Source organism: Nostoc sp., assembly GCF_036917315.1.
GTDB lineage: Bacteria > Cyanobacteriota > Cyanobacteriia > Cyanobacteriales > Nostocaceae > Nostoc.
In genome coordinates, this window is the sequence record NZ_JBALDR010000053.1 from 57,672 (window position 1) to 109,333 (window position 51,662).

Annotated in this window: 50 protein-coding genes and 2 pseudogenes (1 of these 52 only partly in view); 21 read left to right on the forward strand and 31 right to left on the reverse strand. The window is 41.5% G+C overall.

The window, feature by feature from the left end:
• Window positions 1–177 (reverse strand): annotated as a pseudogene (locus tag V7K84_RS26045) (GUN4 domain-containing protein); its annotated part reaches 12 nt to the left of the window's first position; the annotation flags it as partial.
• A 285-nt stretch (window positions 178–462) separates the two neighbouring features.
• Here V7K84_RS26045 and V7K84_RS26050 point away from each other — a divergent pair.
• From V7K84_RS26050 to V7K84_RS26070, 5 genes are all read left to right on the forward strand, one after another.
• Complete coding sequence (locus V7K84_RS26050; protein ID WP_334842369.1) at window positions 463–783, forward strand: 2Fe-2S iron-sulfur cluster-binding protein; 321 nt, start codon at window positions 463–465, stop codon at window positions 781–783.
• Window positions 784–930: 147 nt separating this feature from the next.
• Entirely contained in the window at window positions 931–1,110 is a 180-nt protein-coding gene (locus tag V7K84_RS26055; protein ID WP_181931291.1) for a hypothetical protein, read from the forward strand.
• A 102-nt stretch (window positions 1,111–1,212) separates the two neighbouring features.
• Window positions 1,213–2,277: a DUF3326 domain-containing protein gene (locus V7K84_RS26060; RefSeq protein WP_334842373.1), complete on the forward strand. Its 1,065-nt coding sequence runs from the start codon at window positions 1,213–1,215 to the stop codon at window positions 2,275–2,277.
• A gap of 102 nt (window positions 2,278–2,379) precedes the next feature.
• Window positions 2,380–2,976, forward strand: coding sequence for a CPBP family intramembrane glutamic endopeptidase (locus V7K84_RS26065; protein WP_334842375.1), 597 nt, complete (start codon window positions 2,380–2,382; stop codon window positions 2,974–2,976).
• 223 nt (window positions 2,977–3,199) lie between these two features.
• Window positions 3,200–3,820, forward strand: coding sequence for a CP12 domain-containing protein (locus V7K84_RS26070; protein WP_334842377.1), 621 nt, complete (start codon window positions 3,200–3,202; stop codon window positions 3,818–3,820).
• A 276-nt stretch (window positions 3,821–4,096) separates the two neighbouring features.
• Here V7K84_RS26070 and V7K84_RS26075 read toward each other — a convergent pair whose 3' ends face one another.
• The 8 genes from V7K84_RS26075 to V7K84_RS26110 all read right to left on the reverse strand — a co-directional run bounded on the left by V7K84_RS26075 (window position 4,097) and on the right by V7K84_RS26110 (window position 10,308).
• Window positions 4,097–5,212, reverse strand: a complete 1,116-nt coding sequence (locus V7K84_RS26075) for an LptF/LptG family permease (protein WP_334842379.1) — start codon at window positions 5,210–5,212, stop codon at window positions 4,097–4,099.
• Window positions 5,213–5,594: 382 nt separating this feature from the next.
• Window positions 5,595–6,323: an LPS export ABC transporter ATP-binding protein gene (gene lptB / locus V7K84_RS26080; protein ID WP_094351303.1), complete on the reverse strand. Its 729-nt coding sequence runs from the start codon at window positions 6,321–6,323 to the stop codon at window positions 5,595–5,597.
• A gap of 30 nt (window positions 6,324–6,353) precedes the next feature.
• The gene (locus V7K84_RS26085; protein ID WP_334842381.1) at window positions 6,354–6,851 is read right to left on the reverse strand and encodes an LptA/OstA family protein; all 498 of its coding nucleotides are present in this window, start codon (window positions 6,849–6,851) and stop codon (window positions 6,354–6,356) included.
• Between the two features lie 299 nt (window positions 6,852–7,150).
• Window positions 7,151–7,543 carry a DUF309 domain-containing protein gene (locus tag V7K84_RS26090; protein WP_334842383.1) on the reverse strand — a complete coding sequence of 131 codons (393 nt, stop codon included), beginning with the start codon at window positions 7,541–7,543 and terminating at the stop codon, window positions 7,151–7,153.
• Complete coding sequence (locus V7K84_RS26095; RefSeq protein WP_099100573.1) at window positions 7,540–7,905, reverse strand: ferredoxin thioredoxin reductase catalytic beta subunit; 366 nt, start codon at window positions 7,903–7,905, stop codon at window positions 7,540–7,542. The genes V7K84_RS26090 and V7K84_RS26095 overlap by 4 nt, the downstream gene beginning before the upstream one ends.
• Before the next feature lie 206 nt (window positions 7,906–8,111).
• A complete protein-coding gene (locus V7K84_RS26100; RefSeq protein ID WP_334842385.1) occupies window positions 8,112–9,272 on the reverse strand; it encodes a DUF58 domain-containing protein in 1,161 nt (386 codons plus the stop codon).
• 63 nt (window positions 9,273–9,335) lie between these two features.
• Entirely contained in the window at window positions 9,336–9,581 is a 246-nt protein-coding gene (locus V7K84_RS26105; protein ID WP_334842387.1) for a ribbon-helix-helix domain-containing protein, read from the reverse strand.
• Between the two features lie 139 nt (window positions 9,582–9,720).
• Window positions 9,721–10,308 carry a Uma2 family endonuclease gene (locus V7K84_RS26110; RefSeq protein ID WP_334842390.1) on the reverse strand — a complete coding sequence of 196 codons (588 nt, stop codon included), beginning with the start codon at window positions 10,306–10,308 and terminating at the stop codon, window positions 9,721–9,723.
• A gap of 123 nt (window positions 10,309–10,431) precedes the next feature.
• Here V7K84_RS26110 and V7K84_RS26115 point away from each other — a divergent pair, with 123 nt between their 5' ends.
• Window positions 10,432–10,875, forward strand: a complete 444-nt coding sequence (locus V7K84_RS26115; protein ID WP_334842391.1) for a DUF29 domain-containing protein — start codon at window positions 10,432–10,434, stop codon at window positions 10,873–10,875.
• 291 nt (window positions 10,876–11,166) lie between these two features.
• Here the strand turns inward: V7K84_RS26115 and V7K84_RS26120 are convergent, their stop codons facing one another.
• The 3 genes from V7K84_RS26120 to typA form a co-directional block, all read right to left on the reverse strand.
• On the reverse strand, window positions 11,167–12,366 hold the full coding sequence (locus tag V7K84_RS26120) for a caspase family protein (RefSeq protein ID WP_334842392.1): 1,200 nt from the start codon (window positions 12,364–12,366) through the stop codon (window positions 11,167–11,169).
• A gap of 10 nt (window positions 12,367–12,376) precedes the next feature.
• On the reverse strand, window positions 12,377–12,751 hold the full coding sequence (locus tag V7K84_RS26125; RefSeq protein ID WP_179071514.1) for a hypothetical protein: 375 nt from the start codon (window positions 12,749–12,751) through the stop codon (window positions 12,377–12,379).
• Between the two features lie 272 nt (window positions 12,752–13,023).
• A complete protein-coding gene (gene typA, locus V7K84_RS26130) occupies window positions 13,024–14,814 on the reverse strand; it encodes a translational GTPase TypA (protein WP_292808566.1) in 1,791 nt (596 codons plus the stop codon).
• Window positions 14,815–15,427: 613 nt separating this feature from the next.
• On the opposite strand from typA, the gene V7K84_RS26135 reads away from it, so the two are divergent.
• Window positions 15,428–16,798 carry a serine/threonine-protein kinase gene (locus V7K84_RS26135; protein WP_334842394.1) on the forward strand — a complete coding sequence of 457 codons (1,371 nt, stop codon included), beginning with the start codon at window positions 15,428–15,430 and terminating at the stop codon, window positions 16,796–16,798.
• A gap of 72 nt (window positions 16,799–16,870) precedes the next feature.
• On the forward strand, window positions 16,871–18,334 hold the full coding sequence (locus tag V7K84_RS26140; RefSeq protein ID WP_334842396.1) for an ABC transporter substrate-binding protein: 1,464 nt from the start codon (window positions 16,871–16,873) through the stop codon (window positions 18,332–18,334).
• Window positions 18,335–18,419: 85 nt separating this feature from the next.
• Here V7K84_RS26140 and V7K84_RS26145 read toward each other — a convergent pair whose 3' ends face one another.
• Entirely contained in the window at window positions 18,420–18,551 is a 132-nt protein-coding gene (locus V7K84_RS26145) for a hypothetical protein (protein WP_334842398.1), read from the reverse strand.
• A gap of 47 nt (window positions 18,552–18,598) precedes the next feature.
• Here V7K84_RS26145 and V7K84_RS26150 point away from each other — a divergent pair, with 47 nt between their 5' ends.
• A complete protein-coding gene (locus V7K84_RS26150) occupies window positions 18,599–19,651 on the forward strand; it encodes a hemerythrin domain-containing protein (protein WP_334842400.1) in 1,053 nt (350 codons plus the stop codon).
• A gap of 81 nt (window positions 19,652–19,732) precedes the next feature.
• Here V7K84_RS26150 and V7K84_RS26155 read toward each other — a convergent pair whose 3' ends face one another.
• The 8 genes from V7K84_RS26155 to V7K84_RS26190 all read right to left on the reverse strand — a co-directional run bounded on the left by V7K84_RS26155 (window position 19,733) and on the right by V7K84_RS26190 (window position 28,296).
• The gene (locus V7K84_RS26155; RefSeq protein ID WP_334842402.1) at window positions 19,733–20,917 is read right to left on the reverse strand and encodes a M20 family metallopeptidase; all 1,185 of its coding nucleotides are present in this window, start codon (window positions 20,915–20,917) and stop codon (window positions 19,733–19,735) included.
• A gap of 185 nt (window positions 20,918–21,102) precedes the next feature.
• Window positions 21,103–21,666: a pentapeptide repeat-containing protein gene (locus V7K84_RS26160; RefSeq protein ID WP_334842404.1), complete on the reverse strand. Its 564-nt coding sequence runs from the start codon at window positions 21,664–21,666 to the stop codon at window positions 21,103–21,105.
• A gap of 384 nt (window positions 21,667–22,050) precedes the next feature.
• The gene (locus tag V7K84_RS26165) at window positions 22,051–23,811 is read right to left on the reverse strand and encodes a serine/threonine protein kinase (protein WP_334842405.1); all 1,761 of its coding nucleotides are present in this window, start codon (window positions 23,809–23,811) and stop codon (window positions 22,051–22,053) included.
• A gap of 263 nt (window positions 23,812–24,074) precedes the next feature.
• Window positions 24,075–24,263, reverse strand: a complete 189-nt coding sequence (rpsU, locus tag V7K84_RS26170; protein ID WP_012407716.1) for a 30S ribosomal protein S21 — start codon at window positions 24,261–24,263, stop codon at window positions 24,075–24,077.
• Between the two features lie 116 nt (window positions 24,264–24,379).
• Window positions 24,380–24,712, reverse strand: a complete 333-nt coding sequence (locus tag V7K84_RS26175; RefSeq protein WP_094351322.1) for an RNA recognition motif domain-containing protein — start codon at window positions 24,710–24,712, stop codon at window positions 24,380–24,382.
• A gap of 540 nt (window positions 24,713–25,252) precedes the next feature.
• On the reverse strand, window positions 25,253–26,932 hold the full coding sequence (locus tag V7K84_RS26180) for a tetratricopeptide repeat protein (RefSeq protein WP_334842407.1): 1,680 nt from the start codon (window positions 26,930–26,932) through the stop codon (window positions 25,253–25,255).
• A 2-nt stretch (window positions 26,933–26,934) separates the two neighbouring features.
• On the reverse strand, window positions 26,935–27,168 hold the full coding sequence (locus tag V7K84_RS26185) for a hypothetical protein (protein WP_334842409.1): 234 nt from the start codon (window positions 27,166–27,168) through the stop codon (window positions 26,935–26,937).
• 504 nt (window positions 27,169–27,672) lie between these two features.
• Complete coding sequence (locus V7K84_RS26190; RefSeq protein ID WP_334842412.1) at window positions 27,673–28,296, reverse strand: SMI1/KNR4 family protein; 624 nt, start codon at window positions 28,294–28,296, stop codon at window positions 27,673–27,675.
• Between the two features lie 445 nt (window positions 28,297–28,741).
• On the opposite strand from V7K84_RS26190, the gene V7K84_RS26195 reads away from it, so the two are divergent.
• Together V7K84_RS26195 and psb35 are read left to right on the forward strand one after the other, a co-directional pair.
• Window positions 28,742–28,924, forward strand: a complete 183-nt coding sequence (locus tag V7K84_RS26195; RefSeq protein WP_334804111.1) for a CsbD family protein — start codon at window positions 28,742–28,744, stop codon at window positions 28,922–28,924.
• Between the two features lie 275 nt (window positions 28,925–29,199).
• Window positions 29,200–29,334: a photosystem II assembly protein Psb35 gene (gene psb35, locus V7K84_RS34350; RefSeq protein WP_442941005.1), complete on the forward strand. Its 135-nt coding sequence runs from the start codon at window positions 29,200–29,202 to the stop codon at window positions 29,332–29,334.
• Window positions 29,335–29,391: 57 nt separating this feature from the next.
• Here the strand turns inward: psb35 and V7K84_RS26200 are convergent, their stop codons facing one another.
• Window positions 29,392–30,486 carry a hybrid sensor histidine kinase/response regulator gene (locus V7K84_RS26200; protein WP_334842413.1) on the reverse strand — a complete coding sequence of 365 codons (1,095 nt, stop codon included), beginning with the start codon at window positions 30,484–30,486 and terminating at the stop codon, window positions 29,392–29,394.
• Between the two features lie 587 nt (window positions 30,487–31,073).
• Between V7K84_RS26200 and V7K84_RS26205 the strand changes: the two genes are divergently transcribed.
• The 7 genes from V7K84_RS26205 to V7K84_RS26235 all read left to right on the forward strand — a co-directional run bounded on the left by V7K84_RS26205 (window position 31,074) and on the right by V7K84_RS26235 (window position 38,708).
• Window positions 31,074–31,793: a response regulator transcription factor gene (locus V7K84_RS26205; protein WP_334842414.1), complete on the forward strand. Its 720-nt coding sequence runs from the start codon at window positions 31,074–31,076 to the stop codon at window positions 31,791–31,793.
• 187 nt (window positions 31,794–31,980) lie between these two features.
• Window positions 31,981–33,669 (forward strand): NAD(P)H-quinone oxidoreductase subunit 4, encoded by a 1,689-nt coding sequence (locus tag V7K84_RS26210; RefSeq protein ID WP_334842415.1) that lies wholly within the window; start codon window positions 31,981–31,983, stop codon window positions 33,667–33,669.
• A 241-nt stretch (window positions 33,670–33,910) separates the two neighbouring features.
• Window positions 33,911–34,825 carry a homoserine kinase gene (gene thrB / locus V7K84_RS26215; protein ID WP_334842416.1) on the forward strand — a complete coding sequence of 305 codons (915 nt, stop codon included), beginning with the start codon at window positions 33,911–33,913 and terminating at the stop codon, window positions 34,823–34,825.
• 29 nt (window positions 34,826–34,854) lie between these two features.
• Window positions 34,855–35,367, forward strand: coding sequence for a hypothetical protein (locus V7K84_RS26220; protein WP_334842419.1), 513 nt, complete (start codon window positions 34,855–34,857; stop codon window positions 35,365–35,367).
• 371 nt (window positions 35,368–35,738) lie between these two features.
• Entirely contained in the window at window positions 35,739–36,272 is a 534-nt protein-coding gene (locus tag V7K84_RS26225; RefSeq protein WP_334842447.1) for a universal stress protein, read from the forward strand.
• 295 nt (window positions 36,273–36,567) lie between these two features.
• Window positions 36,568–36,933 (forward strand): DOPA 4,5-dioxygenase family protein, encoded by a 366-nt coding sequence (locus V7K84_RS26230; protein ID WP_334842421.1) that lies wholly within the window; start codon window positions 36,568–36,570, stop codon window positions 36,931–36,933.
• A 371-nt stretch (window positions 36,934–37,304) separates the two neighbouring features.
• Window positions 37,305–38,708: a hypothetical protein gene (locus V7K84_RS26235; RefSeq protein ID WP_334842422.1), complete on the forward strand. Its 1,404-nt coding sequence runs from the start codon at window positions 37,305–37,307 to the stop codon at window positions 38,706–38,708.
• 334 nt (window positions 38,709–39,042) lie between these two features.
• Here the strand turns inward: V7K84_RS26235 and V7K84_RS26240 are convergent, their stop codons facing one another.
• The 7 genes from V7K84_RS26240 to V7K84_RS26270 form a co-directional block, all read right to left on the reverse strand.
• Window positions 39,043–39,348: a hypothetical protein gene (locus V7K84_RS26240; protein ID WP_334842424.1), complete on the reverse strand. Its 306-nt coding sequence runs from the start codon at window positions 39,346–39,348 to the stop codon at window positions 39,043–39,045.
• Between the two features lie 241 nt (window positions 39,349–39,589).
• Window positions 39,590–40,186, reverse strand: a complete 597-nt coding sequence (gene coaE / locus V7K84_RS26245; RefSeq protein WP_334842426.1) for a dephospho-CoA kinase — start codon at window positions 40,184–40,186, stop codon at window positions 39,590–39,592.
• Between the two features lie 64 nt (window positions 40,187–40,250).
• Window positions 40,251–41,840, reverse strand: a complete 1,590-nt coding sequence (gene cobA / locus V7K84_RS26250; RefSeq protein WP_334842427.1) for a uroporphyrinogen-III C-methyltransferase — start codon at window positions 41,838–41,840, stop codon at window positions 40,251–40,253.
• A gap of 92 nt (window positions 41,841–41,932) precedes the next feature.
• The gene (locus V7K84_RS26255) at window positions 41,933–43,159 is read right to left on the reverse strand and encodes a tetratricopeptide repeat protein (RefSeq protein ID WP_334842429.1); all 1,227 of its coding nucleotides are present in this window, start codon (window positions 43,157–43,159) and stop codon (window positions 41,933–41,935) included.
• A 313-nt stretch (window positions 43,160–43,472) separates the two neighbouring features.
• Entirely contained in the window at window positions 43,473–45,626 is a 2,154-nt protein-coding gene (locus tag V7K84_RS26260; RefSeq protein ID WP_334842431.1) for a hybrid sensor histidine kinase/response regulator, read from the reverse strand.
• 421 nt (window positions 45,627–46,047) lie between these two features.
• Entirely contained in the window at window positions 46,048–46,521 is a 474-nt protein-coding gene (locus V7K84_RS26265) for a tetratricopeptide repeat protein (protein WP_334842432.1), read from the reverse strand.
• 3 nt (window positions 46,522–46,524) lie between these two features.
• On the reverse strand, window positions 46,525–47,514 hold the full coding sequence (locus V7K84_RS26270) for a homogentisate phytyltransferase (RefSeq protein ID WP_334842433.1): 990 nt from the start codon (window positions 47,512–47,514) through the stop codon (window positions 46,525–46,527).
• Window positions 47,515–47,723: 209 nt separating this feature from the next.
• Here V7K84_RS26270 and V7K84_RS26275 point away from each other — a divergent pair, with 209 nt between their 5' ends.
• The 3 genes from V7K84_RS26275 (at window position 47,724) to V7K84_RS26285 (ending at window position 51,235) form a co-directional block, all read left to right on the forward strand.
• The gene (locus V7K84_RS26275; protein WP_334842436.1) at window positions 47,724–48,005 is read left to right on the forward strand and encodes a glutaredoxin family protein; all 282 of its coding nucleotides are present in this window, start codon (window positions 47,724–47,726) and stop codon (window positions 48,003–48,005) included.
• Between the two features lie 53 nt (window positions 48,006–48,058).
• Window positions 48,059–49,558: a UDP-N-acetylmuramoyl-L-alanyl-D-glutamate--2,6-diaminopimelate ligase gene (locus V7K84_RS26280; RefSeq protein ID WP_334842438.1), complete on the forward strand. Its 1,500-nt coding sequence runs from the start codon at window positions 48,059–48,061 to the stop codon at window positions 49,556–49,558.
• A gap of 213 nt (window positions 49,559–49,771) precedes the next feature.
• Window positions 49,772–51,235: a DICT sensory domain-containing protein gene (locus V7K84_RS26285; protein WP_334842440.1), complete on the forward strand. Its 1,464-nt coding sequence runs from the start codon at window positions 49,772–49,774 to the stop codon at window positions 51,233–51,235.
• A gap of 75 nt (window positions 51,236–51,310) precedes the next feature.
• On the opposite strand, the gene V7K84_RS26290 is transcribed toward V7K84_RS26285, so the two are convergent.
• Together V7K84_RS26290 and V7K84_RS26295 are read right to left on the reverse strand one after the other, a co-directional pair.
• Window positions 51,311–51,445: an element excision factor XisI family protein gene (locus V7K84_RS26290; RefSeq protein ID WP_442941006.1), complete on the reverse strand. Its 135-nt coding sequence runs from the start codon at window positions 51,443–51,445 to the stop codon at window positions 51,311–51,313.
• Window positions 51,424–51,662: pseudogene (locus tag V7K84_RS26295) on the reverse strand (hypothetical protein); the annotation flags it as partial. The gene V7K84_RS26290 and the pseudogene V7K84_RS26295, both read right to left, overlap by 22 nt.

Here is a 51,662-nt window from a genome sequence, read left to right on the forward strand (position 1 = left end):
GTAATACTTGCCGTCAGCTTTACCGCCAACGCTCTTGCTCAAGTAAATTTCCTTCTGGACGCTGAAGCCTAAGTGTCCATTGCTGTATTTTACCCATAAGCGGTCAATTGTGCGTAAGTCAGTGCAAGGAAAATTTAAGAGTTCGTCTGAGGTGAACCAGTCGCCATCTTTTTTACCTGGAACCAATGCCAAAAGGCAGACTTACAGATACAGTTTATAAAGAAACGCGATGCCTACGGCGGGCTACGCCTACGCGCATATTCGCGCATATTTTATAGTAAGCAAATTTAACTAATTTATTTGTGTATTGTATAGTAAATAATGTTACTAATCTACAAAATGTTCGGAATTAGTTGCTATAATTTTCAATCTTTTACCTAAATTTTTATAGTAACATCTGGATATTTTTAACTAATTCAGATAAACTAATAAATTTGTCCGTAGCATCACCTTCTTTTGTATATGCCCAAAACTTACACCGTAGAAATTGATCACCAAGGCAAAATTCATACCTTGCAAGTTCCTGAAAATGAAACGATCTTATCAGTTGCCGATGCTGCTGGTTTGGAACTGCCGAGTTCTTGTAATGCAGGTGTCTGCACAACTTGCGCCGGTCAAATAAGCGAGGGAACTGTGGATCAAGCTGATGGTATGGGCGTTAGTCCAGATTTGCAAAAGCAAGGTTACGTATTGCTTTGTGTTGCCAAACCCCTTTCTGATTTGAAAATTCAGACGGAAAAGGAAGATGTAGTTTATCAGTTACAATTTGGCAAAGACAAATAATCAGCGAACAGTTATCAGTATATCGGATGATTATTCATAACTGAATAACTGTTCGCGAAAATTACCAAATCTGATAAATTACATAAGTATTTCATCGCAGATGAAGTCAGCTATTCTAGAAACTACAAATCAACAGGATTTACCAAAATGACGACTCATTTTATTACCGCAGAAATTGATTTACAAGAAACTCCCGCAGAGTTACTAGAAGTAATTGAAACAGAGTTAAAGAAACAAGGCGAACCTCTGCGCTGGGCAGTTACTTCTGTGGATACTGACGAACAAAAAGCTACAGTTGAAGCTGTTGTCACGACAGTTCAGAGTTAGGATAGACGCGATTAAGACAGACGCGATTAATCGCGTCTGTACAAGAGTTAGGATTTGATGGCTGTGATTCATAAACTCATCACTCATCACTCTTAACTTAAGATGAATCGTCCGTATACCGCTATCTTAATCGTACCAACTGGCGTTGGGGCTGCCATTGGGGGTTATGCAGGAGATGCTTTACCTGTTGCCAAAGTCATAGCACAGATTTGCGATCGCCTAATTACTCACCCCAATGTCCTGAATGGCGCAAGTTTGTACTGGAATCTCCCTAACGCTTTCTATGTTGAAGGTTACGGGCTTGACAAATTCGCCTCTGGATGCTGGGGTTTGCGTCCAGTCCGCACCAACAAAGTAGGTTTGCTTTTAGACCAAGCTATTGAGCCAGAGTTACGACTACGACATATACAAGCCGCCGATGCAGTCAGAGCTACTCTGGGATTGACTTTAACAGATTATGTAATTACAGATGCACCATTAAATGTAGAATTACGGACTACAGCATCGGGAGCTAGTTGGGGAACAATTGGCAACCCAGATAGCTTGTTAAGGGCAGCTGAGATATTAATTAAAAAAGCGGGGGCAGAAGCGATCGCAGTTGTTGCCCGTTTCCCCGATGATATGGATGAGAAGGCAGTGCAAAAATACCGCCAGGGTGAAGGTGTCGATCCTTTAGCGGGTGCAGAAGCCGTAATTAGCCATTTGCTAGTGCGAACCTTTCAAATTCCTTGCGCCCATTCTCCCGCCCTTTTGAGCGAACCTCCACAACCTGATTTATCTCCGCGTTCCGCCGCCGAAGAATTGGGCTATACCTTTTTGCCGTGCGTCCTTGTCGGATTAAGTCGTGCCCCACAATTTATAATAGATAAAGGAGCGATTGCATCAGAGGAAGGAGATATTTGGGTAAATGAAGTGGATGCTGCGATCGCACCTGCAACTGCCTGTGGTAGCAGTGCCTTACTGAGTTTAAGCCAAAGACGATGCCAAATAATTACAGTAGAAGAAAATAAAACTCTGATAAAAGTTCCTGCCCAACCTTTGGGGATCAAATCTATACAGGTAAACTCATATTTAGAAGCAGTGGGTGTATTGGTAGCACACAAAGCAGGCATCAATCCCTCCGCTCTCCGTCCCAAATTATTACCTTTGCAGTCCATTAGTCATTAGTCATTGGTCATTGGTCATTTGTCATTTGTCATTTGTCATTTATTATTCTCCCCCTGCTCCCCTGCTCCCCTTACCCCCCTGCCCTTCTCCCCTAAAAAACCCGTGATTGAACAACAAAAGCAAGAGCCAGAAATTCCATACCTAACGCGCATCCAAGTACTTGGGGCGATGGGAGCGACTGCAATCATTTTGTTGATAGTCGCTAAACTTTCGTTATACCTTGGCAACTTTTCGCTATTTTCTTGGGACTTGAATCCAAGAGAAGCGCTGTTAGGTGTAGGGTTGGGGTTTGTACTCACCGGGTTAAGTGGCTTAACTTACCGCCTGTGGACTGCCTATCGTAAAAGTGCAGATTATTACCTAGAAGTAGTACTGAAGCCTTTAGCTTTACCAGATTTAATTTGGCTGGGGTTGCTACCAGGGTTGAGTGAAGAATTGTTATTTAGAGGTGTGATGCTACCAGCTTTAGGCTCCGATCTTACGGCTGTAATTGTATCCAGTCTTTGCTTTGGCATCTTGCATTTTAGCGGTTCCCAACAATGGCCTTATGTAATTTGGGCAACAATTGTCGGGATGATATTGGCATATAGCGCCCTGCTCACGGGCAACTTGTTAGTGCCGATTGTCGCTCATATTATTACCAATTGGATTTCTAGCTATTTCTGGAAAATGCGGCAATTTTCGGCAATTAAAAAATAAATATTTGTTAATCGGCAAAATATTATCACAATTTATGCTTAGTTTTTGGGCATTGGTTACATTGGATAACATCATAAGTTGACAACTGGTCTAATTTATTGTTGTAGCTGGGCAAAAGTTCAACTTTTTTTACTTTCTAGTTAGCCAACTGTGCGCTGCAACGCTTCGATACGTCCACGAGGGCGCAGTGCTGCACCGGACTATTAACCAGGAGACTACAGCAATGATGAAAGCTGAAGATATCATGACCAAAGACGTAGTTACCATTCGCGGTTCGGCAACTGTTGCTGAAGCGGTGGGGCTGATGAAGGATAAAGGATTGCGAGCGCTGGTTGTGGATCGTCGTTATGACAATGATGCTTATGGCATTGTTACAGAAACAGATATTGTTTATAAGATAACAGCCTACGGGAAAGATCCAAAGCAAGTGCGGGTTTACGAAATTATGAGCAAACCCTGCATTGTGGTCAATCCTGATTTGGGTGTGGAATATGTAGCGCGGTTATTTGCTAATACTGGTATTCATCGCGCACCTGTGATTCAAGGCAAGTTGTTGGGCATTATCTCGATTACCGACATTTTGACTAAAAGCGACTTTGTGGAAGCGCCAAAAGCGCTAGTGCTGGAGGAGAGAATTCAAAAAGCAATTGGGCAAGCTCGTGCTATTTGCACTGAACAAGGTGCTTATTCTAAACCCTGTGCTGCTGCCTGGGATGAGGTAGAAGAACTTCAGGCAGAAGCAGCTCATCAGAAAGCTGAGGGCATGATATCAGCTAAAGTTTCTTTTGAAGAATACTGCAAGGAAAACCCCGATGCACCACAATGTCGAAATTATCACCCGTAATTGAAGTGGGGGGATGAGGGAGAATAAGGGACTTCCAAATAAAAAATATCCCATCGCTTTTAGGGCAGGGGAGCAGGGAGCAGGGAGCAGGGAGCAGAAAAGTCATTGTGATTCCAAAAATTGGATAATTTATTTTTTGGAGTTCCCTAATAGACATCTGGTGAAAATAAATGTAGAGACGTACCACTGCTATGTTTCTGCAAGGGTTATGGATAACGCATATTTAATTTCACCAGATGTTTAATATTGTTTGTGTACTGCCGCATCCCCCTCAATTTACCGTCTGGCAACTCGCATCAATAAGAATAGACCTATTCCCAAAAAAAGAAAGTTCGGCAACCAAGCCCCCATAAAGGGAGAGAGGACACCTGCTTGTGCGATCGCTCCACTAATAAAGAAAATTAAGTAGTACGAAAATATAACTACGACACTAATCCCAAAGCTTGTACCTCTCCCCGTCCGCTGGGGTATGCTTCCCATCGCTGCACCTACCAAGCCAAAAACCACGCATACAAAGGGCAAAGAGACTTTTTGTTGAATCCGCACTTCAAGTTTACGAATTTTTTGGCGATCGCCACCAAGATTTTCCACTTCTAGTTGCTGTAGCGCTTCAGAAATATTCATCTCACCATAATCGCGGCTTTTTTCTGCCAGACTTAATGGCGTGCGCGGTAGTTGCAGTTGTTGGTGTTCAAATTTGACGATATTGCGATAAGAGCGATCGGCAGCAACAAAATAGATCGTACCGTTGTAAAAATCCCAGACATTTTGAGAAGGATTCCACTGAGCAGATTCTGATACCACAATTTGATTCAGATTTTTTGTTGAGCGATCTATAATTGTCAACCCTTTCATCCGCTTACCATCAAATTGGTCGGCGTAAAACAAGCGTGTCAATATCCGATTCTTAGAGCCATCTGGCTGGACAACATCCTGGTATTCAGGATAGAAAATATTTTGCTGTTTAAAAGTTGGCTTGTCTGATTTCAGGGCTTTCTCTAAAGTCATCGCCGCTTGATAATTTGCTGCTGGTGCGATTTCTTCGTTAAAGATAAATGTCATTCCTGTAACCACAAGACTTAACATCACAGCAGTTAGCACCATGCGATAGACACTTACGCCACAACCACGCAAAGCAATTAGTTCGCTCTCGCTAGAAAGACGACTGTAGGTCATCAAAGTAGCCAGCAGCGTAGACATGGGGAAAGCTAAAACGATAAAATTGGGAAATTTTAACAAAAAAACTTGAATAGCAATGTCTATGGGTAGCCCAGATTCTACAATTTTTCTGACGAGATCGAATACAGCATCAATGGTGACGCCAATTGATGAAAAAGCTCCGACACCAAAGAAAAACGGCGCTAACAATTCGCTGGCAAGGTAGCGATCCATGATCGTAAAAGGCAGCAGCGAATAGAGACTATTAAAAAACGGGAGCTTCTTTGATATCATAAGCAACTTGAAAATTTAGATATTGGCAACCCTGGCAAAGCAAAGTATACAGCAGGAGGCAGGTGCTCACTGAGCGTAGTCGTTGGCGCAGCCTCTCGTAGAGAAGTGAGGCAGGAGGCAGGAGAAAAATAGTCTTTATATCTGGTCTTGAAGTTTAGCCTCTCTACCTCACTTAATTGCAAACTGGTGTATCTAATTTATTCAGTATCGAAGTTTAATTCTCAATAGCGGAGAAAGCAGAACTAAAATGAATTCATAAATTCATGCTGAAGAATCAAAAATCAAAATATCCTTTGAAATTATTAACTAAATAATTGTTAATTTAGACTTGAAAATTATCACCTAAATAATATTGCCGCACAAGGGGATTGCTGTAGAGTTCGTCAGCAGCGCCAAAAGCGAGGATTTGTCCCTCACGCATGATGTAGGCGCGATCGGTGATAGCTAGGGTTTCGCGGACATTATGATCTGTAATTAAGATTCCCATGCCGCGATCGCGCAATTGTGCTACGATTTGCTGAATTTCTGAGACTGCGATCGGATCGACTCCCGCAAAAGGTTCATCCAAAAGCAAAAATTTGGGCCCTTCGCGTCCAGCAGCTAAAGACCTTGCTAATTCCGTCCGTCGTCGCTCACCACCAGAAAGTTGAATTCCTTTACTTTTAGCTAATTTTTCCAACCGAAACTCCCGCAGTAAAGTTCTAAGTCGGATTGACCACTCCCATCGTGGCACATGAGTTTGCTCTAGCACCAGCAGAATATTATCCTCTACCGAGAGTTGGCGAAAAACACTTGCTTCTTGTGCTAGATAGCCAATACCCAGTCGTGCCCTTTGATGCATTGGCATTCCCGTCACGTCTACATTACCCAGCCAAACTTTTCCTTGATTGGGTTTTTCTAAACCTGTGGCAATGTAAAAAGTCGTCGTTTTACCAGCCCCATTGGGGCCTAGTAAACCAACGATTTCGCCCTGAGCAACAGAAAGATTGACACGATTGACAATTACTCGCTTACCGTAAGATTTGTGAATATTCTCTAAAACAATTTTCACGCTGGAAGCACCTTTTCTTGGTGGTAAATGCTAATTAGAAGGCTTCAAAGGTGGTGTTTGTGGGGCAGGTGTCGCGGTTTGTGCACTATTGTTTGATTCCTCGATCATGTAGATGGACTCTACCTGACGGTTGGATTGGGGTAAAGCCACAAATCGCCCTTCATCAATTAAATAGGTTACTTTCTCCGCTCGGATACTGTTACCGCCCTGTTGCAAAATATAGACATTGCCACTGAAATCAATTCGGCGTTCTTTACTAAAATACTGTGCTTGGGCAGATGTTGCCTGAAGTTGGCGAGCCGGATACAACATTTGCACATTACCACGAGCGGTAATTACTTGATTTTTCGCGTCATATTCTTGTACATCAGCGCGGATAGTTAGGGGGCGATTTGCCTGAGATGTTTGTGCAGTAGCGGTTTGCACTTGGGTAGGGAAGGCAAAAGTGCCCAAGAGTGCAGCTGGCAGCATTAAAGCTAATCCAAAGCGACGTATCTGGGATATGGGCAATTGATAGCAGGGCATCATAGCAATTGGGGATTTAGGATTTCAGCTTGCATTCTAATTATCTCAAGTACTTTATCCAGATATGAAATATACAATCTGGAGTGATTGCCGATAACTACTGGCTGAAATAGTGACGCTACCCCCAACCTCAAGGTTTCAGGTAATTGACATCTGAGTGAAATCGACGTAGGCACAATACTCTTCTTTTAACAAAGACGCTACGCGTAGCTTGCTTCCACGTAGTGGTACGGGAAGTCGTCAGCTAGATGAATTTTGCCTACCAAGGATTTCGGGCAACGCAAATTAATTTCACCTGAAGTCTAATCAGTCGTTAGCACAATTCTAGGCAAAGATAAGACTTGATTTTCACCCAGATCGCCAGCAGCAACTTTATCTGGCCCTATTTGTTGTAAATTCGTCAACAACGCTGCACTCTGACTCAATAGCTCATCTACGTCAACGCCGCCGTAACTAGATGGGTAACGGCGTAGGCGATTGCTGCCTTCTCCCAATAGAATTACCGCACCTCGCCAGTTCCGATTTTCCAAATGATACAGTGCCACAGCAATTTGCAGAATGCCTTGATAAAAGCTTTTTTCCGGTTCGCCAGCTTCAATCCACAAAGCCTCTAAAGTGTCATGACAAGCGTAGAACTCTCCAGAATTGAACTGTTCTACGCCTTGCCAAAACTCTTGGGGGATGATTTCGCTCATCCCATGCTGTCTCGTACTTCTTTGATTGTTTCCAGAGAGATTTCTTGTTTGTCTCCAGCAAACTCGTTGTCAGGGGTGAGAAATAACATGCAATGGCACTCTTTGCGTTCTCTCATTGGCACACAAGGACAGTTCCAATATGTGGCGTGAATCTCAGCTTCTTTATCTTCGTAATGGCGACAAGGACATAAAGGCGCACCCAGGTCGTCTTTATGTTTGGCTAGTCCCTCAATCACGACTGCGGTGACAGAAGGTTCAGAACAGAAGTATGTTCCAGTACGCTTGGCGTATTGTTCGGAAAAATGCCGCATTGCCTCTAGGCTTTTATCGCTGGATTTTGTGTTATGTTCTGATGCGATCATGTCGTTCATAATTTAAATATTTCTTTGCATTGTACCTCAGCCTCACTAAGGGATTACTGGGTGTATTTCCCCAACCTTACCTGCTCAAATTATCTTACCTTTGCTCAAAGGCTGATATATCTGCTGTCCTGGGATCGGAGAAAATCTCAGAAATCAAAGAAGCTGAACTTGTCAGCAGTCTTTGAAATTATAAAATTTGAATTGATTTATGAATGTAATGTTTTTTGTAGCTGGGGTTGCAGTGAACCATCGCTTTGTAAAACTATACCAGGGTGTTCCCAATTAATTACCTCTGGTTCTGCTGCTGAGGAGATATTTGGCCACAAAACCCAGCGACTACCTTGAGGAAGAGTAGCAAGGCTCAGGGGGTTTTGAGTTAGCCAAATCAAAGGATAGCTTTTAGGAACTACTGAACTGGCATCTTCTAAGGCTGCGGTTGCTGCTAAGGTTTCTAGAACAAAGCGATCGCCTTTAATTAAATTTGTTGATGCTGTCCAGAGTTGCACCTCTAATTGCTGTTGCTGTGCATAAAAGTACAGCGATGCTGCGGCAATTACTGCTTGTTCAAAGTTTTCTTCTTCCCAATTGCTAGCACTGTCAAGGGCAATAACTATTTCTTGTCCACCTGTAACCATTTCTAATTCCCGCACCCTTAATTCCCCATAGCGGGCGCTAGTTCGCCAGTGAATCAGACGAGTAGGATCTCCGACGCGGTAAGGACGGAGCGATCGCACCAGCCCGGTTGTAGCTGTCTGCAATGGTCTACCACGAGGATCGCCCCTTTTGCTCTCTTCTTGCCCCATTTCATCTACCAAGGGGCAGGTAGCCAAAGGTAACACTGTGGGATAAACGATCGCTGTGGCAGCACAATCACGCTGACGACGACACCAGAATAATCCCAAAGGCGCACCAGAACCAAGTTCGACTGTGTGCCAGCGATAAACACCCCGGCGCTGGGTAGGGTGGTAATATACCCAACGGTAACTACCTTGGCTAGGAATTGTTTCGATTGCCTTTTGTACTGGTTTCCCTAAGACGAAGGGCAGTATATCTTCAACTTGTAATAAGCTTACAGGTTGCTGTGTCTGATTGCAGATTTCTAATTCCACAGTTAGATCGTCCCCCGCTGACACTGGCCGCATGGGACGGCGGGTGATGGATAGACCTGTGAGCGATCGCGGCGGTAAAATGGCTGCTACACCCAAAAGTGCAAAACTAATGCCGCTAATAGCATATAGCCAACCAGCCATCGTATTGATACCTGCTCCAAAAAAACAAATCGCGGTTAATGCTAGCACCCAACCGCCATAAGCAGGGGCACTGGCGCGGGTTTCTAACCAATTGGTGATGGGTTTAATGATTTTCATGTTTCTTTTTTAACCCAACACCACCCTAAATTCACAGTGTCCCAGGGGTTGCGTCTGATGTCCTTATCGAAACCGCTCTATAACTTGGTTTACGAATGTCTCTCCGTCAATAGGAGGCGTTTGGTCTGAAGCTAAAATCGCCGCATCAATTTTTTCTCGCACATTTTCGACCCATTCAGGATCAGCGCGATCATATTCATCAAGCAACCGTAAAGCGATTTCAAGGGCTGCTTCTGCTGAACGATATTTCCCAGACTGGAGCTTGGTTTGAATAAAGCGTTCTTGATCGGGTGTGAGACTGATGCTCATAGAAAACCTCTATTCAGATTATTCACAATTTTAAGTTAAAAAACTCACTTTGCTGTAACAGTTTAGTTAGGGTTTATTCAGGAAATACAGTAAGTCATACTCACACAAGATGCAGATTTTTGATTATTGCGAGTTACTATCAAACTTTACGCTGTAACCAAGCAAAGACTTCATTAACAGAGAGCGTCAAATTCAAATCTTCTAACACTGGTAATATATCCTGTCCTGCTAACAAATCTGGTAAAGAATTAGGCTGATAAACTAAAATACAGCGTTCACTTGGATCGATCAACCACCCTAGCTGACTGCCATTTCTCAAACAGTGTAAGATATTGCCAGTGACTTTCGTTTGACTTTGAGCAGGGGAAAGAATTTCGATGACCCAAGCGGGTGCAAAATCAATCCCGTTGCTAATAATGTCACCGCTCTCATCCAATGGTATTTGATTGGTATAGAGCGCAACCACATCAGGAACTACTGAACGATTACCGCAGGTACAGCGTAATTCAGGAAAGGCTTCGTAGTTACTGCCCAACGCATCAATTACTGCAACTAAACGTTTTTGCAATAAACTGTGTTTAGCCCCTCTCATAGGTTTCTGAATTGCCTCTCCATTAATATATTCCCAAGCTGGTGACTCTTCAATGTATGGAAGTTTTAAGAACTCTTCTAGAGTCGTCCTTTCTGGAACTGTAATTTTTCCTTGCGTCAACTCAATATTTTTCATAATGTGGAGTCACCGAGGAATTGTCTGCACAACTTAACAATTTATCTGTATTTTGGTAGTTTGCATCTATAAATTTATAATTGTATATGATTAGATTATGGAATGTAGGTAGAAGGTAAAAATATGAAAATTACTACCAATTTAAATCAACTCTATGAAAATGATGAGAACTTATGGTTAGAAGAAACTATTAAATTATTAAAACAAAAACAGTTTAACCAACTTGATTTAGAAAACTTAATTGAGGAATTAATCAGTTTGGGGAAAAGAGATTTAGCTAAAGCCAAAGGTCTTTTAAGGCAAATTATTATTCATATATTATTACTCCAATACTGGCAGGTTGAATATCAAAGAAACCATCGTCATTGGATTGGAGAAATTAAAACCTTTAGATATGACTTAGATAACCATTTAACGACGAATTTAACAAAAAAAATACAGGATGATTTAGAGAATATTTATCAAAGTGCGGTTGATTTTGTGAAAATTAAAACCGATTTAACTATTTTTCCAGAAAAATGTCCTTACACTCTAGTAGAATTATTAGATAATAATTATTTGCCTTAAATATATCAGTCTTATCTAATCAATTAGTGTTTCTAAGAAAATCTATTGATAATTTTTAACCTGCGATCGCTTTGTGTGAAAATATGCAAAAGAGCGATGTCTACGACGGGCTACGCCTACGCACTATAAAAGCGATCGCAATGTCACAAATAGTCACGATAATTGCTTTTTTCAGTCCTTATCATTTTTACTTAAGGATTTGACTAAATGTACGGCAAGTGCCAACACCTACATCTTTATCGAATCTGCTTATCTTAATAAACTTCTCATGACTTAATTAACTGATAAAATCTAGGCTAATTTCTCCGAGTCTTTACAATTAGGACAAATAGAAACTTCAGTAAAAGAACCAAATGGAGTTCTTACGCGTTTGCGAACTTCTCTCGATCCTTTACAAACTTGACATACCTGAGTGTCGACAAAGTGTGCCTCGATTTGTTGCTTAATCGGCAAAATATTATCGTCTTTTAACCCTAAAAGCTCTTGAAGCATATTCATTTCTTTACAGGCTTCCTCACTTAAAGGATATTCATGCTCTACTTCTGCAATTAAAGCTTCTCGATAGGTTTGTAAATTCTCTAATCGCTCCTGATAAGCTCGTAATACCTCGGTTTCAATTTCAGCAGCTTCTTCAGAGGTCAAGCCTAACTGCTGCCTCAGTGTATTCAGAACAGCCCGACCAGCAGGTCGAATAGTTCCGATATTTGCATAACGTGAAGCAGCTTTCCGATATCTCAACTTAGCGTCAGTAACTCGTGCTTTAGAGACAACAATTTCAAACCCCTTATCTTTAAGAACAATAATCTTCGGGGTCATATTGGGGGCAGTTTCCTGCACTTTGCTGACAGCATACTCATGCAATTCCAGTACCGAAACAAAGCCATCCTCATTGCGATCGCCTGCTCCTGTTTCAATCCCCTCGACTAGATATCTGGTGTAAATCGATAAGTCTGATCGCTGCTGCTCAAAGGAATACTGAGTTGAACTGGAGGAAGTGAGTACCACTCGCCCTTCAGATCCAAGTTGTGTTTGCAAGTCAACTAATCCATCATCTTTGGCTTGTAAGGCAGGATCGAACGCTCCACTAAAGCAACAGTCTAAGATAATCACCTGCCGTTTAGCACGGCTATTATTCATAATTTCTTGAACAAAGTTGGCAGGTACAGCTGTTGACCGAATCAACTCCCCTTTGGAATTCTTGCGAGTTATCGGAGTTGCAAAATACAGCTTGCCACCATCATCTTTGATGCCATGTCCAGAGAAAAATAGCAACACAAGATCGTCTTTGGCTCGACCAGAAAACAAGGTTTCAATCTCAGATTCCATTGTTTGTCGGTCAGGATTAGGAAGCGCTTTCACGTCATCAAATCCGCCCATTTCCAAATCTTTCAAAACCCGTTGCAATGCCTCAATATCTTTGACAGCCGCAGGTAAAGGATTTAGTCCTGGCTCATACTCACTGACTCCAATCAGCAATGCTACCTTTGCCATGTTTTCTTGTCTATGCTGCAATAAAATCTTGGGCTGCTTTGATGGCCACTTCTAGTTCTTCGCGACTGTGGGCTTTCACCGTCAACTTCTTGCCGTTGGCTTCCACCGACAGTTCAATAGGTTTACCACCGAGACGATCGCCCAGAAATCCCACTAACTTTTTTGCATTGGCTGTATTTACCTCAGCCATTAACAAACCCACCAGAAACCCGCCTAATGCTTTGTTGCCTTCTGGTGGGTTGGGATCAAGAACACGACCAACTGCATCTAATTCGTCAATTTGCTTAAGTTCAGTAATTAGTCGTTGAACCTGCTCGTCCTTTTCTTCCGCGTCCAAATCAGGGTCATTGAAAGCGATTGTAAATTTAATGCTATTTGCGGTCATATTGTACTAATAAAAGTTTAGTTAGTTTTTTTATAAAGACTGACAATTATATTTATTTATACCAGTAAAAAACTCATTTTCTAATGAACATAACGAGCATTTGTATAAATCTTCATAGAAAACAAATTTGTCTTTTTGGATATAAGTATGACAAACAACACTAGAGAGTTTCGAGGAGTTGAGCAACCTAAAAAAGACATGGACAGATGTAACCAACAAAATAAAAAGCCCACTAATGCGGGCTTTCTAAATTAATTAAGTTATTGTTTTACTTACCGTTTCGCCAACTTCTTCGACATCTTCCGCAGACGAATCGATTGGGGTGTAACTTCCACCAATTCATCGGGGCCGATGTATTCCAAAGCACGCTCTAAACTCATGTCTATCGGTGCTTGCAGTTGCACTAGTTCATCGCCACCAGCAGCGCGGTGGTTGGTCAACTGCTTGGTCTTACAGATATTCAATTCCAAATCTTGGGAACGATTGTGTTCTCCCACAATCATGCCTCTGTAAACCTTTGTGCCGGGAGTAATAAAGAATGCTCCTCTATCTTCGGCATTTCTCATGGCGTAGAAGGTAGAAACGCCTTCTTCAAAGGAGATTAAAACACCTTTGTTACGGGCTTCAATGTCGCCACTGATTTGACGGTAGTCTAAGAAACTGTGGTTCATGATGCCTTCACCACGAGTCATCCGCATGAATTCACCCCGGAAACCAATCAAACCACGGGCGGGAATGACAAACTCTAACTGGGTGCGATCGCCACTACCTGGTTGCATATCTTGCATTTCGCCTTTGCGTTGTCCCAGGCGTTCAATACAGCTACCCACACCATCAGCAGGAATGTCTAACACCAAGAGTTCAAAAGGCTCGCAAGGTTGACCGTTGATTTCGCGGTAAATTACCTGTGGCTGAGATACCTGAAACTCGAAGCCTTCCCGGCGCATGGTTTCAATTAAGATACCCAGGTGAAGTTCACCACGACCGGAAACTAGGAATTTATCGGGAGAATCGGTTTCTTCGACACGCAAAGCAACGTTGGTTTCAAGTTCGCGGAATAGGCGATCGCGTATTTGTCTTGATGTCACCAACTTACCTTCTTGACCAGCAAAGGGCGAATCATTCACCCAGAAGGCCATTTGCAAGGTTGGTTCATCCACTTTAATTAGTGGTAAAGCTTGCGGTTCATTGGGGTCAGTAATCGTTTCCCCAATATAAGCATCAGCGAAACCAGCCACCGCGACAATATAACCTGCGGTTGCTTCTTCCATCTCTACGCGCTTCAGTCCATCAAAGCCCATCAACTTGGTAATTTTACCCTTGACAATAGTACCATCTTCTGTTACTAGAGCAGCTTGTTGCCCTGCGCGGATAGTACCGTTGTGAATTCTGCCAATGACAATACGTCCCAGATATTCAGAATAATCTAGGGTTGTAACTTGCAATTGCAGAGGCTTATTGCTGTCGCCTACTGGTGGTGGAACGTGTTGCAGAATCGCGTTAAACAGGGGTTGCATATCTACCGATTCTGCTTCCAAGCTTTCCTTGGCGAAACCTGCCATACCGGAGGCAAACAGATAGGTAAAATCACACTGGTCTTCATCTGCCCCTAATTCCAAGAACAGATCCAATACTTTATCGACAGCAACGTGGGGGTCAGTTTGTCCACGGTCGATTTTGTTGATGATAACGATGGGGCGCAGCCCTTTTTCCAAGGCTTTTTTGAGAACAAAGCGTGTTTGGGGCATGGGGCCTTCATTGGCATCGACAATCAGAAGACATCCGTCAACCATGCCGAGTACGCGTTCAACTTCGCCACCAAAGTCAGCGTGTCCAGGAGTATCAACAATATTGATTAGTGTTTCTTTGTAGCGAACCGCCGTATTTTTGGACAGGATAGTAATACCCCGTTCCCGTTCTAGGGCGTTGGAGTCCATAACGCAATCCGGAACGTCTTCGCCTTCGCGGAAAATGCCGGATTGTTTGAGGAGTGCGTCAACCAGGGTCGTTTTGCCGTGGTCAACGTGGGCGATAATGGCGACGTTGCGAATTGGGAGCGTCATAGAAGCTTTTGGTGAACTCTAGAGGGTGTTTATAAGATTTACATTTTGAATGCTAGGCTGTTTTAACAGAATTGAGAACGATCGGCAAACTCTGTAAAGAACCTTTAATAATTCTAGCGTAATCGTCACAATTGCGGGGAGTTTTGTAAACCCCACAATGGAGATGTGTGGTAATTACGGCATTGGTGGCATAAAAAAAGCGTCTGTGACAAACAGGTGTTACCTGAAGTGCAGTATTGCTTTTGAGAATTAGGGTTGATTTGCCTAGAGGAATTTAGTCATTGAAATACTTTGGTGAAAAGTGCGATCTTTGTCCCAGAGAGATGAAGTTCCTGGCTGCTAAAAGTCAGGTTATTTCCTGTTTGGGATTAAAGAGAAGCGATCGCCAAGTCTAGTTTTTCTTGACTAGAATGGTGTGGGTATCTCTACAAAAATATTCAGTGTACGCGGAACAATCGCAATGTAGAGCGAGGTCAATTGTTTACGAGAGTAAGAAGCGATGTCTACGACGGGCTACGCCTACGTCATTGTCTATGTAGAGACTTTACAATGTAACGCTTCTAGAGAATTTAAGGTATATTCTAAAAACTAATAAAATGACAGCGATAATTATATGGTCTGCTGCCTAAATCCTAATTGCGAGAATCCCCAAAATCCTGACGGGGCAAATTTCTGCCTCAGTTGCGGCACAGAGTTGGTATCGCTATTGAGAAATCGTTACCGAATCATCTCACCATTAGGGAGAGGAGGGTTTGCACGCACATATATCGCAGAAGATATAGACAAGCTCAATGAACGATGTGTTGTGAAGCAGCTGGTTCTAAGTCAATTTTATGGCAGTCAGGGTAGTCAGGCACATAAAAAAGCGACTGAGTTGTTTGAACGAGAGGCCAAACGTCTCAAAGAACTAGGAGAACATCTCCAAATTCCCAATTTGTATGCATATTTTAAGGAAGCTGAATATCTGTATTTAGTGCAGCAGTTTATCGAAGGGCAAAATCTGTTGCAAGAGTTAAAACAGCAGGGGGTTTTTGATGAAGCCAAGATTCGAGATTTTTTAAAAGATTTATTATCTGTATTGGTAGACATACATCAACAACAGGTAATTCACCGAGATATTAAACCAGAAAATATTATTCGCCGTCAAAATGATGGGAAATTAGTACTAATTGATTTTGGGGTAGCAAAGCAAAAGACGGAACCTACAAACACTACGGTAGGAACGATTATTGGTTCATTAGGTTATGCACCAATTGAGCAAATGCAATCGGGTAAAGTTTTTCTGTCTAGTGATATCTACAGTTTAGGAATAACTTGCTTTCAGTTGCTGACCAATATCTCTCCTTCGAGTTTGTGGATGAAACAAGGCTATGGCTGGACTTCTAGTTGGCGGCAGCATTTAACGCAACCTATAAGTCAAGAATTAGATATGATTCTTGATAAGTGCCTACAAGAAAATCACGAACAGCGTTATCAATCTGCACAGGCTGTCTTACAAGACTTGAATAAGTTGCCACCGCTAAGGTATACATCGGCTCCTACAGTTATTCCACCTACTCTGCGATCGAGATCGCAACCACAAAATCAACATCAATCAACTCGATATTTACCACAGTTCTCTAACAGCAAATTATTGTCTGGAGCAATAATAGCCGGATCGGGTAGTTCATTTTTAGCGATCGCACTTATAAGTTTTCTCGGAACTACTTCGATTAGCTCTGGATTGTGGTTGCTAATTTTAGGAGGATTAGTCTTTATTCAATCTCGCCCGCTTCTAGAAAAAGCTTATTTAATTGTTATTGCTATCATCGCAAATTTACTCATTGTCTTTATTTTCAGAAATCTTCTAACTAATAATCTTTTTAAAGCTGGTTTAAATGGACTGTTACTTGTAGGATTGCTAGTTATTCTGGCAGGTTTATTGACAATTATTATTGTGGGTGTTTCTGAAATAATCAACAAGCTGATTGCTAAATATCTTTAATTTTTTGGTTTTGCTCAATTTTCATAAATTTCTTTATTTCAGATAAATTTTGTAAAATTTGGATAATTATTCATGACAAATAAAAAAGAAAACTTGAGACTGCTTATTTCTCTTGGTCTGGCTGGGGTAATGGTAGCAGCTATTTTATGGTTAATTAGCAAATTTTCTTCTACTATCGTCACAACATCATCAAACCCGACACAAACTTCATCTTCATTTACAAATAAGTCATCATTAATGAATTTGGGTACAAGGATTTTGGTGAAAGTGCAAACATCTCCTGAAAAAACAGATGGGGTTAAAGCTTTTGCTGATAAGGATTTTAGTACTGCCGTTAATAAATTTACTGATTCTCTGAAAAATAATCCCAACGATCCAGAAACTTTAATTTATTTAAACAATGCCAAAATAGCACGAGATAATTTAGAAGCAATAAAAGTTGCGATCGTCGCACCAATTAACTTCGATCCTAGTTTAGCAGAAGAGATTTTACGCGGTGTAGCTCAAGCTCAAAATGAAGTTAATACGCAAGGAGGAATTAATGGTAAAAAGTTGCAAATTGTAATTGCAAGTGCTGATAATAGAGAAGATTCTGCACGGCTAGATAATGAATTAGCTCAAGATAAAAGCCTTGTAGCTGCCGTGGGTGTTAGACGTAAAGCAGAAATATATAAAGAGAAAGGTTTGGTTTTAGTCTTACCCGTCGAGCTACCAAATCAAGCAGAAAATCCAGAAAAATTAGCTAATAATACATTAAATAGTCAGCCTAATAGTTCCACAACTAACTACTTATTTCACGTAAATCCGTTATATGATAATTTAGTAGATACTCATTCTCGCTACATTGCTCGACAAGCAAGGAATGTTGCTATTTGTGGCGATGTTCGTAATTCAAGAGATAATTCAACCTCTTCATCAAATCAGATACTTGTAGAAAAGTACACTCAAGCTATCAAAAATTATGGCAGCAACGTTATTAGTACGCCTTGCAATTTAGCAGATAAGAATTTTGACCCTAAAGCTTTTGTAGATAAAGCCATAGAAACAGAAAATGCAAGTGGCTTTTTACTAATGCCTTCAATCAGAAATATATACTTTGCCACCAAGGTAGCACAAGAGGTTAAAGGTAGAAAGCCACTGTTTGCTTCTGAAACTATGTACAGTGCTACAACTTTACAAAATGGCAAGGATCTCGAAGGAATGGTATTACCTGTGTATTGGCATCGTGATGCTAATAAAGATAACCCCTTTGCAAAAAATGCCTTTCAGCTTTGGAATGCTCAAGTAAATCAGAGAACGGCGGGAGCTTATGATGCACTCCAAGCAATTATTGCTGGTTTAAAAGAAGATAGTACCCGCGAAGGATTACAAAGAGTATTGTCTAATCCCAATTTTTCAACATCTGGAGCAACCGGAATGATTCAGTTTTCGCCATCCGGGGAGCGTCAAGGAGAAGCAATGCTTGTCAAAATTGAGCGTTGTGAGTCTTGTTCTAGTGGAACTAGTTACGATTTTGCCCTCTTGAATAAGAAGTAGTTTTTTTGATGTTAATTGTCATTCTAAAGATATAGATTACTTTCAAATAGGTAATCTATTTAATTTGAATGTCATACTAAACTGCTTAATTTGGTTGCAACCATGAATTGAAGCGATCGCTGCAATTTTTCTCTAACGAAAAGTTTTGTTTCTCTACCCAGAGTTGTGAACGCGATCGCTCAAAAGAAAGATGGAATCTCGCTAGCCTCTGTGTCAAGGTTATATCAAGTAAGAATTACGAACACTTTGCCGAGGAGAACACGGATGGTAAGTACTTTAGATGATACGAAACGCAATGCAATTGCTGTAAAACTTGCAAGTCTTAAAGCTCTCCAACAGTTGGTCATCGAAAATGAACAATCGCTTTTGACGCAAGGGCTTGATGCTGAAATTGCCGATCGCATCCGAAATTTTATCAGTGATGATGAAAAAAACCTTGGTGTTTTAGAAACCGTAATTGGTCAGTATGGCATTCAAGCTGAACCCAAAAAGACTGTTACAGAATTCATTGAAAAAGCTCGCGAATTGTTCAAAGGTTCTGAGTTGAGCCTGTATGAAAAAGTATCTCAGCATGAATTACTGAAACATCAATTAGTAATGAGTGGCTTGATAGTTCACAAAGCTGCTCAAAAAATTGGTGCTGATGTGTTGCTAGCAATTGGGCCTTTGAATACCATTAACTTTGAAAACCGCGCTCACCAAGAACAACTCAAAGGCATTTTGGAAATTTTGGGCGTCCGTGAATTCACTGGACAAGATGCAGATCAAGGAATTTGGGCGCGTGTTCAAGACGCGATGGCCGCAGTCAGTGGTGTCGTAGGTAGTGCTGTCACCCAAAACAGCGACAAAAAGGATCTAAACATCCAAGATGTCATCCGTCTCGATCACAATAAGGTAAATACCCTGTTCACCGAACTATTGCAAAGCAACGATCCCCAGAAGATCCAAGAGTACTTCGGTCAAATTTATAAGGATTTAAATGCCCACGCTGAAGCTGAAGAAGAAGTAGTCTACCCAAGAGTACGTCCTTTCTACGGTCAAGATAACACCCAAGAACTGTTTGATGAACAAGCTGAAATGAAGCAGGTGTTAGACCAAATTAAGGGTATTAGCCCTTCTTCATCTGAATTCAAAGATCGAGTTAGACAGCTTATGGAAGCTGTTGGCGACCATATTCGTCAAGAAGAAAGCACAATGTTTGCTGCTATTCGTAACAACTTGAGCAGCGATGAAAGCGAGCAACTGGCTACTGAATTCAAAGCCGCTAAGACCCGAATTCAAGAGAAATTGGGTGTTGTGAGCGAGTCGAATGTGTAGAATGCTTTTGAACTTTCTATATCCGCTAAAAAAGGTTAGTTAAACAAAAACTCCCAGCAGATAAATGCTGGGAGTTTTTGTTTACAAATTTTGCTGACAGTATTTATAAGCTGTGTATGCCATAGTTACGACCCCGGTGATAATTGCAGATTCATCGACTTCAAATTGGGGATGGTGTAAAGGGTGATTAATGATTCTTTCTTTGTAGCCGACACCCAAGCGAAACATGGAACCGGGGACGTGTTCCAAATATATAGAAAAATCTTCAGCACCAAGGGAAGGTTCGGGTAGTACTTGAACGCGATCGCTACTCCAAGCTTCTTCTGCGGCTGATTGTAACAATTGCGTCAGTGCGTAATCATTTTGGACGCTGGGTACACCTTGGCGATAATTAACTTGATACTTTGCTCCGTAGGTATGACAAACATTAGATACAATGTTTTCAATCCAGTTTGGGAGATGGGCACGGGTTTCGGGATGGAGCGATCGCACGGTTCCCAATAATTGCACTTTATCCGCAATTATATTCGGCGCTCTGCCACCATTAAATTTCCCTATGCTCAAGACTAGAGGACGCAAAGGATTCTGCGTCCGGCTGATGGCTTGTTGCAGTGCAGTAATCACTTGGCAAGCAATCCAAATTGCATCAATCGCCTCATGGGGACGCGCCCCGTGTCCAGATTCTCCCATAATCAGAATCTCTAAATCATCAGCAGCGGCTGTTAATGCCCCGTAACGCACCCCAATAGATCCTGCGGGTATAGAAGGGAAAACATGAACCCCTAATAAAGCTGAAACGTTTTCCATCGCCCCATCTTTCACCATCCAGCTTGCCCCTTGGGCAATTTCCTCGGCCGGCTGAAATAAAAACCGTACTTTCCCACCCAACTCCTCAGCCATTTGGGACAGCACCATTGCCGTTCCTAACCCTACAGTGGTATGAACATCGTGACCGCAAGCGTGCATAATTCCATCTGCACGAGAGGCATATTCTAAATTAGTGCCCTCTTGAATTGGCAAGGCATCCATATCAGTGCGAATTGCCAATAAACGGCCATTTTGGCTAGTGCCTTGAAGTTCTCCAATGACACCCGTTTTGCCAACTCCCTCTTGTACGTGCAGTCCACTGGAAGACAAAACACCAGCTACGAAAGCTGCTGTTTGGTACTCCTGACCGCTGAGTTCTGGGTGAGAGTGGATGTGGCGGCGAATTTCAATTAAGCGGGGCGCTAGTTTTGCTGCTAAGTCTTTTATATGGGTAAGCATCGATTTAATTAATCTATAAGCTAGGCTTTTTTCCCATGATAAAGAACTGTTAACAAACAAAATGCTTTTGCTATACAAGGATAGTGGTTGAAGGAGGCAGGAGGCAGGGGAGCAGGGGAGAAGTTGCAGTAAGGTTTTTCCCCTCTGCCCCTGTGCCCCTCTGCCTCTTGTGCCCAATGCTCACTTTATTTTGAGTAGCAGGTTGTGCCTGGAGTATTTTCGGGTTTGTACTCGTTGCATTCTCTAGGATTTTGACGCTCTAACGACCAACCATAAGGTTTGTCGGAGGTGACAACACCATTATTTAAAGTTGTTAATCGGTAGTTAGCACCCCGAAAATTAGTAAATTGCAATTTGGCATCTTTTAAGTTTGCTGCTTCTAAATTGGCACTGATGAAGCCGGCAAAAGACAGATCGGCATTTTCCAGGGATGCTGATTTTAAATTTGCTCCTGTTAAAGAAGCACCATTGAGATTCGCCGAATTCAGAATCGCACCTTCTAAATTTGCACCGGTGAGATCGGCATTCGTGAGATTAGCTTGAGATAATGTAGCGGCGCTCAAGTCAGCCCCTCGCAAATTCGCTCCAGTTAGATTCAGCTTACTTAGGTCAGCGCCACTCAAATTACACCGAGGACAGGCACTTGTTGCCTTCAACTGATCCAAGTCTAGCTGATTTAACGCAAGAGCCTGCTCTGCAAACCCTAAACAAGCTAACAGGGAGACGGTGGCAACAATCTTAAGTTTCATATTTTTTACTGATATTTACAAAAATGACAAGTTACGAACATCACGTACTGTCATCCTTACATATACTGCTTCTCTAAGGAAGTACAGGGATGAAGCATTGATTAAGAAGCTGTAAAAATACTATAAATTCTAGTAGTAAGACTACTCAAACGGAAATATAGGCTATAGAATCAAATCGTAAGGAACTATACCGAACCAATTATAGACTACCAAATATGTGATCCCCCTAGCTCGATAAAAATACGACTAGGGGGATCTTGTTTTTAGGCATTGAGAATGGGGCAGAGGGGCAGAGGGGCAGAGGGGAAAAACTTACTGCAACTTCTCCCCTGCTCCCCTGCTCCCCTGCTCCCCTGCTCCCCTGCCCCCTGCCTCCTGCCTTCTTCATCGCCATCCCAAAAGGCGCAATCCAGGGACAATTAAGTAATAACTCACTCCTAACCAGAAGCTGATAAAGAAGCCTATAGAGCCAAAAAAAGTCAGAAATAACTTTAACTCTGACCAGCCTAATTGACTGGTAAATTGGAAAATTGGAGGTGCTAACTTCAAAAGAATCAAAACTGCATAGGCGATCGCACTGCCAAAGGCCGCGAACACAGCGTACACTACATGATGGCTGCGAAGTCCTAAACTCAAGGTGAGTAGAGAAACTGCCACTAAAATCACTGCCATTAAGCCCTCGCCGCTATCTTTTGGGGTGATTAATTGCAAAATTAACCAGCCGAAGCCATAGCTAATCATACCCATCAGGGAAGCCACTAAAAACCGCCGCCGTTGACCAAAACACCCGGATACTGTCAATCCCCATGCGGTTCCCCAGCCTGCGGCGACGAACACCAAAATATCTGCCCCGAAGACGGGTTGAGTATTTGGCACTAATTGATTTAACTGACTCCCAATCAATTCCACAACCTGAGGCCCCAAGCTGGTACGATAGGCCAAAATAAAACCAGCGATCGCACCAAAACAAGCGCCGATAGTACTCAGGATCATCGCCCAAATCGTCGCCAAACAAGCTCGGAAAATTTGGACGATTGTCTGAGCGATAAAAATAACTGTTTTGGTGACAGCTAGGCTAAAGTTAGCTAAAACTTGTTCGATAGCTTGTATTATCAGTGTAAATCTCTGGGAAACTTGCGTTGAGGCTTGCTTAATCTTGTCTTGCAGTTGAGCAAATAACCCTGGTGGCGGTAATGGTTGAGAAATCTTCGCCAAACGTTTTTGAATTATAGCTGCATTTGCTGGACGCGATCGCACATCTTCCTGCACCATCTCATCCAGCAAATCTGCTAGTTGCGGGTTGACATTCACCGCAGTTCGCCAGCGCAATTTACCCGTTTGCTGATCTTCCAACTCTAGCGGGTATTTGCCTGTTAGTAGTTCTATCACCGTTCGACCAAGAGCATAAAAATCGGCACTTGGCCCAACAATACCTCCAGTCACTTGTTCTGGCGGACTGTAGCCAGAAGAAAATAATCGTGTGGAACTAGACTTAGAACGCAGCTTAGAGGCGCTAAATTGTTTCGCTCCGCCAAAATCAATTAATACTAAGCGATCGCCCTCTGCTTGCCCTGGAGACGGGGTTACAGATGGCGAAGATGTACCCAGCATTAAATTAGAAGGTTTGATATCCCGGTGAAGAATCTGACGTTTGTGTAATTCTTGTAAAATCTGCACAGCTTGGGCAAACCAATTTAAAACCAAATTCTCTGGACACCCTTGGGGAAACTTTTTTAATATCTCCTCTAAAGTCCGCCCATTAATTTTTTCCATTACCAGACAAGGCAGTTGGTGCGGTTTGGGGTTAAACAGTTGTACCTGAAAATACCCTTCGGCATCGACTCTGGGGACACCTGGATGGTGCAAACTAGATAAAACCGCAGCTTCTTGGGTAAATAACTCCAGTGCCTTGGGTGAATCTTCTACCAACACCTTCAGCACTTTTTCGGTTTGAGTTTTTTCATCCCAAACCGTGTAGATTTGAGCAAATCCTCCCGATCCTAATGGCTGAAGTGGAACATAGCGGTCTAACAACTCTAGCGGTGCGCCACAGCTGTTGCAAAATTTGTTTCCCCAAGGCTGAGGATAAGGACGTTGACAATCAGGATTTATGCAGTGAACCGCACTCTGAGTGATGTGGGACACAACCGCTACAATACAAAGGCTGACTTGATTTTAGCGTTTCTTTAGGTTTCCTGATTTTAAAATAGATAAAAGAAAAACCCTCATAGAATCTATGAGGGAATTCATTCATATTTACAGCGGATTTCTAGGAAGGTGAAGTACACAAGCTAAGTCTCAAAGCAAGATATAAAGCCTGTTTTACTTCTGAATTCTGACTCCTGAATTCTGACTCCTGAATTCTGACTCCTGAATTCTGACTCCTGAATTCTGCTGTATGTCAGCCCTTAATTACGAAAACTTCTCTTACTTTGTCTGTGCTTGGCAACTTCTTTGCGCTTGCGTTTTTCTAAGGGTGTTTCAAAATGACGATGCTTTCTCATGTCTGGGAAAATTCCCGCCTTGGAAACTTCTCGTTTAAATCGTCGTAAGGCTGACTCAATGTGTTCATTGTCACCTACAATTACTTGGGTCATTATTTCTCCTACTAAGTTGACTTCATCAATGACTATGCAGGCGGTAACATTACAAAAAAAAGACAGACTCTTGTTTGTCTGACCTTAAGACTCTTGGTAAGTTTTTGTTTCCAAGGTTAGTATCGTCCGCCACCGCCACCGCCACCGCCGCGGTTGCCGTATCCTCCTCTGTTACCACCACCAAAGGAACCTCTATCACCTCTGTCTTCCTTGGGTTTAGCCTTATTCACTTTCAGGTCACGACCCATCCACTCAGCACCGTCGAGAGCTTCAATGGCAGCAGTTTCTTCAGCTTCAGTTCCCATTTCCACAAAAGCAAAGCCGCGCGGACGACCTGTTTCACGGTCAGTAGGTACTTGAACGCGCTTTACAGTACCATATTCTGCAAAAATACCACTTAAATCTTCTTGTGTAACATCATAAGAGAGGTTACCTACATAAATTGACATCGATTCTCTCCAAAATCATCACTGTGTAGAGATTTTAATTTCTCTCAGAAGTCTGTAAATACTAAAAGGAAAAAGCCTTTCAATACTAAAACCAAAGACATCACTGAATTAACTCTCATAAATCTAGGATGACATACGAGCCAACTCTTTGCACCCAGTAGATAGTTAACTAGTGATGCGATCGCCCTTAAGCGATCGCCCGCCCCCACATACCCCAAGTACAATCCACCGCAAAAAGGGGTTGGAAATGGAATAAGATAAATTCTGTAGGGTGATATAGAAAATCAGACATGCAGGGGCGCATCTTTAATATTCCGAATTGAACGTTTGACTGCATTCACCATGAAGCATTACTTCAAAATTTTAATACGAAAGGCAGAGTCAGGCAACAAATATAAAACTATTGTGACTTGTACCTTTTGGAGAAGCTGCTATAAAAGCAACTGCGATGCTTATACCAGCAAGCATCGCGAGTCTTTTTCTTTGGCGCTAGCCTCTCCTTTCGGAAAAGGGAAGTAAGTGGCGTAACATCATGTTCGGCTAATTAACCAAAGTTGCAATCTTAAGTTGCCGAACATCACCTTTCCAAGCTGTCTCCAGTTCAGTTTTGACAAGTTGAGCGGCCTCATTTTTGCCTAGTGCCTGCAAACTTGCCTGCAAGCCAAATAGAGAACGTCCATTATGGGGATATTTTTTTAAATCGGCACGAAAGACTTTCTCAGCTTCTCTATAGTCACCCTTAGCCAAAAGCACAGCACCCAAAGATTCCCGCGTCGGAAAGTACCAATCTGGTGGTTCCACGTAATTAAGGGCATCTTCTGCTACTACTGCTTTTTCTAGCAATTGGATGGCAGATTCATAATCATGCTTTTCTCTAGCAATTTTGGCGTCTATAACTTTTGAGGCAATGTCTAAAATATTACTTGCTGGACTGAATCCAATAGTTCTCTCGGTGGAAATTCCCTGTTTGGCAGCTAGTAATGCCCGACTTTCACTTGCTGCATCTTCAAGTTTGCCTGTGGCTGCGCTTGCCATACCGCGAGCAAAATGCCAAAGTGCAGAGGTAGTAGGTAATTTAGCTTCGGGAGCAGGAGTTTTTAAGATGGCATCCCAATCACTAAAGCGTGTCTGAATCAGCATTTTGCTGCCGAGGAATCCCTCAAGCATTGGTGCATACGGGTCAATTGCAGTAGCATTTGCAACTAATTTATCTGCGGATTTAAGAGCATCTTCATATCTTCCTGCCATGCTACTGGCCACCATGAGGAAATGTATATTGTGGTTGTAATACATCATGGGGTAAGTGCCCTGGACTTGATATTTTTTGATGTAAATATCATCTTGAGCGATCGCCTGCTTGTTTGCCTGCATTGCCCCTTCATAATCTCCCACACGAAAATAAATATGACTTGGCATGTGTACCAAGTGTCCCGCTGCTGGCGCTAGAGTTCCGAGTCGGTTAGCACTGACAAGGGCCCGTTCTGGAGAAGGTGAGGCTTCCACTGCATGAATATAGTAATGATTAGCCCCTGCATGATTCGGGTTACGTTTGAGAACTAATTCTAAAATAGCCACAATTTCTTCTGTATCTGGCTGTGGCTTACCATCTTTAGTCCAGTGCTGCCAAGGATGCAGATCCATCAGGCTTTCAGCGTAAAGTGTCGCTGCATCCAAATCATCAGGATAGCGCTTGACTAGGTTTCCCATTGCTTTGGCGTAATCTACCGCTAGCTGATACAAATCAGCATTGGTATCTTGAGAGTAACGTTTTGCTAAGGCGGTAATGTAGTCTCGTTCTTGGGTGGAAGCTTGGGTAGAAAGGGCCAAAGCTTGCTGTACTGCTTGGTAAGCAGCTAATTCCCGATTGGGATCTATTGCCGAGTTAATATTAGGCCCCAAGGCTAAAGCAACACCCCAATATGCGATCGCTAAATGCGGATCGAGTTTGGCAGCATATTCAAAAGAACGCACTGCCTCATCATGATTGAAAGCGTAAATCAAATTTAATCCCTGATCGAAAAACTCTTGGGCTTGGGGATTAGAAGTAGAAACTGGATGGTGGATTGTGCCAAGTCCAGATATTAAGTTGTATGGCTGTTTTACTTCAGCGTCAACGTGTTGGTATAAGCTCTCGTCGAGAAGCGGCTTGTTGTCAGATATCGCCACACTAGGAGCGACTAAAGAGAATATAAGCACCCAAACTAGAAATAAGTATTTCATGATTATTTTTCTTCAAGCTCTTTTTTAATATTCAAATGCCACAGTTTCTCTAAAGAAGTAACTTGTCGATGGAAAACAGCAGCCCGGTGTTTCTTATAGATATTAAACCCTACAAACACAATCATTGGAATCAAGATAGAATATCCGATGAGAATGCAAACAGATGAATCTGTTTGCATTCTAGAGTCTATATATTGGGAGTTGGGAGTTGCTTGAATACTAAAATTTGATTGCATAAATATCTTCATAAATACTACAAGTAAGAAGCTATAAATAAACGTGGATAATTTTTTCTGCTGTCTTTTAGCAGAAATTAGTCACAACTTTTATTAGGTAATTCAAAGTCGCTGCTGAGACTTCTCTATGCCTTCTTGCACTAGCTAAACTATTCTTCAGTTAAAATCTGAACAATTATGTTGATTTCTGCTAAATTTTGTGACAAAATCCTTATTCTGCAAGCTACTGCTCCTAAAGTATTTACTGAGATTTCAACTATTTTTAGTGTCAGTTATTTCTAATACTTGCTTAAATAGTCAGAGTTGCAGAAGCAATATACAGCGGATTGCAAGTTAATAAGTGATTCTTAAGAAAGATGTGACTAATATATAACCCAATACCCTTGGGTTAGCTCCAAAAACCTTAAACTACGTAGGTTGGGTTGAGGAACAAAACCCAACATTTGCAGGACTTTGTTGGGTTGCGCTTTGCTTAACCCAACCTACAATTTTTCTTAACTGTAATTATGAGTTATATTTTCGATATATCTCTTTTTCAAGTTCTAGCTTTTCTTCATCTATTTGGATTATCATGTCATCTTCCTCTCCATCTTCATCTGGTATGAGTTGATATAAACCAAACTCACAACACTCTGCAATTACAGATATCATACTGATAAGATTTTTATATATTCTTACTGAATCCTTAAGGCAACCAACATCCCAAAGATAAACCGGAGATGGATCGAGATCGCCAACTACATAAAGCATTTTTTTATTCTCATACGCAGCAATAGGAAACCATTCTTGCTTCCAATATGCATCATTGTAGTTAGTTGCTTTCCCTATACTTTTGTAAATATAAACTGAATCTTGCAAGGAACAAAAAGAACAAATGATATCGGCTCTTAATTGCTCAGGAAACAAAAAATAGAGTGGGAGATAGCCATTGTTATAACCAAGATCGGCGGTTCCATTGCGCCATTGATAAAGTTCGTATACTTCTTCGGATAACCGGAATGGTAAATCCTTTGTAATTTCGTCAATCTGCTGGCGAGTTAAACCTGGATTGTAACAATCAAAGAAATCATGATTGGTAGATTTTAACCAATTCAAAATATATTGAAGTTCATCCGTAAGTTCAGACATTTAACTAACCTCATTTAGTGATTAAAGACGAAAATGTTTTAAAGCATCTCATCTCATTTACCCGGAATTGAATACACAGCCTCACTAATATTGCACTATCTACCACCAAGCTGAAAGCCTCCGCACACTGTTGACATATTTATTATATCCAGTTTTTATAAGGCAAGTTGCCATTTATCAGCATCACTATCTACCTGAAGTTATAAATTATCTTGTCTTAAGACTGAACAATATAATGGTATCTTTCTCTCTTTTGGATATTAGTTGAATTCTCAAGATGAATTTAACCTTTAAATAGTTATGTACAATGGATACAAATATTCTTCATAAAAACATCGTCAGATAGAAGAATTAAAAGTTTTATAGAAGTAATCTATAGATATTGCAGCGCTTTTCCAGCAAGCAAGAAATAATCAACACTTAACCTACTTTAGGAACAAAAAATATGAGTATCGAAGATAAAGCAAAAGCTTTTGCTAAAAACGTCGAAGGAAAAGTACAAGAAGCAATTGGCGAAGTAACTGGCGATCCTAAAGATAAAGCTGAAGGTAAAGCTAAACAAGCTGAAGCCCAAGTCCGTCACACCGCTGAAAATATCAAAGATGAAGTTAAAAAGACTTTAGATTAAAATAGTACAGCTCGATCGAGGTTCTCCTCGCTGTAACAAGTTGTTCAAGTAGTTAGATTTTGGTGGTAATGTAAATAGGTGAAATTTTATTTAGGAAGAAGGTTTAAGTTAAATAATTATTTACTGAACCTTCTCCCTTTATTAACTCTACTTTTTACCTAAGATTTTCAGGGATTTTGACAATAGCGATCGCGAGACATTTTCTCCATATCTTACTGATTTTTCAAAGCTGCTAATTCATAATTAATATTCTATTTACCTATCTTTTAACAGACATCCCAACATCGCAAGGTAACTCTACTTATTCTATTGTGCTGACAGGGTTATTAGGATTAGGCTTTATCGCTGCTACGATTATAGGATCGATTGCCTGGTACAATTCCAAACGTCCTGTAGGTTGGGAAGATTAACAGCGTCCTGATATTGTTCCAGAAATAGATCGGTAATAATTTTTTGTCTGTCTAATTTTAGTTTTCGTCAGCTAAAGGTAGGCGGATAGTAAATGTACTACCCTTGCCTGGTTCAGATATCACATCGATTGTGCCTTGATGTGCTTCGATAATACAGCGAGAAAGATATAATCCCAAACCACTACCAGAACGTTGGTGTTTTCCTTGACGAAATCGCTCGAATAATATTGCCTGATCTGGTTTAGAAATTCCTGGCCCTGTATCTTGGATATCAATATTTACAGCTACCGGAGTCAGATAGCAGTGAATATCTACAGAACCTTTGTCTGTAAATTTGATGGCATTGCCAATGAGATTTGTCAAAACTCGCCGCAGTTCTATGCGATCGCCCATAATGGTGCTTGCAGTTTCACCTCGATCGATGTTTACAGCTAATCCTTTTTCTTCAGCTAAAGGAGTTAATTCTTGGGAAACTTCACTAACTAATTCCTGAATATTGCAGGGAGAAATTTTTAAGGTTTTACAGCCCGCTTCATGACGATAAACTTCTAACAAGGTATTTACCATTTCCAGCAGGTCTTGATTGCTGCCAATCATGGTATCAATTATCTCTTGCAATTGTGGCGAAACATCGCAAAACCTGCCTTCCAGCAATAATTTTAATACGCGGTTGGAGGCTACTAGGGGTATGCGTAAATCGTGAGTAAAACGCGAGACAAAATCTGCCCGGAGGTTCGCCATCTGATCTCGTTCGTCGATACTATGCTTGAGGCGCAGGAGCGATCGCACCCTTGCATGTAGTTCATCAGGATCGAATGGTTTGCGAATGAAGTCATCTGCACCAGCGTCTAGTCCTTCAACAACGCTAGACTCATAGTGAGCCGTGAGCAGCAGAATCGGGATAAATGGCAACGCCTGATTCTTTCGGATGCGTCGAGTAAATTCATAGCCATCTAGCTCCGGCATCATCACATCTAAGAGAATTATATCTGGCGGTGACTCTTCAACCATAGCCAGAGCAATCTTACTATCTTCTACCAAGCTAATTTCATAGTCCTCATCTTCTAGGACTGCTTCTAAGACCAGTAGATTATCAAAAACATCATCGACAACGAGAATTTTATCTTTTTTGACAGTTTTAGGTAAAGACATGGCTAAATAAAAAAGAAGTGCTTGGCTATCCCTAGCAAATCTAGTAATAGCTTACTTCACCAGCGCTGAGATTATTAAGGATTAACATTTTCTTTTAGAGTTTCCTGAGTTAAATCCCTACTATCTACGTAATTAAACTGATTTTTATTTACGCTTATGTGCTATTTTATTTAAATTGACATATTTTTTGTAAGTATATTAGCAGCCTGAATTATCCAATTAATATGAGTGCCTGGGTCTAGAGTGAGTTATTTTAGTCCGTTTTCTGTGCATAATCCCACTCAAAGCAAGGATAACTACTTAATAATCACCTACTTTCACTTGCTACCAGATTTTTCATGAAAAATTATTTAGCATAAAACATCGAGCGTCAAGTTAATGTATAAAAATATTTTTTGATTGAATTACATTGTCATATCGAAACTCTTGCCTTAGAAAAGCTTACGAGATAAGGTTATCTATGTCTAATGGTAGATGAAGTTCAGGGAATAATACCAAACGCATTGCTTTTTGTATAAGATCCCGAATAGAAGAACGAGATTATTTTAATCTGTACTTTAGATAAATAACAGTAAAGTTAAGCAACTATGAGTGAAATCAAGATCCTTGTGATTGAAGATCACAACCTGACAAGAATCGGCTTGCGGTCTGCCTTACAAACTCAGCCAGAGTTTAACATTGTTGGTGAAGCAGCCAATGCAGCTGATGGTATCAAGCTTCTGAAAACTCTCAAGCCGGATGTCGCTACTATTGACATTGGTTTGCCTGACATGGATGGTATTGAGCTAACACGCACATTTAGGCAACATCAGGCAGAGAATGAGGACTACACAACAAAACTGCTAATTTTAACGATGCAAAATAGCGAACAAGCAGTTTTAGCAGCATTTGCAGCAGGTGCAGATTCTTATTGCATGAAGGATATAGAAACAGAGAAACTAATAGAGGCTGTGCAAACGACTTATGCAGGTAGCTCATGGATCGATCCAGCGATCGCAGACCTTGTACTACAACAAATACGTCAAGATTTCCCCGATGGTAACAAAGGCGCATCTGGAAAAAGAGTTTTGATTGAAGGCATTGACGCAGATACTGAGAAAAGTATAGTCAGCTATCCTTTAACTCATAGAGAAATGGATGTTTTAGAGTTGATTGTCGCTGGCTGTGACAATGCAGAAATTGCGAAAAGGCTTTATTTAACAGTCGGTACTGTCAAAACTCATGTTCGAGGTATTCTCAATAAACTCTGTGTTGCTGACCGGACACAAGCTGCTGTCCGTGCGTTGCGGGCGGGATTAGTACCGTAAGCAAGTAAGTAACCATCATTAAACTGTGTACACAAAAATACTTAACAAATAAAAATATTTCTTTCCCAGTCTCTAGTAAATTGTTTTTTGGTCAAAGCAGTTAAGTGGGACAAAGATTTATGAAGAAATTGTTACAAAGTTTAGTAGAATGACATAATTGACTAAATAAGTATTTTTCTATACATACATGATAGCGGATCAATTTCCCTGGCTTACCGCGATTGTCTTACTGCCACTTGTTGCTTCCCTGCTCATCCCCGTATTGCCTGATAAAGATGGTAAACTCGTGCGGTGGTATGCACTGGGTGTAGGTATTGCAGATTTTGCCTTGATGTGCTATGCGTTTTGGAAGCATTACGATGCCAGCAGTGCTAGTTTTCAGATGATGGAAAATTATGCCTGGGTGCCTCAGTTAGGTTTTAACTGGGCGGTATCAGTCGATGGGCTTTCAGCGCCACTTGTGCTTTTAGCCGGATTTGTCACCACACTCTCGATATTTTCAGCTTGGCAAGTCGATCGTCGACCTCGCCTCTTCTATTTTTTAATGCTGGTGCTGTATTCGGCACAGGTAGGGGTGTTTGTTGCCAAAGACTTGCTGCTATTTTTCATCATGTGGGAAGTAGAACTGATTCCTGTCTACCTACTAGTCTGCATTTGGGGTGGGCAAAGGCGTCGTTATGCGGCTACGAAATTTTTGTTGTATACCGCGGCTGCTTCTATATTTATTTTAGTGGCGGCCCTGGCAATGGGGCTATATGGCGGCGGTAATATGACATTTGACATCACCGCCCTCGCCAGCAAAGAATATCCTCTTAGTCTACAACTGCTACTTTATGCAGGATTGTTGATTGCATTTGGTGTCAAGCTTGCTGTTTTCCCCATGCATACTTGGTTGCCTGATGCCCACGGCGAAGCATCATCTCCTGTATCGATGATATTAGCTGGTGTGTTGCTGAAGATGGGTGGATATGGACTGATTCGCTTGAATCTGGAACTACTTCCCGATGCACACATTTATTTTGCGCCGGTTCTAGCCATTCTCGGTGTTGTCAACATTATCTATGGTGCATTGAACTCCTTTGCTCAGACCAATATGAAGCGGCGTTTAGCTTATTCATCGATTTCTCACATGGGGTTTGTACTGCTGGGGATTGCGTCCTTCACTGATTTGGGAATCAACGGCGCGATGTTGCAGATGATTTCGCATGGTTTAATTGCATCAGTGCTGTTCTTTTTAGCAGGTGTTACTTACGATCGCACCCACACAATGGTAATGAAAGATATGGGCGGTATTGGTCAAGCCATGCCCAAAGTCTTTGCCCTGTTTACAATCGGAACAATGGCATCTCTGGCACTTCCCGGAATGAGCGGCTTTGCTGGCGAACTCTCGGTATTTGTTGGGATGACAAGCAGTGACGTTTATAGTTCGACTTTCTGCACCGTCACAGTTTTTCTCGCCGCCGTTGGAGTTATTCTCACACCGATTTATCTACTTTCCATGCTGCGAGAAGTGTTTTATGGTAATGGTGCAGCACTGCTATGCGACATTAATAATGCAGGCTTGGAAAATCAAGAAGATGATGGAACAGTTTGTTTTGGTACAGACTGTCTCGTGCCAGAAGATGCAGTCTACGAAGATGCTAGACCCCGTGAGGTGTTTATCGCTGCCTGTTTTCTGCTGATGATTATTGGTATTGGTTTCTATCCCAAGATGGCGATGCAGATGTACGATGTGAAGACCGTTGCAGTCAATGCTAATCTTCGCCAGTCTTATGCCATAGTCTCGCAAAGCAATCCTCAGATTTATGCTAAGGGACTCTTGGTTCCGCAAATTTCCGAGGTTGAGGTAGCGCCCGTTTTGGGAACTTTGAAGTAAGCTTTTTGACCAATAGACTTGTCGAAAAGAACGATGCCAACTAAGTACTACCCGTCTATAACAATCCTAAATCATTCGTGAACAATAAGATCCCCGACTTCTTTGAGAAGTCGGGGATCTTAGTCTATCGATTTTCACAACTCACTTAGGATCGCTATATACGTTTTTATTAGGTTCAAAAACTAGCCTAAAAGTGATACCAATACATGGGATGCTAGTTGATGATTACTGAGTTTTACCCATGTCTGTTGTTTCTACCATCACTGTTACCGTTCCCGCCACAACTGCGAATTTGGGGCCAGGTTTTGATTGCATCGGTGCAGCATTAAAACTGTACAACGAGTTCAAGTTCACTCGCCTAGAAGAGGGTGGGTTAATTATTCATGTCACTGGTACAGAAGCTGAACGAGTTCAAACTGATGAGAGCAATCTCCTTTACCAAGCGTTTGTCAAGTTCTATCAACACATAGAGCAGACACCGCCGACTGTGAAAATAGAGATTAAGTTAGGTGTCCCGTTGGCGCGGGGTTTGGGTAGTTCGGCGACAGCAATTGTTGGTGGATTGGTTGCTGCTAATCAACTAGAAAGTGCTACTCTTTCTCAGTCGCAGGTGATGGAGTTAGCGATCGCAATGGAAGGACATCCTGATAATGTAGTTCCAGCTTTGTTGGGAGGATGTCGTCTTGCTGCTACCAGTGGCGCAGGTTGGGAAATTTGTGATGTTCCCTGGCATAAAGATGTTGTACCAGTTGTAGCTATTCCTAATTTTGAACTTTCTACTTCCGAGGCGCGGGGCGTTCTGCCAACAGAGGTGAGTCGTGCGGATGCGATTTTCAATACCGCCCATTTGGGCTTATTGTTGCGTGGCTTGGAAACTGGTAACGGACAATGGTTAAAGACAGCTTTGCAAGATAGATTGCATCAGCCCTATCGGAAAGCTTTGATTCCTGGTTATGATGCTCTCAACATCGCAGCTGTTAGTGCTGGTGCTTATGGTATGGTGATTAGTGGTGCGGGGCCGACACTGTTAGCTTTGGCGGATCGGTTACACTCAAAGGCTGTGGAGGCGGCGATGTTAGCTGCTTGGCAAGAAGAAGGAATTACAGCCGAGGTGCGATCGCTTTCTCTCGATACCCAAGGCGCAAAAAGCTTTTAATATTTTACTCAGCACTTAAAACTCGATTTATGGAGCAAACTCAGGCTGAAATAGCGGCGCTTAACTCTCAAATTCAGATTCTTTTAGAAGAACGCGCTGCACTCACTATAAAAAATAATGTCATCTCTGGCGAGAATGATTCACCCCAGGCGATGGTAGAAGCTTACCGCCGTCAAGCCAGAGAAAATGCCCAATTATCAGTTGAACTCCAAGGCATAGATGCAGCGATCGCCGCTTTAGAAGGCAAGATAAAACAAAAACAAGGTAAGTTAGTGCGTTGGCAAGGTGAATCCAAACAACTTATCCAACAGCAGCAGCTAGAAGAAGCCAAAGAAGTGGCTCAGGTTCATGCTGAACGCATTAATCAACTAGCAAGTGAACTGGCGACAGAAGTCCGTTTTCTTAAAGCTTGTGCCAATCAACTGAGTCCAATGTATTGGCAGATTTATTACAAACCCTTTATTACTGGCTTTAAGACAATCTCCGTTCCCTATGTCCGCTCTGATGGAGAAGTGTGGACAATTGGCAACCGGATTGTTTAATGTTTTAGCCTTTGCGTTTGTATGCAATATATTGACTTCTCTCCTTTTAGGCTATCCATTACCTGAATCTTTCTCAACAAAAATATAACTTACTTAAAACAAGAGCAAAAACATTGATAGGTATCCACTCAAATTATCCAGTTTGTGGTTAGCGATCGATGCTCCCTCATGCTCAAAGATAAATGCTGGCTTTCCTCACAAGTTCCTCAAATTGTTTTGCTATAAATATAAATATAGGGCGAAAACCTTTAAGAGATTTAAAATTAAAAAGTAGCTAAACATAGTTGAGGGATTAGTCATTTTTGACAATCCAGCATCTGGAAAACCGAAACCGTAAAGACCAATTACCAATGAAATCGGAGGTCTATATGATGTTTAAAAAGATTCTAGTTGCATTAGATCGCTCGGAAATAGGGCAACAGGTTTTTGAGGAAGCGTTGGATTTAGCAAAGTTAACACAAGCTAGCTTAATGTTACTTCATGTCCTATCTTCCGAAGAAGAGGGTAGTCCTTATGTACCTATGCTGTCTAATATGGACTACTATCCAGGATTGACCAGTCAAAGCTTTGAGTTATACCAAAAACAGTGGGATACCTTTAAAAATCTAGGAATCCAGATGTTGCAATCTTTCTGTGCCCAAGCAAGCACAGCAGGTGTGACTACGGAATTTACACAAAATGTTGGTAATCCTGGTCGCATTATTTGTGATTTAGCCCATAGTTGTAATGCCGATCTAATTGTTATGGGGCGTCGGGGTCATTCTCGGCTGATGGAACTATTTCTCGGTAGTGTGAGTAACTACGTTCTTCACCATGCTCCTTGTTCAGTGCATGTTGTGCATCTTTCAGTTACTCCTAAAAGAGATGAAGTCAAAGAAACTACAAGCGCTTTCAGCGTTAACTAACTACTAAGCTATTCCACATTTAACTTGCATAATTAGGGTGGGCAAAACTTTGGCGCGATCGCTACTTCTCTGCAAGAGGCTACGCTAACGATAACGCTCAGTATGCTGCCTACCCCATAAAAGTTAGTTATCTCAATCAACGATCTCTGTAAATTCAATCTCCATAACCGATCCCTAACTACACTGTATTGGGCTAAAATTGAGCGTAGGCGTAGCCCGTCGTAGATATCGCTTTTTTAGTAAGAAATAAAAAGTCCGCTACCCAAAATTAGAGTTGAGAGCGAAAAGTGGATCTATGGAAGAAGATACTATCGAGATTGCTGGTTTTCATGCTCATGTTTACTTCGATCCTGCGAGTCGGGATGTAGCTGCACGTGTACGCGAAGGATTACGCGCTAGGTTTGACGTGCAACTCGGACGCTGGTTTGACAAGCCCATCGGGCCTCATCCAAAAGCGATGTATCAAGTTGCTTTCTTACCGAATCAGTTTGAGAAAGTCGTTCCTTGGTTAATGCTCAATCGTGAGGGGTTGGATATTCTCGTCCATCCTGAGACAGGGAATGCTGTGGCAGATCACGCAGTTCATTCCCTATGGTTAGGAGAAAAGTTAGATTTAAATATTGAGTTTCTTCAACAGCTTAGTCCGACTTTATCCAATTAAGGAAAGTAAAAGTTTTGCTTTGAGGCATGAAACTTTTTCTATTGTGACTAATTCTGGTGAAGTTGAAAAAGTCCAATTTCCTAATAAATACAGGTTTCAGCCTATGCGTAGGCGCTTTATAGCGTTTCCTAATCATAGATCCCTCATCGCTTGCGGGGAGGGGGTTGGGGGTGGGGTTGCTGTACCTCACAAGGGTAGAGAAACGCTTTAGCGGTTTGCTGCAAGTGTAATAAAGGAAAAATAAGAATTGGTATTAAACCCTTAATTGCAGATAACCGTTTATTAACAGTTTCGTTGAAAAGAGAAATAAGACATCCGTTTTGCAGAATGCTATGCTGTTAATCAGCATTCTCATAAAAAAAAATTGTCTGATGAAAAACATCTCTGCGAAAGAAAAAATTGCAGGCATTTCCCAATTTGGCAAAATTAATTTCAAAGTCACAAAGAAACAGATTTTATTTAGTACTCTTGTTCTCTGCCTTGGTTTGCTGGGACTAGGTGGTTTCTGGTTTAAATCCAGATATAAATTTGATAATCAGATGAGTGTAAAACTACAAGAATTATCTAATGTCGATTATCCAGCCAACCCTGCACCATTAGGAAAAAATTTTAAAAGATATTCTAATCGAAAATTAACACTAATTAAAAAAGATGATACGCATTTCGATTTCGTACTGGAAGCAACAGACAAAAATACGGCAAAAATAGTTATAAAAAATGTTGATTTAGAGCTATTGGTTCCTAAAGCACCTGAATGGGTTAAAAAAGATCGAGGTTTAGAAATAATAGCTTTTACAGATAGGGAGTGGAACAGGCAACAGATTAGTTTTCCTGCTAATTCAAAAAATATAGAAATTGTTGGAGGAGATGGTTTTGAAAAGCAAAATATTGTAGAGATAGCTTTGGCTAATAATTGCTTAAATGCCGGATTTTGGGAAATTTTACTTTTTACTAAAGAGGATAATAACAAAACCCTTTATTATCAAAGTTGGTTTACTTTCCCAATTGGACATTACAAAAATATTTTTGAAAAAATTAATAAGATTTCATATTGGCAGCATTGGTGGAAATTAGAACACTGGCAAGATCCGAGTGGCACAATAGTAAAAACTAATCTTTTAAGAAATGTAATCGATCAAAAAGAAGTTGCTACTCAGTTCCCCCTTGATGAGAGGATAATTGTATCAGGAGAGCAAAGTAGAAAAGTTAGAACTACGCTAGCGACCAACATCACTAAATGGAGAGATTTTTACGACGTTAAAAATGAAGTTAAGTTTGCAAGTTTTCGAGCGCCAGGATTTTACGATCAAAATAAGCCTTGGGGAAATCAATACTGGAGAATAGGCAAATTTGACAAAGCGATTTTGAGGAATATTAAACCGATTGGCGTTGAACAAAATTTACAGGAAATTGAGCTAGGATTCACAGATACCAAAACTGGTGAGAAAAATAGATTATTCATTAGTGGAATTAATCTGAAGACGCTTCCTCAATTGCCTGTAGCAGATTATCCTAAAGGCTTATATATGCCGATGGGAATTGGGATACCTCCTTTTTATCAAAGCTATGAAGAATTAACTAAAAATCATCCAGATGTCAGCCCCTATTTCAGTTTTTTACTAGATTCACAGGAGCGGTGGATAGATCATCACCACTTAGCAGTTGATGGTTCAGTGATGCACCTTGATAAAGATAATCCAAATCTTTTGCATCTTTACTTGCTATCCTATGAAAGAAATACTTTAATAGCTCATTTTTTGATCGATTTAACATAGATATAGCTGTTCTCGGTTGAGTGAGGTTTTTATACCTCACTCCCCTCATAACAAGTGAACAGCCGACTATGATATAACTTATACCAATTTAATTAATGATTGCAACACATTCTTGGGTAAAAGACGCGATGAATCGCGTCTCTACAAATGGTCTATTTGTCGCATTCTTTTCTCTAATTGGTATTACTTTTATTATTTTCTAGTAAAAGAAGGAGAATCGTGTAGATAATTGGTCTTTCAAGACGCGATCAATTGCGTCTCTATATCAGGATTTTATTGCTTAGTATGAACTGTATTGAACTCTAGAATTGAAGAAACTGGTTGACTTTAATATTTAGTCATTCGGTATTTGCTTGAGTAAAGCTATCCACATATCAGATGGAGCGGAGTAATAATCAATTTCTTCAACTTGATATTGATAAGATTCACAACCTTCTCGTAAAATAATGCGATCGCAAGCTTTAACCCTTTTCCCTACTCCAGTCATGTAGCCGATTGTTCCTTCATTGAGGCGCTCAAATATGTAGTCGCCTCCACAAACTTGTTGTCTGTAATCATGGATTTTATTCTTTTGTTTTAATTCTGTTACTGGAGAGATAACCAGAGCTAATTTATTTAAAAAACTAAAACTTAAGTTCATACCTGTTATGATTGAAGAGAAGGCACTTAAAAACATTTAAAAAACAGAACTTATAACTTATTTAAAAGCCATTCTTTTAAATTTACAGTACTATTAACCGCAGATTCAACTGTAAAATCACCTAACTATTAGACGAGATTTGGTGAGATATAAGTTTTTTGCTTAACTATCTAGTATTAATTAATAAGCTTTTTATGTCTTGAAAATGTCATATATGTATATATTTTAATATCAATATAATTTAGTCACTACTTGTCGTAGCTAGAGCTACATCTATCTGCTCCAGTAGTATTTCTAGGGTAGAAGAGTTATCTAAAATGACATCTGCATGAGCCACTTTTTCTTCGATGGATAATTGGCTGTTAATCCTGGCTCGTGCCTGTTCTGGATTTAAATGGTTTCGTTGTATCAATCTTTGTAGTTGTTGCTCTTGAGAACAACGCACTACCCAGATTTCTGTTACCAAATCAGTCATCCCAGCTTCAAATAATAGAGGTACTACTAACACCAGTATTTGTGACGAAGACTGAGCAATTGCTTTGAGAAAGCGATCGCGTACATCAGGATGAATCAAATTGTCTATCCAGTTACGTTCATCTTGACGATTAAAGATAATTTCGCCTAGCTTTTGGCGGTTGAGGCTGCCATCTGGTAGTAAAATTTGTTCGCCATAACGTTGAGCGATCGCATCTAAAATAGGCGAGCCTAAAGATACTGCCTCTCTAGCATAAATATCTGCATCCAAAATCGGCAGGTTATAAATGCTAGCTAAGTAATTGGTGACAGTGGTTTTGCCTGTGGCAATACCTCCAGTTAAACCGATTATACGTTTTGTCATTTGTCATTTGTCATTAGTTATTCTCCTCTGCTCCCCTGCCTCCCCTGCCCCCCTGCTCCCTCATCTAAGAATTTGTCGCCCATGCGATCAGTGCTTGGGTTAAACCATCTAAAGTGTATTCTTCGGCTTCTACATCCACACGTCCGAATAAATCATGGCAAGTTTTAGAGGTTTGGGGGCCGATCGAGGCAATACAAACTCCCTCTAATAATTGGCTAGCATCAGAGTTGTTGGAAAATATACTATTAGTAAGTTGACAGAAAAATTGTACAGTTTTAGAACTGGCAAAAGTGATTGCATCTACCTTGCGGTTTTGGAGAGCTAACTTTGCCGCAGGTGGAATACTACTAGGACAACAAGATTGATATGCCGCAACTTCTATCACCTTTGCTCCCTTGAGAGTTAATTCCTTAACTAAAACTTCTCTGCCGCCGCTTTCAACTCTGGGAAATAACACCTTTTTACCATCTAATTGATCTGGGAAATTTTCCACTAAAGAATCGGCAACAAAGTTGGGAGGAATAAAATCTGCTTGCAGAGAGCGTTGTTTGAGACTTTGGGCTGTTTTCTCACCAACGACGGCAATTTTGATGCCAGCTAAGGAACGGCTATCTTTACCTTGGGTAGTTAACCTTTCAAAAAAGTAGTCTATGCCATTGGTAGAAGTGAAAATTAACCAGTCGAAGTCAGATAAATGAGCGATCGCATTATCCAAAGCTTCCCAACTGGAGGGGGGGCCGATTTCTAAGGTAGGCATTTCGATGACGGTTGCACCTGATGCAATGAGGCGATCGCTAAATTGACTCGATTGGCCAACTGAACGTGTCACCAAAATCATTTTACCAGTAAGGGGAGATAGGGGCAAATTGCTTGACATAGCAGGAGGGCTGAAAGTTTTGGCTGTAGTAGAAACCTGACAATCTATTCTCTCAGGTTGTAAGTACTTGCGTAGCCCAACAACTTCGCCAATCACAATTACCGCCGGGGAAAGGGATAATCCGGCGGTTTTTTCTAGAATATTGCCCAGTTGCGCTGTCCAAATTTGTTGATCGGGAGTTCCTGCCCAACGGATGATGGCAATGGGTGTTAAGTGCGATCGTCCATGCTGCACCAGTCGATCTACAATCTCTCCTAGATGTCGCCCTCCCATCAAAATTACCAGTGTCTCTAATCGTGACAGCGCCTCCCAGTCTAAAACCTCTGGTTCATGGGCTGTAAGCACTGCAAAACATCGGCTTAACACCGGATCTGTCAGCGGAATTCCTGCCAACAAAGGTGCTACAAGGGCTGAGGAAATTCCTGGTACTAGTTCAAAATTACAACCAGATGCTTTCAAGGCTTCAATTTCGGAAGTGCAACGCCCAAAAATCAACGGATCGCCTGATTTAAGCCGTACAACTTGTTTTCCTTGCAGACAGTGTTTTACCAGTAACTTGTTAATCTGTGCTTGGCTTGTACTGGGTTTGCCACCGCGTTTACCGACATCCAATTTCAGACAATCATCTGGTACGCACTGCAATAATTGAGCATCTACTAAAGCATCGTAGACTAACACCTCAGCAGTAGCTAAGAGATTGTAAGCTTTTACTGTCAAGTATGCTGCATCTCCAGGGCCAGCACCTACGAGGTAGACTTTGCCTTTGTCATTTGTCATTTGTCATTTGTCATTTGTCATTGAGCAATAATTAATAATTCTTCTTCCTCTGCTCCCCTGCTCCCCTGCTCCTCTGCTCCCCATACCTTGATTCAATTCGTTTGGGTATTAATTTTTTGGATTAGCCGATCGACTTGCTCAACCATTTCCTTGTTCTTCTCAGCTTGGAATAATTCTCTGGCTTTTTTGAGATTAACGATCGCTTCTTTTGGCTGTTGTTGTCTTCCCAAAGCGATTCCCAAATTATAGTAAGTGAATGCATCGTTAGGTACAAGGCTAATGGCTTTTTTGTAATGTGCGATCGCTTCTTGAGGTTTACCTCGATCGTCCATTGCATTTCCTAAACCTGTGTAAGCTTGTGCGTGTTTGGGATCGAGACGAATCGCTTCGGTATAGCCAGCGATTGCTTCTGTGAGCTTGCCTTGAGCGTAAAAAGCACTTGCTAAATTATAATGAGCGTCTGCATAATTAGGAGCGAAGCTGATGGCTTTTTGGTAATGTGCGATCGCTTCTTCTAGTTTGCCTTGAGCGTATAAAGTATTTCCCAAAGCATTATAACCTGCTGGATTTTTCGGAGCGAGGCGAATGGCTTCGGTATAGTTGGCGATTGCTTCTGCTGGCTTTCCTTGAGCGTATAAGGCGTTTCCTAAGTAATAGTAAGCATCTCCATAGTTAGGATCGAAGCTAATAGATTTTTTATACTGAATAACTGCTTCTGCTAGCTCACCTCGATCGTAGAGAGCATTTCCTAAACGAGTGTAAGTCGGTGCATAGTCTGGTTTGAGGCGAATTGCTGCTGTATATTCGGTAACTGCTTCTGTGAGCTTGCCTTGAGCGTAGAGAGCGTTTCCTAAATTATAGTGAGCTTCAGCATACTTGGGTTCAAGGCTGATGGCTTTCTGATATTGGGCGATCGCAGGTTCTAACTGATTCAGTCTTGCTAAAGTCAAACCTAGATTAAAATATGCTCTAGAGTCTTGAGGATCGAGACTAATGGCTTTATTGTATTGAGCGATCGCTTCTTGTGGTTTACCTCGATCGTCGAGAGTATTTCCCAAGGCTATATAGGCTTGTGCAAAATTGGGTTCTAGTTCAATTGCCTTCCGAAAAGCCGCCTCCGCTCCTTTTAAATCTCCCTGTTTATAGAGATTGCTTCCTTGCTCGAAGTTAGCAACTGCGTTTTTGTTCCGAATAACTGCGGACTGAGTATTTTGAATTTTTGCTGAAATAACGCCAACATTTTGACCAAAGGCAGTATTCCCATTACTCAAACACAAGCAGATAATAGCTGCTACCAGTAGATTCTTGTTTTTCAGCATTTTTATTACCTTACCTGCTTGGTTTACATCTAATATCAAGTTCGGTTAATTGCCATCATAAAAATACCCCATCTCAGCCCTTCCTTACTTGCTATTCGGGGAGCAAAAGAGTAGCTTTTGCGGAGTTATAGCAGGAATTATAAGTGATTAAGCTAACTTGATACAAGTGTAATCTCATATAAATGTCTATTTGTACACAATAGACACTTCAAAGTCCCTCTCCCAAGGTTGGGAGAGGGATTTAGGGTGAAAGCTCATTGATTCATGCAAAAAATCTCATAGACAGTGATTTATTAAAACTAAAAAGTCGTTTTTAGGTAATTGCTGACACTTTTGTTTCCATCAGTTTAACAATGGCTGCAATTAATTTTTCTGGGTTAAGAGGTTTGGATAAATGCATTTGAAACCCAGCTTTTAGGGCTTTTTCGTGGTCATCATTTCTCGCAAAGGCAGTCAAGGCAATTGCTGGAATTTGCCCACCTTGTTCTGATGTCCGAGTTCTCACTTCATGTATTAACATATAGCCATCCATATCGGGCATACTAATATCGCTGACTAACACATCTAGCTTGACCTCTGCTAAAGTTTGTAATGCTTCTTCAGCGGAAGATACTGCCATCACAAAAGCCCCATCTTGCTCTAATACAAAAGCAACAAAATCTCGTGAATCAGTATCATCATCAACAACTAAAATCCTAATGCCATTCAGAGGTAAGGAGTTAGTAGCTAAGAATGCAGGGAAATTTTGTCCATCCGTCAGCCTTGGACTTTCATCTAGCAGAAGCGGTAAGCTAACAGTAAATATTGCCCCTTGACCCTCACCGCGGCTATCTGCTTTGATGATGCCGCCATGCATTTCGATGATATTACGCACAATTGCCAATCCCAGTCCTAATCCACCAAAATTTCTCGTAGAGGTGCTATCTGCTTGGCGAAAGTAATCAAACACGAATGGCAAAAAGTCAGCGCTAATTCCCTTACCTGTATCGCTAACGATTATTTGAGCATAGCCATCAGTTTCCTGGAGTCGCACTTCTACCTTTCCTCCTCTGGGTGTAAATTTGATTGCGTTAGAAAGGAGATTCCAGACGACTTGCTGCAAACGAGTCGAGTCGCCCATAATTTGTCCCACAGTCGGTTGAAATACTGTATTCACCTCAATCAACTTTGTTTCTGCTGCTAACTGCATTGTCTGTAGTGCCGACAATACCGTGGACTTAAGGTTAATCTTCGTGATATTCAGCGTCAGTTTGCCTTGTAAAATTCTGGAAATATCCAGCAAGTCCTCAATGAGTTGAACTTGTAAGGTAGCATTTCGCTCGATTGTGGCTAGGGCTTCAGATGTCTTTGTTTGGTCTAACCTGCGGGTTTGCAACAACTTTGACCAGCCGAGAATTGCGTTGAGTGGAGTGCGTAGTTCGTGAGAGAGGACGGCTAAAAATTCATCTTTAATTCGATTGGCTGTTTCTGCTTTCGCTCGTGCTAATTGTTCTAATTCCAGCAGGTGCGCTCGTTCTTCAAGTATTTGTTTTTGTTCGTGGATATCTGTACAGGTTCCAAACCACTTGACTACAAAACCTTGCTCATCTTTGAGTGGTAAACCTCGCGCTAGCTGCCAACGGTAGGAACCATCAGCAGCTCGTTTAAAGCGATATTCGTTGTTATACATAGTGCTATTTCTGACAGCATCAGACCACACTTTATCGGCTCTTTGCACATCATCTGGATGCAATGCAGCCAACCAACCAGAACCCAAAGATTGCTCTAATGTTAGCCCAGTGTATTCGCACCAATTTTGATTAAAAAAATCACATTCACCGTTAGGTTTAGTTGTCCATACAAGTTGAGGAATTGCCTCAGCCAAGTAACGGTAGCGTTCTTCGCTTTGCCGGAGAATTTCTAAGATGCGTTGACGTTCAAGAATTTCTTGTTGTAATTGCTCGTTAGTCTGAGTAATTTCATTGGTGCGAACAGCAACCATTTCTTCGAGATGATTCTGGTATTTTCGCAGTTCTTCCTCTACCGATAAGCGTTCGGCTATTTGTGTTTGAAGTTCTTGATTTGCTTGTTCTAATTGAGTAGGACTAGGAAGTGCCAGTGCTTGTGAAACTAAAGGCACAAGCTCTAAGGCGGTAATTACAGATATTGTTGCAGTTACTGCTTTGAGAAACCCCGACACCCAATAGGTTGGATGCCAAAGTGTCCAAATATCCATTAAATGAGTCGTGCCACAAGCTACGATAAATCCACTAAACAGCAAAAAAATCCAATCAAAGGGCAAATCTTGTCGCTTGCGCACAAAGTAGAAGAGTGTAGCTGGAATCGAGTAATAAGCTAGTGCAATGAATGCGTCAGATAATATATGTAACCAAACTAAATTCGTTTGCCATAGATAGCAATGTCCATGTGGAATAAATGATTCTGATGTAAAAAAGTTAGTCCACAGTTCTAATATTATATTTGACATAAATACTGGATTATTTAAGCTATAAAATCTACTACTAAATCTTTGCCGTTGCTTAATACTATTCTAGTTCCAAAATATTACTGTTTAATTTCTGCACTGCTTAAGGAAACTACAATATGTCTTTACAAAACAAAAAGGCTGTTAGTATCATCGCTGTTTTGCAAAAATCAATCATTTAAAATTCCTAATATTTTCTCTTCTAAAGCCTAAATGAATTAATGGTGGCTATGGAGCTTGAAGCGCATCCGATTGCAATTGTAAGGGCTGTGAAGAGAGCGATCAAATTTGCGGAAATTGCGGACATAATTATGGTATATAATAGTAAATGACCAAATAAAAACCATTCTCACCATAATGATGGGAATGGCAAAAAGTTAGGAGACACAACAGGAAAACTTAATCTCTGCAATTCTCATGAAACTTAAGATTCGCTTGACTTAGCACTCATTTTATCTAACAGTTGAGTGATTTTTTTAGCTTTTTCAGGTTGGCGCTGTTTTTGTAATAAATCTTTAGCTTGTACCAGGTTAGTTTTAGCTTCTTCTTCTCGCTCTTGCTGCATGAGAATATTCGCCAGACGCAAGTAAGCATCAGGATTTTTCGGACTGCGGCGAATTACTTCCCGAAATAATTCTGTTGCCTCTTCTACTTGTCCTTGCTGGTTTAAAACATCTCCCAAAAACAAGCGCACGACATCATTAGTAGAGTTGATGGAAATCACTTTGCGAAAAGCTGCTTCTGCACCTTGGTAATCTTTTGCTTGGGCAAGATTGATACCTTTTTGAAACAAGTCTGAGGTTATCAAAGTTTTCCAAGCGAAATAGCCAAGGATTGACAGACTCAGAACAACTACAACAGCAGCGATAATCGAACTAGTGGGAAAGGTTTCTAGCATTGTCTAAGCCAAAAGACAGGCGATAGGAAAAATCAGATATTCCATAAAAAAGAGTTTCCAGATAAATTGGTAGAATTGAGCGATCGCACTTTTCTCTTGTAAGTCTACCGTCGAACTCCGCAACCACAGCCAAGCCAACAGCCCCAAATGAGTAACCACCAGGAATATCGGGTTAATCGAGGCGACGCGTAGCACCCCAACCAGAATTATTCCCAGATAACAGGCAGTTATTACCCAAAGAGACAGATTGAACACAGCTTGGGGGCCAAGTTTGATGGTGAAAGTATTAATATTGTAGAGGCGATCGCCTTCCATATCGGGGATGTCTTTAAAGATGGCGATCGCAAAGGTAAACACCAAAATAAATAACGTCAGCACCCACACCACAGGCGGAATTGTTTGGCTTTGTTGCAACGCCCAACTGTAATGCAGATATAAACCTAAGTTAACAATCGTACCGCGCACCGAAAAAATACACAGCGCCGCCCAAATGGGAAACTGTTTTAAGCGAATTGGCGGTAAAGAATAAGCAGTACCAATGGCCAAACTAATTGCTACCATGCCCAATAAAAACGGGCCAGTTAGCCACGCCACAACCAGCGCCAAAATCCCAGTAGAAGCGACAATTAATTGCCCAGTTTGCTGGGAAAACTCTCCAGACGCTAAGGGTAAATGAGGTTTATTAATCTTATCAATTTCTACATCTTCTAATTGATTCAGCCCCACAATATAAACGTTGCCACACAGACAAGCAATCCATGCACCGAAGACAGGGAGTAGGGAATAGGTAGAAACGCCATGAATTGCGTCTGTAGAGATATGATTAATCGCGTCTCTATTGATAGCAATGGCAATTAAATATAAACCCAAAACACTCAAACTTGTACCAATAATCGTGTGAGGGCGAGAGAATTTCCAGAAGGCGTATAACCACTGGAAATATGATTGAACAGGTTTGCCTGGTAAAGGGCTGTTTTGAGAACTTTGGCTCATGAGTAGCTTAAATACAGTATTCTGATTGGTTGTTAATCATTGTCACAGAATTTGGTCATTCGACTTCTTTCATGAATCAATGAGCTTTCACCCTTTTCCTCCGTGCCCTCTGCGGTAGCCTGCGACAAGCCGTTCGCGTAGCGTCTCCGACAGGAGAAGCGTCTACGTTATTCTAAACTTATAACTTCTTGCGCCAACTCAAATCAAGAATGCAATTAATTTTATACAGTAAACCCGGCTGTCATTTATGTGAAGGCTTGCAAGAAAAGCTAGAACAAATCCAAAATCTCAGTTTCGAGTTGGAAGTTAGGGATATTACGACTCGTGAAGATTGGTTTGCTGTGTATGAGTATGAGGTGCCAGTGCTTTATTTATCGAACCGCCAAGGCGCAGAGGACGCGGAGGGAAGTGAGAAACCATTGCCGCGTCCTTCTCCTCGTGCTAGCGTGCAGCAGTTGGAGCAAATGTTGCGTAAATATTTAGCCAATTAGAAAAAAATAATGCAGAATAAGCGCAAGATCAAGAATGTGACGAGGTTCACAAAATGAAATTGCGGGAATTACTAACAGCGGTAGACAGTGTTGAGCAATTGCCTAGTTATCCAATGGAAGATGTGGAAGTTAGGGGTTTAAAGACGAATTCTCATGCTTGTCGTGTGGGAGATTTGTTTATTGGGATGCCAGGAACGCGGGTTGATGGTGGGGAATTTTGGCAAAGTGCGATCGCATCGGGGGCTGTAGCTGCGATCGTTTCTCCCGAAGCTGCACAAAAAAATCCTCCCACAAATCAGGCTGTGGTTATTAGTGCAAGTAACATTACTCAAGCTTGTGCGCAGATAGCCAGTGCTTTTTATGGTTATCCAGGGCGAAAACTCAAGTTGGTAGGCGTAACTGGTACAAATGGTAAAACTACAACTACTCATTTAATTGAATTTCTACTCAACAAAGCTAATTTAGCTACAGCTTTGATGGGAACTCTCTACACTCGTTGGGCAGGTTTTGAGCAGACTGCTGCCCACACTACCCCTTTTGCAGTCGAACTACAACAGCAGTTAGCAGAGGCGGTAAAGGCTGGAAGTGAGTTCGGGGTAATGGAAGTCAGTTCTCACGCTTTGGCTCAAGGTAGAGTGTTGGGTTGTGAATTTGAGGTGGCGGTATTTAGTAATCTTACTCAAGACCATCTCGACTATCACAGCGATATGGAAGATTACTTTGCTGCCAAAGCGTTGTTATTTAGCCCTGATTATCTCAAGGGACGGGCAATAATTAATGCTGATGATTCCTACGGGAAGCGGTTAATTGCGTCGTTAGATTCCGAACGAGTTTGGAGTTACAGCGTCAACGACAACACCGCTGATTTATGGATGAGCGATTTAAGTTACCAGCCAAATGGTGTTAGTGGGACATTACACACACCAAAAGGTGACGTGGCTTTTCGATCGCCTCTAGTCGGACAATATAATTTAGAAAATCTTTTAGCAGCCGTAGGAGCAGTTTTACACTTAGGGCTAGATTTGCAGTTAGTGGCAGATGTGATACCTGAGTTCCCTGGAGTTCCCGGACGGATGGAACGGGTACAGATTAATACCGAGCAAGATATTAGCGTGATTGTGGATTATGCTCACACGCCCGATAGCTTGGAAAATTTATTAAAAGCTGCGCGTCCGTTTATACCTGGCAAAGTGATTTGTGTATTCGGTTGTGGAGGCGATCGCGATCGCACTAAGCGCCCAAAAATGGGTAAAATCGCTGCTGAGTTAGCTGATGTGGCAGTAGTGACATCAGATAATCCCCGAACTGAAGATCCAGAAAGGATTTTGCAAGATATTTTGGCGGGAATAGCTGATAGAGTGCAGCCAACAGTAATTTGCGATCGAGCGATCGCAATTCGTACCGCTATTTTACAAGCACAACCCGGTGATGGAGTATTGCTTGCTGGTAAAGGTCACGAAGACTACCAAATTCTCGGCACCGAAAAAATCCATTTTGACGACCGAGAACACGCCCGCGACGCTTTACAGCAAAGACTTAACGTACAAGTTTAATTTAGGTATTGGAAGAGGCAGAGGAGCAGAGGGGCAGAGGGGCAGAGGGGCAGAGGGGCGGAGGAGAAAAACTTCCTGCTCCCCTGCCCCCTCGTGGGTAGACTTTTTTATAGTTAATGTTTCTTTCCGTGGGGATTTTGTAAAAAATGCACACATAAAGGTGAAAATCGAAGACAGAATTATTTCTTGCTTCATCCTTTTTGTGCTTGACTCATGAATGTTTCTCTGGTTAAGGATCTGTCTGTTTATCAACTGGTTATGGGAGTGCAAGCGCCTCCTAAACCATTGTCCCTCAGTCCTGCTACTCTACTATCACTGGTGAGAGCGCAAATTGACTTACTCATTGAGCAGCAAATTGCAGCCACTCTCTGGGTGAAGCTACCACCAGATAAAATTTGGCAATCAGAATTAGCGCGTTATCAATCTTCGGTAGGTGCGTCTAGTCTCATTTATACTTGCCAAATTGAGGAGAGTAGCAAAGGGGAAGCAGGAGAAGACAAGGGAGAGGGAAGATTAAATATCTCCTCATCTCCCTCATCCCCATCATCTCATTATGTCCCCGTTCATCTACCACCAGATAGCCAAATGCGACGGGAAAACTTTCTGATGGTGTTATCGCCCCAGTTTTGCAGTTTAATTTTGGCTCATCGACCACTTAAAAAACGCAAAAATCAGACATCGGGGAAGGTAAATACTAATAAAAACCAGCCGTTGCTGATTATAACTACTGTTGAGGGGAGAGTAATTCAGCAAGTATTAAATAGTATCCAACAAGCGATTGCGCCAGAATCATCCTCAATTTTACCTGCTAGTTTTATTTGTCCAACCGTGCCCCAAGGCGCACTTATGAATCAATTGTTGGCAAAACAACTCCTCCGACAAGATGAAATTAATCGTCAAATCATCACAGTACGCACTAATAAATTGGAGCAGCAAAATCAAGAACTACACAACAAAGAGCAACTCAAAGATGAATACCTGAAAAATGTCTGTCAGGAACTACGTATACCCTTGACGCACATGAAAACAGCACTTTCGTTATTAAATTCCCCTAATCTTAAACCCCCACAACGACAACGTTATTTACAGATGTTAAATACCCAGTGCGATCAGCAAAACTCCCTGATTACTGGTTTCTTGGAACTGGTGCAGCTAGAACAGAATTTGGAGGGGACGACTTTGGAGTTGGTGCGTCTCTCAGATATAGTACCTGGAGTAGTCAGTACCTACCAACCTGTAGCCCAAGAAAAAGGAATTATGCTAGCCTACACCGTACCGACTGAACTCCCATCTGTTTGGTGCGTGAGTGGTAAGCTGAGGCAAATTGTGATTAATCTGCTGCACAACAGCCTTAAGTTTACCCCTAATGGAGGTCAAGTATGGGTGCGTGCCCGTAGTCAAGGCGATTATGTCCAATTAGAATTCCGCGACACAGGTATCGGTATTGCCGAAAACGAAATTCCCAAAATCTTCGATCGGTTTTATCGCGTGCGTACAACAGCAACCGAAGATTATGGTGGTGCTGGGTTAGGGTTAACGATAATACAGCAATTGCTACTGCGCTGTGGTGGATCTATTTCTGTAAAAAGTAAATTATCTGAAGGTTCTACCTTTACAGTGCAACTGGCAACTGTTAGCAATATCCCAAAAGCGATCGCTACAGAAAATGAGTTATGAGTTATGAGTTATAAGTGATGAGTTATGAATTTTCAACTCATCACTCATAACTTATAACTCCTGATGCTATTTTGCCTAACCTGTTGCAAACTCAGTAAACTTCCGCTTATAAGAAGCATGAAAACCCAAAATAATATCTTGTTTTGGCACTCCAGCAGTTACTAACTCATTTTTAATTGGTTCAAAAATCAGAAGATAGCTTGTGGAGATATTTTATATTCGTAGCGAGAGACAAAATAAGCACCAACTTGTTTATCACTGTGATGACGGAAACCAAAACGTTCGTATACTGCTCTGAGGCGTGGACGTGAAGCATCGCAATCTAGACGTAAATAAGCTGTTGCGCCTACAATTTGCATATAATAAAGATGAATATAACTTCGGGTACAGGTTGTTATGCCGGCTATTGGCTTTCTAAGTTTAGAAC

What these genes read in the sequence shown, in the direction of transcription:
- V7K84_RS26180 (WP_334842407.1), bottom strand. Translation starts at nt 26,932, where the DNA reads ATGAAATACTTATTTCTAGTTTGGGTGCTTATATTCTCTTTAGTCGCT.
- V7K84_RS26100 (WP_334842385.1), bottom strand. Translation starts at nt 9,272, where the DNA reads ATGAAAATCATTAAACCCATCACCAATTGGTTAGAAACCCGCGCCAGT.
- V7K84_RS26120 (WP_334842392.1), bottom strand. Translation starts at nt 12,366, where the DNA reads ATGGCAAAGGTAGCATTGCTGATTGGAGTCAGTGAGTATGAGCCAGGA.
- V7K84_RS26190 (WP_334842412.1), bottom strand. Translation starts at nt 28,296, where the DNA reads ATGTCTGAACTTACGGATGAACTTCAATATATTTTGAATTGGTTAAAA.
- V7K84_RS26095 (WP_099100573.1), bottom strand. Translation starts at nt 7,905, where the DNA reads ATGATCGCATCAGAACATAACACAAAATCCAGCGATAAAAGCCTAGAG.
- V7K84_RS26210 (WP_334842415.1), top strand. Translation starts at nt 31,981, where the DNA reads ATGATAGCGGATCAATTTCCCTGGCTTACCGCGATTGTCTTACTGCCA.
- V7K84_RS26060 (WP_334842373.1), top strand. Translation starts at nt 1,213, where the DNA reads ATGAATCGTCCGTATACCGCTATCTTAATCGTACCAACTGGCGTTGGG.
- V7K84_RS26110 (WP_334842390.1), bottom strand. Translation starts at nt 10,308, where the DNA reads ATGAAAAATATTGAGTTGACGCAAGGAAAAATTACAGTTCCAGAAAGG.
- rpsU (WP_012407716.1), bottom strand. Translation starts at nt 24,263, where the DNA reads ATGACCCAAGTAATTGTAGGTGACAATGAACACATTGAGTCAGCCTTA.
- V7K84_RS26255 (WP_334842429.1), bottom strand. Translation starts at nt 43,159, where the DNA reads ATGCTGAAAAACAAGAATCTACTGGTAGCAGCTATTATCTGCTTGTGT.
- V7K84_RS26055 (WP_181931291.1), top strand. Translation starts at nt 931, where the DNA reads ATGACGACTCATTTTATTACCGCAGAAATTGATTTACAAGAAACTCCC.
- V7K84_RS26185 (WP_334842409.1), bottom strand. Translation starts at nt 27,168, where the DNA reads ATGCAATCAAATTTTAGTATTCAAGCAACTCCCAACTCCCAATATATA.
- V7K84_RS26160 (WP_334842404.1), bottom strand. Translation starts at nt 21,666, where the DNA reads ATGAAACTTAAGATTGTTGCCACCGTCTCCCTGTTAGCTTGTTTAGGG.
- V7K84_RS26125 (WP_179071514.1), bottom strand. Translation starts at nt 12,751, where the DNA reads ATGACCGCAAATAGCATTAAATTTACAATCGCTTTCAATGACCCTGAT.
- cobA (WP_334842427.1), bottom strand. Translation starts at nt 41,840, where the DNA reads ATGACAAATGACAAAGGCAAAGTCTACCTCGTAGGTGCTGGCCCTGGA.
- coaE (WP_334842426.1), bottom strand. Translation starts at nt 40,186, where the DNA reads ATGACAAAACGTATAATCGGTTTAACTGGAGGTATTGCCACAGGCAAA.
- V7K84_RS26175 (WP_094351322.1), bottom strand. Translation starts at nt 24,712, where the DNA reads ATGTCAATTTATGTAGGTAACCTCTCTTATGATGTTACACAAGAAGAT.
- V7K84_RS26115 (WP_334842391.1), top strand. Translation starts at nt 10,432, where the DNA reads ATGAAAATTACTACCAATTTAAATCAACTCTATGAAAATGATGAGAAC.
- V7K84_RS26200 (WP_334842413.1), bottom strand. Translation starts at nt 30,486, where the DNA reads ATGTCTTTACCTAAAACTGTCAAAAAAGATAAAATTCTCGTTGTCGAT.
- V7K84_RS26090 (WP_334842383.1), bottom strand. Translation starts at nt 7,543, where the DNA reads ATGAGCGAAATCATCCCCCAAGAGTTTTGGCAAGGCGTAGAACAGTTC.
- V7K84_RS26195 (WP_334804111.1), top strand. Translation starts at nt 28,742, where the DNA reads ATGAGTATCGAAGATAAAGCAAAAGCTTTTGCTAAAAACGTCGAAGGA.
- V7K84_RS26155 (WP_334842402.1), bottom strand. Translation starts at nt 20,917, where the DNA reads ATGCTTACCCATATAAAAGACTTAGCAGCAAAACTAGCGCCCCGCTTA.
- V7K84_RS26050 (WP_334842369.1), top strand. Translation starts at nt 463, where the DNA reads ATGCCCAAAACTTACACCGTAGAAATTGATCACCAAGGCAAAATTCAT.
- V7K84_RS26070 (WP_334842377.1), top strand. Translation starts at nt 3,200, where the DNA reads ATGATGAAAGCTGAAGATATCATGACCAAAGACGTAGTTACCATTCGC.
- V7K84_RS26275 (WP_334842436.1), top strand. Translation starts at nt 47,724, where the DNA reads ATGCAATTAATTTTATACAGTAAACCCGGCTGTCATTTATGTGAAGGC.
- V7K84_RS26220 (WP_334842419.1), top strand. Translation starts at nt 34,855, where the DNA reads ATGGAGCAAACTCAGGCTGAAATAGCGGCGCTTAACTCTCAAATTCAG.
- V7K84_RS26265 (WP_334842432.1), bottom strand. Translation starts at nt 46,521, where the DNA reads ATGCTAGAAACCTTTCCCACTAGTTCGATTATCGCTGCTGTTGTAGTT.
- V7K84_RS26075 (WP_334842379.1), bottom strand. Translation starts at nt 5,212, where the DNA reads ATGGATCGCTACCTTGCCAGCGAATTGTTAGCGCCGTTTTTCTTTGGT.
- V7K84_RS26105 (WP_334842387.1), bottom strand. Translation starts at nt 9,581, where the DNA reads ATGAGCATCAGTCTCACACCCGATCAAGAACGCTTTATTCAAACCAAG.
- V7K84_RS26240 (WP_334842424.1), bottom strand. Translation starts at nt 39,348, where the DNA reads ATGAACTTAAGTTTTAGTTTTTTAAATAAATTAGCTCTGGTTATCTCT.
- V7K84_RS26135 (WP_334842394.1), top strand. Translation starts at nt 15,428, where the DNA reads ATGGTCTGCTGCCTAAATCCTAATTGCGAGAATCCCCAAAATCCTGAC.
- V7K84_RS26085 (WP_334842381.1), bottom strand. Translation starts at nt 6,851, where the DNA reads ATGATGCCCTGCTATCAATTGCCCATATCCCAGATACGTCGCTTTGGA.
- V7K84_RS26230 (WP_334842421.1), top strand. Translation starts at nt 36,568, where the DNA reads ATGGAAGAAGATACTATCGAGATTGCTGGTTTTCATGCTCATGTTTAC.
- V7K84_RS26150 (WP_334842400.1), top strand. Translation starts at nt 18,599, where the DNA reads ATGGTAAGTACTTTAGATGATACGAAACGCAATGCAATTGCTGTAAAA.
- V7K84_RS26270 (WP_334842433.1), bottom strand. Translation starts at nt 47,514, where the DNA reads ATGAGCCAAAGTTCTCAAAACAGCCCTTTACCAGGCAAACCTGTTCAA.
- typA (WP_292808566.1), bottom strand. Translation starts at nt 14,814, where the DNA reads ATGACGCTCCCAATTCGCAACGTCGCCATTATCGCCCACGTTGACCAC.
- V7K84_RS26285 (WP_334842440.1), top strand. Translation starts at nt 49,772, where the DNA reads ATGAATGTTTCTCTGGTTAAGGATCTGTCTGTTTATCAACTGGTTATG.
- V7K84_RS26225 (WP_334842447.1), top strand. Translation starts at nt 35,739, where the DNA reads ATGTTTAAAAAGATTCTAGTTGCATTAGATCGCTCGGAAATAGGGCAA.
- V7K84_RS26140 (WP_334842396.1), top strand. Translation starts at nt 16,871, where the DNA reads ATGACAAATAAAAAAGAAAACTTGAGACTGCTTATTTCTCTTGGTCTG.
- V7K84_RS26235 (WP_334842422.1), top strand. Translation starts at nt 37,305, where the DNA reads ATGAAAAACATCTCTGCGAAAGAAAAAATTGCAGGCATTTCCCAATTT.
- thrB (WP_334842416.1), top strand. Translation starts at nt 33,911, where the DNA reads ATGTCTGTTGTTTCTACCATCACTGTTACCGTTCCCGCCACAACTGCG.
- V7K84_RS26205 (WP_334842414.1), top strand. Translation starts at nt 31,074, where the DNA reads ATGAGTGAAATCAAGATCCTTGTGATTGAAGATCACAACCTGACAAGA.
- V7K84_RS26260 (WP_334842431.1), bottom strand. Translation starts at nt 45,626, where the DNA reads ATGTCAAATATAATATTAGAACTGTGGACTAACTTTTTTACATCAGAA.
- V7K84_RS26280 (WP_334842438.1), top strand. Translation starts at nt 48,059, where the DNA reads ATGAAATTGCGGGAATTACTAACAGCGGTAGACAGTGTTGAGCAATTG.